A 56,422-nucleotide genomic window follows, 5' to 3' on the forward strand; every position below is an offset into this window, starting at 1 on the left:
CACGTGGCCGCCCGGGCGGAACAGTGGAGCGACGACCTGCCGGCCGAATGGGAACAGCTGGGCCGCCCGTTCCCCCGGTGGCTGCTGGAGGCCGCGCTCGAGGTCTGCCAGACGCGCGGTGCCGTGGGCCGCCGCTCCTCCGACGACGTCCTGGTCAACACTGATTTCCACTACCTCAACATCCTGGCCAGGCTTGACGAGAGGGGCAGTGCTGCAGCCACCGGCTTTGCCGCCATCGACCCGCAGCCGATGGTGGGCGAGGCGGAATTCGCCGTTGCACCCGTACTCTGGAACCGGATTCCGGACCTGCCCGCAAGAGATCCCGCCGCCGGCCTGCTCGCAAGGTGCCATGACTTCAGCGTCGCCGCTGGACTGGACCCTGAAGTGGCCCGCCAGTGGAGCCTGGCCCGCGAGGTGGACAACGCCCTGCACTACACCTCCAGGCCTGGCCACGGCGGAGACATGGCCCGCTCGCTGTGGGTGGCCAGCACGCTCGCGGGGCGGACACTGGACGGGCTTCCGGCCGCCCATGATCTGCCCGAACCGGGCGAGGACGCCCTGGATTCGGCCCCGACCTAGGCCGTCAGGACCTTTCGGAGCGGGCGGCTTCCAACGCAGTCCGGACCGCGTCCACAGCCGTGGCCAGGTCGCCGGCGTCGGTGCTCCAGTTGCTCACGGATATCCGCACCACGTCCCTGCCGTGCCAGCGGGAACCGGACATCCAGACCTTCCCGTCGGCGATAAGCCTGTCCGCTACCCGGCGCGTCATGGCATCGTCCCCGAAGGCGACCGTGATCTGGGTATAGCCGACGTCGTTGAGGACCTCCACCCCCTCGACGGCGGTGAGCTCCTCGGCGAGTTGGGCAGCAGACGCGGCGAGGCGGCGTATCTGTTCGGCCACGCCGTCCCTGCCGAGGGACTTCAGCGCGGCCCAGACCGGCACTCCCCTGGCCCTGCGGGAAAGCTCCGGGACCCGCTGGCTGGGATGTCCGGCGCCGTCAACGTCCTGAAGGAGGTAGCTGGCGTTCAGCCCCATGGCGCTGCGCAGGGCTTGGGCGTCCCGGACCGCGACGACGCCGCAGTCGTACGGGACGTTGAGGCTCTTGTGCGCGTCGGTGGCCCAGGAGTCCGCCCCTTCGACGCCCGCGGTCAGTCCGGCGAGCTCCGGGACGGCAGCGGCCCAGAGTCCGAAGGCCCCGTCCACGTGCACCCAGGCCCCATGTGCCTTGGACACGGCGATGGCTGCGCCGAAGGGATCGAAGGCTCCGGAGTGGAGGTTTCCGGCCTGCAGGCACACCAGCACGAGGGCGGGAGGAGAGCTCTGGCCGGATGCCGCAGCATGGTCCAGCGCGATCCGGTCCAGCGCACAGTCCAGCTCCGCTGCCTCGATGCGTCCCTGGCTGTCCGCCGGAACCACGGTGGGGCTGCCCATTCCGAGGTAGCGCAGCGCGACGTCCACCGTCTCGTGCCGCTCCTTCCCCACCAGGCAGTGGATCCGCGGCGCGCCAAAGAGTCCGTCGCGTTCCAGGTCCCATCCCGCGTTTTTCAACAGGCGCCAGCGCGCGGCTGCCAGCCCGGTGAAGTTGGCCATGGTGGCTCCGGTGACAAAGCCGACATCGGATTCCTCCGGCAGGCCAAGCAACTGCAGCAGCCAGTGGCCGGCGGCGTCCTCGATGGCAGCTATGGCGGGCGTCGCATAGCGGAGCACCGAGTTCTGGTCCCACGCGCTGACAAGCCAGTCGGCCGCCATGGCTGCAGGAAGCGTGCCGCCGATGACCCAGCCGAAGAAGCGCCCGGACGGCATCGCCATGAGGCCCGGTTCGGCGTGGCGGGCCAGGTAGTCCACCACGGCGGCCGGGGCCATCCCTGACTGCGGCAGCGCGCCGTCGAACGCTGCGGCGAGTTCCCGGGCTGCCTGCTGCGGACCTACCCGGCGGGTGGACTGGCTTTCCAGCCAGAGCGTCGCGTGCCGGACGGCTGCAGCCAGGGCCTCCCTGTACGGTTCTGCACCGGCGGACATAGGTGCATGCTACGCCCTCCCCCGGTCGACCGCGAGGAGCTGCTCAGGCGAGGGGCCGGCTCAGGCGAAGTTCTCCTGCCAGACGTCAAAGGCGAGCTTGACGATCAGGGCGAAAACCACCACCAGGAAGACCACGCGCACGAATTTGCTCCCCTGTTTTACAGCGGTGCGTGCGCCGAGGTAACCGCCGGCCATGTTCGCTGCGCCCAGCAGCAGGCCAACGCCCCACAGCAGCGAGCCGTGCGGAAGGAAGAAAATGAGGGCCCCGGCGTTCGTGGCCATGTTGACGATCTTCGCCTTGGCGCTGGCCTCGAGGAAGGCGTATCCCATCGCCGAAACCAATGCGATCACCAGGAACGAACCAGTGCCTGGCCCGATCAGGCCGTCGTAGAAACCGATGACGGCACCGATGGCACAGGCCACCACATAGTGGGTGCGTCCGTCGTGCCTGAGCTCGGTGAGGTGTCCGGCGTCGGGCTTGAGGGCCGTGAACAGCGCGACGGCCACCAGCGCCACCACAATGATCGGTTTGAACACCTCCGCCGGCAGCCGGGTGGCCAGCAGTGCACCGCCGAAGCTGCCCGCCAGCGCAATGGCTGCCATCGGCACGGCCGTCCTCAGATCCGGCCGGACGCGCCCGTAATAGGTCACGGCACTCGTGGTGGTGCCGAAGATGGAGCCCATCTTGTTAGTGGCCAGCGCCTGCACCGGGGTGATCCCCGGCACCAGCAGCAGCGCCGGCAGCTGCAGCAGGCCGCCACCGCCCACCACGGCATCCACCCAGCCGGCTGAGAAGCCAGCCACCACTATCAGGACGATAGTGGCGAGCTGGATTGACTCAAACCCCGAAACCACTGGGGGTGGGCGTCAGTTGCTGCGGACGGCGTTGACCACGTAGTCAACAGCCTTGTCCACGGCCACGTTTTCGGCCTCGCCGCTGCGGCGGTCTTTGATTTCGACGACGCCGTCCGCGAGTCCGCGGCCGACGGCCAGGATGGTGGGCACACCGACAAGCTCGGCGTCGCCGAACTTAACTCCAGGGGAAACCTTGGGCCGGTCATCGTAGATGACCTCGAGGCCTGCGCCTTCGAGCTCGAGGGCGAGCTGCTCGGCGGCCTCGAAGATCTCGTCACCGCGGCCGACCGCCACGACATGGACGTCCGCCGGAGCCACGGAGCGGGGCCAGACGAGGCCCTTGGCGTCGTGGTTGGATTCCGCCAGCGCGGCCACCGCGCGGGTGACACCCACGCCGTAGGAACCCATGGTGACCACAACCTGCTTGCCATTCTGGTCCAGGACCTTCAGTTCCAGCGCTTCGGCGTACTTGCGTCCCAGCTGGAAGATGTGGCCCATCTCGATGCCGCGGGCGATCTCGAGCGGTCCGGAGCCGTCCGGGGCTTCGTCACCGGCGCGCACTTCGGTGCACTCGATGACCCCGTCCCAGGTGAAGTCGCGTCCCGCCACAAGGTCATAGACATGCTTGCCAGCCATGTTGGCGCCGGTGATCCAGGCCGTGCCGCTGACGACGCGCGGATCCACCAGGTACAGGAGCTTGGCGGCGCCCTCCAGGCCAAGGAGCGGCTCGTCCAGGGACATGCCCGGGCCAAGGTAGCCGCGAACGATGAGCGGGTTGCGGGCCAGATCCTCCTCACCGGCGGCTTCCACGGCAATTTCGCCGGCGACCGGAAGGTAGGCGCCGATGTTGGCCTCGACGCGCTTGAGGTCCACACCCCGGTCGCCCGGCACACCGAGGACGACGATCTGGCGCTCACCGGTGGGCAGCGTAACGGCGAGAACCACGTTCTTGAGCGTGTCAGCGGCAGTCCAGGGGCCGCCGTCGGCCTCGCTGCGCGGCGCGAGCTCGTTGGATGCCGCCACGAGCGTGTCGATCGTGGGGGTGTTCGGGGTGTCGCGGATCACCGCGGCCGGGGCGTTGGTGAAGTCGATCTCGGCGGGGGCCACCGTGGTCACTGCTTCGACGTTGGCGGCATAGCCGCCGGCGGAGCGAACGAAAGTGTCCTCGCCGACCTCCGTGGGGTGCAGGAATTCCTCGCTCTTGGAGCCGCCCATGGCGCCGGCCGTGGCCGTGACGGGAATGACTTCCAGGCCCAGCCGTTCGAAGATCTTCAGGTAGGCCTCACGGTGGGCGGCGTAGGCGGCATCCAGCCCGGCGTCGTCGACGTCGAACGAGTACGAATCCTTCATGATGAATTCGCGGCCGCGGAGCAGGCCGGCGCGCGGGCGTGCCTCGTCGCGGTACTTGTTCTGGATCTGGTAGATGCTCAGCGGCAGGTCCTTGTACGAGGAGTACAGGTCCTTGACCAGCAGGGTGAACATTTCCTCGTGCGTCGGTGCCAGCAGGTAGTCACCGCCCTTGCGGTCCTGAAGCCGGAACAGCCCTTCGCCGTATTCGGTCCAGCGGTTGGTCGCCTCGTAGGGCTCCTTCGGGAGCAGCGCAGGAAAGTGGACTTCCTGGGCGCCGATGGCGGCCATCTCTTCGCGGATGATCTGTTCCACCTTGCGCAGCACGCTCAGCCCCAGCGGCAGCCAGGTGTAGATGCCCGGGGCCGCGCGGCGGATATATCCCGCGCGCACGAGCAGCCGGTGGCTGGCCACCTCGGCATCGGCGGGGTCTTCACGCAGGGTGCGCAGGAAAAGCTTGGAGAGTCGAAGAACCACGGGTAGGTGTCCGTTTCTTGGGGGAAGTGCTGATTGTCTGGGTACTAATCTACCGGCTGGGCAGCAGTACAGGTTCCGGGCCCTGTGGGAGCTGAACAGAAAAGCCACGCCCCGCAGGAGAAGCCCCTGGCCGTTGGCGGCTGGTCATCCCTGTGGTGGCGTGGCTCCACGGCCGGTCATGCCGCTAATTCTCGAAAGACCACCCGCGTCCGAAAACGCGATTAAATAGAACCTATGTGATAGCCGTCACCGAATTCAAATCCACTTTTGACCCGGGCCGGCCGTGCCCCGATGCCGCCGTACAGCACGCCGGCGGCATCGGCTAGAAGAGGACAGTAGCGAAGGTGCCCACCTGCCGGAAGCCAACACGTTCGTAGGTTGCCCGCGCCCGGGAGTTGTAGTCGTTGACGTACAGGCTGGTGACCGGCGCCAGTTTCTGGGCCAGCAGCACCACGGCCGCCATGTACCCGGCGCTGAGCCCGAGTCCCCGGTGGCTGGGATTCATCCATACGCCCTGCACCTGGGTGACCTCGGAGGTGACGGCGCCCAGTTCCGCCTTGAACACCACTTCGCCGTCCTTGAGGTGGACCAGGGAGTGGCCCTGGCGAATCAGTCCTGCCACGCGGCGGCTGTAAAAGTCGCGCCCGCCGAGGTACGGCGAATAGCCAACCTCTTCCTCGAACATTGCCGCACAGGCGGGAAGGATGGCATCGAAATCTGCGTACTGCCCGAATCCCAGCTCCCAGTTCGGTTCAACGGCCGGGGCACCGGTGATGGTCATAAGCGGCTGGTCGGGCCGGACCTCATGGGCAACGTGGCCCAGCTCCTCGAGGTGGCGGTGCAGGGCAAGAACCGTGCCGGCCGGTCCGAAGATCGAAGCGTACCGGCGCCCGGAGCGGTGGGCTACAGCAGCCACCGGGCCGGCCAGTTCCGGATCGAGCTGGATAGGGACCAGGTTGGCGCCTGCCCAGCAGGCGCCGACCAGCGCGTCGTCGTCGAAAACGCCGAGGACGCTGGCGCCGCCCGGGGTGGGCGCGGCAGAGTCCGTCGACTCCAGGTGCGCCAGGATGAACACGTTGGCAACAGGATCCGTCCCGGCCAGGTCGCGCAATTGGCGGGTGTCCGCAACACCCAGTACCCGGACGGCGGCACCGTCCGGGGCGGCGCCGTCCTTATGAGACGCTAACCACGGGGCTACCCTTGACAGCATCTTCGCCATCGGCCTCCCCCATCTCTTCCGCGATACGCATGGCCTCTTCGATCAGTGTCTCAACAATCTGGCTCTCGGGGACAGTCTTGATGACCTCGCCCTTCACAAATATCTGGCCCTTGCCGTTGCCGGAGGCGACGCCGAGGTCGGCCTCCCGCGCTTCGCCCGGACCGTTGACGACGCAGCCCATGACGGCCACGCGCAGCGGGATCTCCATGCCCTCGAGGCCGGCGGTGACCTGCTCGGCGAGGGTGTAGACATCCACCTGGGCACGGCCGCAGGACGGGCAGGAGACGATTTCCAGCTTGCGCGGGCGCAGGTTCAGCGACTGCAGGATCTGGTTGCCCACCTTGATTTCCTCGACGGGAGGAGCGGACAGGGACACGCGGATGGTGTCTCCGATGCCGCGCGAGAGCAGGGCACCGAAGGCCGTGGCCGACTTGATGGTTCCCTGGAAGGCCGGTCCGGCTTCGGTCACGCCCAGGTGCAGCGGCCAGTCACCCTTTTCGGCGAGCATTTCGTAGGCCGCCACCATGACCACCGGGTCATTGTGCTTGACGGAGATCTTGAAGTCGTGGAAGCCGTGTTCCTCGAACAGCGAGGCTTCCCAGACCGCAGATTCGACCAGGGCCTCCGGGGTGGCTTTGCCGTACTTCTTCAAGAGGCCCGGTTCCAGCGATCCGGCATTGACGCCGATGCGGATGGACGTGCCGTGGTCCTTTGCCGCCTGGGCGATTTCCTTGACCTGGTCGTCGAACTTGCGGATGTTGCCCGGGTTCACGCGCACCGCCGCGCAGCCGGCCTCGATGGCCGCGAAGACGTACTTCGGCTGGAAGTGGATGTCCGCGATGACCGGGATCTGCGACTTCCGGGCGATGATGGGAAGCGCCTCGGCGTCATCGGCCGAGGGGCAGGCCACTCGGACGATGTCGCAGCCGGAAGCGGTCAGCTCGGCAATCTGCTGCAGCGTGGCGTTGATGTCCGTGGTGGGCGTGGTGGTCATCGACTGCACGCTGATGGGGAAATCGGAACCGACGCCGACGGAGCCCACTTTGATCTGGCGTGTCTTGCGGCGCGGAGCAAGAACGGGCGGTGGTGCGGACGGCATTCCCAGGCTGACCGAGGTCACATGGACTCCTTGAAATCGAAAATCGTGGTGCGGGGCTGGCTAGGCGGCGTGCTCAGCCAGGAGGCCGGTCACAGGGACCCATTCGGTGGTTCGCGTGCCGGAAATGACGCCCGCAGCGGCGAAGGGGTCCTGCCGCAGGACCTCGTTGAGGGCAGCTTCGTCGGCTGCCTTGAAGATGAGCAGGGCGCCCGCGCCGTCGCCGTAAGGTCCGCTGGCAAGAAGCGTGCCATCCTGCGCCAGTCCTGCGGTCCATTCGCGGTGGGCGGGGCGGCTGGCCGCGCGCGTTTCGGAGGACTCGGCGTCGTATACGTACTCAACAGCAAAAACAGTCATAGAGATACCCTATCCCGCGGCCGGGCTACCCGAGGAGCACGACCTTCGTAAAGGCCGCAACTCCGGCCGCCCACAGCATGGAGGCCAGGGTGCCGATGATGAACCGCTCCGCAGCCACAGGCGTCTCCTTGAGTTCCGCGAACCGGCCCAGGCCCTTGATGGCCACCACATAGGCGATGGCCACGGGCTGTCCCGCCAGGATGGCAAGGCAGACTGCCAGCCGCTCGAGCACGCCGATGATGGCCCCGCCCCGGAGAATCCGTGTGACCGGCGCCTCGCCCCCGGATTCCGGTGCGGCAGCAGCGCCGGCTTCCACCGTAATGTCGCCATTCACGGTATTGCCCCTGTCGGCCGCGGCCGGCTTATCCTCCGCGACGGGGCGGTCCACCGTCACATCGGCCGAGGGGTCGTCGGCGGCGTCCCTTCCGGTGCCGGCGGCAGCGTCCGCCTTGTCGTCGATGGTGCGCGCCAGCCGGAAAACCAGGGCGGTGACAGGCCAGCCCACGAATCCGGCCGTCAGCAGGGCGGCTGCGATCCAGACAGCGTTCACGCTTCTCCTACGTTCTCGTCGCGGCCCTGATCCTGGTGATGGTTCCGGTTACCGGCGGGGTCCGGGTCTTCAGAGCCGGGGCTCTCCAGGGTGAGGCGGTGTGCGGTGGCCAGCAGCATTTCCACCGCGGGCCTTGCCGCCCATTCTTCCTGCCAGCCCGATCGGAGCACGGAGCGGCTCACCGACTGTTCGCTGATTCCCAGTTCCTGCGCAACCAGTTTCTGGAGCCCGTGGCGTCCGGTCCCCTGCCCGGTTGCTGCCCCGCTCTTCGCCCGGAGGGCATCCACCACGCGCCACTGGGCCTCGGTCCGGTCCTGCACCAGCCTGCCAACCAGCCGCAGCACTGCCTCCGCGTTGGCGCATGCCGCTGCGGACTCGCGCTCCCGGCTGCCCGCGATCACGGCCACAGGCACATGGCCCGCGGCTGACTTGGCCCGCTCCACCGCCCGGCGCGCAGCAACGAAGGCGGCCCCGGATCCTTCGCGGGGGCTGGCGTCCGGCGCCAAGGTTCCGGGCCCGACGCCGATTCCCACGTACCAGCGCCCGCTTCGCAGGGCGCGGAGGGCGATGTCGACGACCAAGGCAGGGTCCTGCAGGACCCCCTGCACCTCGTCGCCGACCGAGCGTTCAAAGCGAACATCGGGATACGCGCCGAGGTCCCCGAGGAATTCGGGTACGCGGTCCACGTCATTCGTGCTGTCCCGCTGGTCAATAGTCAGAACGTACATGCCGAAACCGTATCCGGCTTATATTTGCGAATCAATCATTTGAAGCTGATTTTTGTGAATCAGCCGATTTTGGCTAACGGCCCGTTAGCCGAAGAGATTAACCGGTTTGACGATATCCGCATAGATCAGCAGGGCACCCATGCCCATCAGCAGCGCGGCTACCACGTAGGTCACGGGCAGCAGCTTCGCGATATCAAATGCGCCCGGGTCGGGCTTGCCCAGCAGCTTGGCGACCCGCCGCCGCACCGCCTCGTAGAGTGCGCCGGCGACATGGCCGCCGTCGAGCGGGAGCAGCGGGATCAGGTTGAACACTGCCAGGGCAAAGTTCAGCCCGGCGAGGAGTCCCACCAAAGCGGCCAGCCGGGCCTGGGCCGGCACTTCCTCCATGGCGGCCACCTCGCCGGCGACGCGGCCGACGCCCACCACGCTGATGGGGCCGTTGGGGTCGCGGGGTTCTTCACTGAACGCCGCCTGGGCAACGCCGGCTACCCGGGCCGGCAGGTTAAGCACAACGCCCGCGACCTGCCTGATGTTCTCCCCTGCCATGGGCAGGACGGACGACGCCGGTTGGGGAACCAGGGCGGTCTGCGCACCGATGCCGAGGAAGCCGACGTCCTGGTACAGGAGCTGTCCGGCGTCGTCCCTTGCCTGCCGTCCGTCCGCACCGACGACCGGGCGTGCGGACAGGACCGGCGTGACGGTGCTGGTCACCGGCGAGCCGTCGCGCTCCACGGTGATGGACACTTCCTTGCCGGCGGAAGCGCGGATCCAGCCCGTCAGCTGCTCCCAGCTGGTCACGGTTTTTCCGTCAAAGGAGGTGATGACGTCATTGGGCTTGAGTTGGGCGGCAGCGGCCGGGGTGGGCTTGCAGTCTGCTGAATCCGGGTCGACGGTCTCCCCCGCCTTGACCTGGCACTTGGAAACGTCGGCGATGGTGGTGGTGGGCTCGGAGATCCCGAAGCCCATGAGCAGCACCGCCGTGAGAATGAGGCCAAGCAGCAGGTTCATCGCGGGCCCGCCGAGCATGATGATGATCTTCTTCCAGACCGGGAGCCGGTAGAACACGCGGTTCTCGTCGCCGGGACCCACGTCCTCATGGGCCAGGGAGCGGGCCTCGCTGGCCATGGTCTGGAACATCCCGGTGCTGGACGGGCGGACGGAACCGTCGTCCTTGTTGGGCGGGTACATGCCGATCATCGACACGTAGCCGCCCAGCGGCAGGGCCTTGAAGCCGTACTCGGTCTCACCCTTTTTGGTCGACCAGATGGTGGGGCCGAAGCCGATCATGTACTTGGTGACGCGCACCTTGAACAGCTTGGCGGGCAGCAGGTGGCCCACCTCGTGCAGCGCAATCGATGCTGCGATGCCGATGGCCACAAAGACGACACCAAGGATGAAGAGGATGACGGGACTCATGCTAAAGATCTGCTGCTTCCTAGAGACTGCTCACTGCTAAACGTTCGTGCGTGCGCGCACGTGCCCACTTCTCAGCATCAAGCACGGATCCGACCGTCAGCCCGGAGGAACCCGAATGTTCGCTGAGGACGGCGTCGATGGTGTCCACGATGTCCGTGAACCGGATCCGGCCCGCGTGGAAGGCCATGACGGCTTCCTCGTTGGCGGCGTTGAACACGGCGGGGTACGTGCTTCCCTGCCGGGCAGCGTCCTTGGCAAGCCGGACGGCGGGAAAGGCTTCGGCGTCGAGCGGCTCGAACGTCCAGCTGGTGGCCCGGCTCCAGTCGCAGGGCGCGGCGGCGTTGGGCACCCGGTCCGGCCAGCCCAGGCCCAGGGCTATCGGCAGGCGCATGTCCGGCGGCGAGGCCTGGGCGATGGTGGAACCGTCCACGAACTGGACCATGGAGTGGATCACGGACTGGGGATGGACCACCACGTCGATCCGGTCCAGGGGGATGTCGAACAGCAGGTGCGCCTCGATGACCTCCAGGCCCTTGTTCACCAGGCTGGCTGAATTGGTGGTAACCATCAGGCCCATGTCCCAGGTGGGATGGGCCAGGGCTTCCTCGGGGGTCACGGCGAAAAGCTCCTCGCGGGTGCGCCCGCGGAACGGCCCACCCGAGGCGGTCAGGATGAGCTTGTCCACCTCTGCGGCGGTCCCGGAGCGCAGGCACTGGGCGATGGCGGAATGCTCGGAGTCGACCGGGACGATCTGTCCCTCCGCGGCAGCGGCCTTGACCAGCGACCCGCCCACGATCAGGGATTCCTTGTTCGCGAGCGCCAGGGTGGCGCCGGACTCCAGCGCGGCGAGGGTTGGGGCCAGCCCGATCGAACCGGTGATGCCGTTGAGCACCACGTCCGCCTCCACGGCAGCGATCCTCGCCGAGGCGTCAGGGCCGGCGACGATCTCGGGCCGATACTGCCCGATCCCTGCCGCGCCGGCTGCATCATTGATCAGGTCCCGCAGGAGCCCGGGATCACCTTCGGCAATACCGACGGCGGCGGCCCGGGTGTGCACGGCTTGCCGGGCGAGCAGTTCGAGGTTGCCGCCTCCCGCGCTCAGTGCCACCACGTCGAAAAGGTGCGGGGCGCCGTCGACGACGTCAATCGCCTGGGTGCCGATGGAACCGGTGGATCCGAGGATGGCGATCCTGCGCGGCTGGCCTGTCATGGGTAGGTCGGGGCCCGAAGTCTGCATTGCTTAAGTATCCCGCACTGCTGGCGGCCGCCGGACGGCGGGAGCCGTTTCACACATGCGGCCGGCCGCACCTTGACGCGCTTGCCCGCCGGGGTAACGTGGTGCCCGTGGACTGGGCAGCGTGGTTCGATGCGCCGGACTATGAATTCGCCCGGCAGGTGCTGCAGCGCGGTGTGGCCGCACTCTACTTCGTCGCGTTCCTGTCCTCCCTTAACCAGTTTCCCGCCCTTCTCGGCGAGCGCGGCCTGCTTCCTGTTCCGGACTACCTGAAGGCCTTCACCCGGATGCGCAGGCCCACGCTGTTCCGCTGGCGCTACTCGGACCGGCTGTTCCGGACGGTTTGTGCGGTGGGCCTGGTCATTTCGGCTGTCCTGGTCCTGGGCATCCCGCAGCTGGGCCCGCCCTGGGTGCCGCTGATCGCGTTCCTGGCGCTGTGGCTGCTGTACATGTCGGTGGTCAACGTGGGGCAGACGTTCTACGGGTTCGGCTGGGAGATGCTGCTCCTGGAGGCGGGCTTCACGGTGGCCTTCCTAGGGTCAGACCAGACCGATCCGCCCCGGACCGTCCTGATCCTGGTGGCCTGGCTGGTGTTCCGGCTGGAATTCGGCGCCGGCATGATCAAGATCCGCGGCGGCCGGGAATGGCGCGACCTCACCGCCCTGTACTACCACCACGAAACCCAGCCGATGCCGGGCCCCCTCAGCCGGCAGGCGCATCTGCTGCCCAAGCCCTTCCACCGGCTGGAGGTGGTGGGCAACCACTTCGCCCAGCTGGTAGTTCCGTTCTTCCTCTTCGCGCCGCAGCCGCTGGGCAGCATCGCGGCAGGCATCATCATCTTCACCCAGCTGTGGCTGGTGGCCAGCGGCAATTTCGCCTGGCTGAACTGGATTGCGATTGTGCTGGCCTTCGCCGGAGTCAGCGATCCCGTGGCGCACGCCGTGCTCCCGTTCATTCCGCTCGAGTGGCACACCACCGGGGAGACTCCGCTGTGGTGGCTCGTCATCACGCTGGCCGCGTCCCTGCTCCTGGTGGTCCTCAGCTACTGGCCCATCAAGAACCTGTTCTCCCAGTACCAGCTGATGAACGCCAGCTTCAACCGCTGGCAGCTGGTGAACACCTACGGCGCGTTCGGCACGGTGACGAAGCAGCGCATCGAGGTGGCAGTGGAGGGCACGCTGGACGATGAGCCGGACGAGGCGGCCGACTGGCGCGAGTACGGGTTCAAGGGGAAGCCGGGCGACGTGCGCAGGCTGCCCCGCCAGTGGGCCCCGTACCACCTGCGGCTGGACTGGCTCATGTGGTTCCTGCCCCTGCGCACGGTCCACGAGGAATGGTTCTACGCTTTCCTGGGCAAGCTGCTGGAGGCGGACGCAGCGATGCTGCGGCTGTTGCGCCACGACCCGTTCGACGGCGAGCGCCCCCGGTGGGTGCGCGCCCGCACGTACCTGTACCGTTTCGCCACCCGCGCGGAGTTCCGGGAGACCGGCCAGCGCTGGATCCGGACGCCGCTCTATGAGGCGATCCCGCCCATTTCCCTGCGTGCCGGCAGGTAGCAGGGAAGCGGCAGGCGGGGCGGGTGCGTCGCTCCGCACCCGCCCCGCCAGTTCCGTCTGATGTCTACGCAGCGAGGGGAAGCACCCGGCTGCCCGCGCTGACGCTGATCTCCGCGCCCTCGACGGAAACTGTGACGCTTCCGCCCGGCTGCATCTCGGACGCCACCAGCAGGTCGGCGATGCGGTCGTCCACCTCGCGCTGGATCACCCGCCGCATCGGACGCGCACCGTATTCCGGTTCGTAGCCCCGCGCGGCAATCCAGTCGACGGCCTCCCCGGCCACGGAAAAGCCGATCCCCTGCGCCTGCAGGCGGCCTTCCGTGCCGTCCAGCATGAGCCGGACGATCTGGCGCAGCTGCGCCTGGTCGAGCTTGCGGAACAGGACGATCTCGTCGAGGCGGTTGAGGAATTCCGGCCGCATCGATTCACGAAGCCGGGCCATCACGCGTCCGCGCAGAGCCCGGTCCGAACCGGCGTCCCCCTCACTGGCCTGGATGGCGAACCCCGCCGGGCCCGTCCTGCTGGCGAGGAACTCGGACCCCAGATTCGACGTCATGATGATCACGGTGTTCCGGAAGTCAACTGTCCGTCCCTGCCCGTCGGTCAAACGCCCATCATCCAGGACTTGGAGCAGGAGGTTGAACACATCCGGGTGGGCCTTCTCGATCTCGTCCAGCAGCACAATGGAGTACGGATTCCGCCGCACCCGCTCGGTCAACTGGCCGGCCTCGCCGTACCCGACGTATCCGGGAGGGGCACCGACCAGGCGACTGACGGTGTGCCGTTCGCCGAACTCGCTCATGTCGAAGCGCACCAGGGCGTTCTCATTGCCGAGGAGGGACCGGGCCAGCGCCTTGGCCAGTTCGGTTTTACCGACGCCGGTGGGCCCGAGGAACAGGAAGCTGCCGATCGGCCTGCCCTCCGCGCCCATTCCGGTGCGGTTGCGGCGGACAGACTTGGCAATGGCCGTCACTGCGTCGTCCTGCCCGACGACCCGCTCATGCAGTTCCTCTTCCAGCTTTGCCAGCCGCTCCCGGTCACCCTCGGTAATCCGGCTTGCCGGAATGCCGGTGGCCCGGGAAATAATCTCGGCAATGCCCGCTTCGTCGACAACCGCAGGGGCGGCAGCGGGCGCCGCTCCGGAGTCGATCTTCTCCTTCAGGGATACGATCTCGTCCCGCAGCCGGGACGCCTCCTCAAAGCGTTCGTCAGCGACGGAGGCATTCTTTAATTCCTCCAGGGCGGAGAGACGCTCACGCAGGGCATCCAGCTGACCCGTGCCGCGCTGCAGGCTGAGCCGTGCTCCCGCCTGGTCGATGAGGTCAATGGCCTTGTCCGGCAGGAAGCGGTCCGTGACGTAGCGTGCGGACAGTTCGACCGCGGCGCGGATGGCAGCGTCGGTGTATTGCACGCCGTGGTGTTCCTCGTACCGGTCCTTCAGCCCAGCCAGGATCTGGATGGCATCCTCGATGTGCGGTTCACTGACGTGGACGGGCTGGAACCGCCGTTCGAGGGCAGGGTCCTTTTCCACCTTGCGGTACTCGTTCAGCGTCGTGGCCCCCACGAGATGGAGTTCGCCGCGTGCCAGGCGGGGCTTCAGGATGTTGCCCGCATCCATGCCGCCCTCGCCTGCCCCGCCGGCACCCATCACGGTGTGCAGTTCGTCGATGAACAGGATGATGCTTCCCGCTTGGCCGCTGATCTCGTCCATCGCCTTGGTGAGACGCTCTTCAAAGTCGCCCCGGTACCGGGTCCCGGCGAGCATGGCAGGCAGGTCCAGTGCAATGACGCGCTTGTCACGAAGCTGCTCGGGAACCGCGCCCGCGGCAATTGCCTGCGCCAGCCCCTCAACAATGGCTGTCTTGCCCACGCCGGCCTCCCCGATCAGGACAGGGTTGTTCTTGGTCCGGCGGGCGAGGATCTCGATGGCCTGTTCGGTTTCCTCCGAGCGTCCGATCACCGGATCCAGTCCGCCTTCGCGGGCACGCGCAGTCAGGTCCGTGCCGTAGGTGTCAAGGGTGGGCGTCGCAGGAGCGGGCCCTGCGGCCTGTTGGGCGGCAGCCGGCGAATTGGGTCCGCTTGCGAATCCGCCGTCAGGTTCTGCCTCATTGGCCCCCGACTGGAAGGACTCGGGCGTCACGCCCGAGGCCATGAGGATCTGGCCTGTCGGCGCTTCCTGGTTGAGCACCAGGGCAACGAACAGGTGCTCGGGATCGATGTAGGTCGAGCCGAAGGCACGGGCAACCTGGTGGGCGTCAAGCAGGGCCCGCTGGGCCGACGGCGTCAGGGCCGGTGCTCCGTCCACTGCCGCACTCGACTTTTCGGGCAGCCGCTCTTCCGCCGCCTGGGCGACTGCGGCGGGATCGGCGCCGGCGCGCCGCAGGTACCCGGCGGCGGGTTCGGTCTGCACCATGACGCGAAGAATGTGCAACGCGTCGACGTCGCTGTGACCGTGGTCAGTGGCGAACCGGGCGGCGAGGGCCAGCACCTCGTGGGTGCGGCGGCTCAGCAGCCGGGTGAGATCCCGGGTACGTGCCGGCCTGGCACCCCGCTGGCCCTGAAGGTAACGGGCAAAGAACTCTTCAAACGAACCGTTGCCGGAAGCGGCAGGCCCGAAAAACGTAGGCATTCAACCTCCATAGAAACTTGAGTGTACTTGACTCAAGTCTTGGTCCTGGAGATTTATTCCCTAGCCGGCGGTGCCCCTTTCCCGGGTTCTCTTCGTCCCTGGATACGGCTAGCGGGATCGGGCCAGGACCGACTCCGCGTGCCGGAGGATGGGCCCGTCGATCATCCTGCCCTGGTACTGGAACACGCCGGTTCCGGCAGTGCGTGCCGCTTCCAGGAGTTCGCGTGCCGCGGCGACGTCCCGCTCGGAGGGCGCGTACGCCTCCCGGACGGCGGCCACCTGGCTGGGGTGGATGCAGGCCTTGGAACCGAAACCCGAGGCAACGGCGTCCCGGGCCTCCGCGGCCAGCCCGTCAAGGTCCGGGATGTTCACGTACACGGCATCCACGGCCTGTTTGCCGGCTGCGCCGGCGGCCAGGAGCACCGAGGAGCGGGCGTGCAGGGCTACGGCACGGTAGCTGCCGTCGTCGTTCCTGCTGGACGTGCCGCCAAGGGAAGCAAGCAGGTCCTCGGCCCCCCACATCATGGCCACCACGTTGGGTTCGGCGGCAATGGCGGGTGCGTGGACCACGCCCGCGGCGGTCTCACACAGGGCAATCACGTGGAAATCCGGCAGGGCCCGGAGCTGGCTGGCGCTCTCCGCCTTGGCAAGCATGACGGTGCGGTAGGGGGTGTGGGCCAGGCAGTGCAGGTCCTTCTCGAAGTCCTCGGTGCCGGCCGGGTTGATCCTAATGATGGTCCGGCTGGGATCCAGCTCCGGCCCTTCCCCGGATCCGCCGAGCTGGGCCAGGATGGCGCCCCGTGCCCGCTGCTTGTCCGGCGCGGCCACGGCATCCTCGAGGTCCAGGATGACCGCATCGGCGCGCTCGGCGGCTTTTTGGAAGCGTTCGGGACGGTCGGCAGGGCAGAAAAGGAGGGCGGGTCCCATCACAAAAGTCATAGTGCCATTGTCCGATTATTTGTCCCGCTGCGCCTCTATGTGTGCCTCGCGAGTCCACATCAGGCAGCTTCGCGTGGCCAGCGCCACCACCGTTCCGTCCTGGTTGCGCCCGGTGTGCTGCATGGTGACGACGCCCTGCCCCGGCCGTGATTCGGAGAGCCTCTTTCCGGTGATGACGGTCTCCGTGTAGAGGGTGTCGCCATGGTAGAGCGGATGCGGGAAGGAGACGTCCGTCAGCCCCAGCTGCGCAATGATGGTGCCCTGGGTCAGCTGGCCAACGGACTGCCCCACCACCGTGGCCAGCGTGAACATGGAGTTCACCAGGCGCTGGCCGAAGGGCTGTCCCGAGCTCCAGGCCGCGTCCAGGTGCAGCCCCTGCGTGTTCATGGTCATGGTGGTGAACAGCACGTTGTCCGTCTCGGTAACGGTCCGCCCCGGGCGGTGGGCGTACACGACGTCCTCCTCGAGTTCCTCGAAGTAGAGTCCGCGCTGCTCGATGACCCGCGCGCCGCCGGTGGCTGAGCCTGCCGAAACTGCACTCATACGGTGAGTTCCTGGTCTTCCTCGAACAGTTCCGCCCCGGTGGCCGCGACCATGTCCTCCGCCGACACGTTGGGCGCCAGCTCACGCAGGACCAGACGGGATCCGCCGGAATCGGCGACGACGTCGATGACGCCGAGGTCGGTGATGATGCGGTCCACGCAGGCCTTGCCCGTCAGCGGCAGCGAGCACCGTTCCACGATTTTCGGCTTTCCGCTTCGGTCCACATGCTCCATCATGACGATCACCTTTTTGGCGCCGAAGACCAGGTCCATGGCCCCGCCCATGCCCTTGACCATCTTTCCGGGGATCATCCAGTTGGCGAGGTCTCCGTTGGCGGCCACCTCCATGGCGCCGAGCACGGCCACGTCCACGTGCCCGCCGCGGATCATGCCAAAGGACTGGGCGGAGTCGAAGAATGCGGCACCCTTGTTGACGGTGACGGTTTCCTTGCCGGCGTTGATCAGGTCCGGATCCACCTCGTCCTCGCCGGGATAGGGGCCGACGCCGAGGATGCCGTTCTCGGAGTGCAGGACCACTTCGACGCCGGCCGGGATGTAGTTGGGGATCAGGGTGGGCATGCCGATGCCGAGGTTCACGTACTGGCCGTTGCTCAGCTCCTGGGCTACGCGGGCGGCGAGCTCATTGCGCGTCCAGCCCTTGCCTTCCGGGTGGGAGGAGGCGGCCCGGCGGTATTCATGGCGGACGGCCTCGGGGCGGGGGGCCAGGGGGCTGTTCGGATCCATTCCTATGCTCCTGCCTGTTCGCTGGTTGCGGTATTTTCGGTCCCGCCGGTGCTTCCTGCGGCCCCGGTGCTTCCGGCTGCACTGGTGCTTTCGGCGCCGCCGGTGCTTCCGGACTGGGCTGCAGACGCCGCAGACAGTGCCACGGTCCGCTTCTCAATGCGCTTCTCGGACTCGGGCACCACCACCACGCGCTGGACAAAGATGCCCGGCAGGTGGACGTGCTCCGGATCCAGCTCGCCCGGCTCCACGAGTTCTTCCACCTCTGCAATCGTGATCCGTCCCGCCATGGCGCAGAGGGGGTTGAAGTTCATGGCCGTCGCGTGGAAGACGAGGTTCCCGTGCCGGTCGCCCTTCCAGGCGTGGACCAGGCCGTAGTCGGGGGTCAGTGATTCCTCCAGGACATAGTCGACGCCATCGAAGCTGCGCACTTCCTTTGGCGGGGACGCGATGGCGATGCCTCCGTCGGCGTCGTATTTCTGCGGCAGGCCGCCGTCGGACACCTGCGTCCCCACGCCCGCCTTCGTGTAAAAGGCGGGAATGCCGGCGCCGCCGGCGCGCAGCTTTTCGGCGAGGGTGCCCTGCGGGGTGAGGACCACTTCAAGTTCGCCGGCGAGGTACTGCCGGGCGAACTCTTTGTTCTCCCCCACGTACGAGCTGACAGTCCGCCGGATCCGGCCGTCCCTGAGGAGGACGCCCAGGCCCCAGTCGTCCACGCCGCAGTTGTTGCTGACGGTCTCGAGGTCCTTGGTGCCGCGGCGGTGGAGGGCATCTATGAGCGCCACCGGTATCCCGCACAGGCCAAAACCCCCGACGGCGAGCGATGCGCCGTCGGATATGTCGGCTACCGCTTCGTCAGCGCTGGCAACAACCTTGTCAATCATCCTTGATCCTTTCGGCGTCTCCACAGACTCTCGACAGACACGGCCACCTGGCCTTTTACAGCCCGAGTTCGCGGGCGATAAGCATCAGCTGGACCTCCGTGGTGCCCTCCCCGACCTCCAGGATCTTGGAGTCCCGGTAGTGGCGCGCCACGGTGAACTCGTTGATGAAGCCATAGCCGCCGAATACCTGGGTGGCATCCCGCGCATTATCCATGGCCGCCTCGCCTGCGACCATCTTAGCTATGGCCGCCTGGGTCTTGAACGGCTTGCCGGCGAGCATCCGGGCGGCCGCATCGTAGTAGGTAAGTCGGGCGGTATGGGCGCGTGCCTGCATGCGGGCGATCTTGAAGGAGATGGCCTGGTGCTTGCCGATATTGGTGCCGAAGGCGCTGCGGTCCTTGGCGTAGCGGACCGAAAGATCCACGCAGCCCTGCGCAGCGCCGGTGGCCAGGGCAGCGATGGCGATCCGGCCCTCGTCCAGGATGGACAGGAAGTTGGCGTAGCCGCGGCCCCGCTCCCCCAGCAGGTTCGCCTCGCGCACAGTGACGTCCCGCAGGGTCAGGGGGTGGGTGTCCGACGCATTCCAGCCCACCTTGTTGTACGCCTTCTCCGCCTTGAACCCGGGCGTGTCGGTGGGCACCAGGATGGTGGAAATCTCCTTCTTGACGCTGCCGTCCTTGCGCTCCTGCTGGCCGGTGACAGCGGTGACGGTCACCAGCCTGCTGATGTCCGTTCCCGAGTTGGTGATGAATTCCTTGTTGCCGTTGATGACCCAGTTTTTTCCGTCCCCGCTGTCCTCCAGCCGGGCCGTGGTCTTCGTGCCGCCGGCGTCCGAGCCCGCCTCCGGTTCGGTCAGGCCAAAGCCCGCGAGCGCCTTTCCGGACGCGAGCAGCGGCAGCCACTCCTGCTTCTGGGCCTCGGTGCCGAAGCGGAAAACGGGCATGGCGCCGAGCGAAACACCGGCCTCGAGCGTGATGGCAACTGACTGGTCCACCCGTCCCAGCTGCTCCAGCGCAAGTGCCAGCGCGAAGTAATCGCCGCCCATGCCGCCGTATTCCTCCGGGAACGGCAGGCCGAACAGGCCCATATCGGCCATTTGTGCCACTACCTCGTAGGGGAAGCTGTGTTCCTCGTCGTGCTTGGTGGAGACGGGTGCCACCACCTCGTCGGCGAACTCCCGGACGGTCTTGCTGAGGTCCTGGTACTCCTCGCTGAGGTCAAAATCGGCCATGGTTAGGCCTCCTTACGTTCATCTGTTGCATCGTGGGTTGCGGTGCCTTCCGATACAGGGCCGGAAGTGTCCGCCGGGTGGATGGTGGCGACGGTCTGGCCTGCCCTGACGAGGTCACCCGTGCTGACGCTGACATGAACGGTCCCGGCGACTTCGGCCACGAGCTGGTGCTCCATCTTCATGGCCTCCACGGACAGCAGCACCTGTCCCGCGGCCACGGGATCTCCCTCCTGCACCGCCACGGAGACAACCGTTCCGGGCATGGGTGACCGGACTTCCGGATCGGCCGCGCCTTCTTCCCGTTCGATGGCGGCCAGCACGCGCTCCAGCCGGCTCTCGCGGGTGAGGACCTCGAGTCCGCAGGCCCAGCCGCCGCTGCCGACGTAAACGTGCCGCGGCCGCGCTTGCGCGCGAAGGCCGGCGCTGCCGTGCAGCTCCCCGGACATCCCCACGGCGAACGTGTGCTGCTGGTCCTCCAGCTCGAACCTGATGACGCCGGCAGCGGACTCTGCGGCATGCTCCCGGCCGTCCGGCCCGACGGCGGCACCCGCCGCTCCGAGGACGCGCACCGTCCGCTCCGGGCCGTCGCCGACGCGCACCAGGGCATGGCCGGCGTCGCCCTGCCAGGTGATACCCACGGTGGCCATGCCGCCGCCGGGAAGGCCGAAGTTAATCCGCCATGGTGCCGGGGCACCGAGGCGCCAGCCCCGTGCGCTGTCCCACGGCGGCCGGGGACCTGTCCGTCTGCCACTGAAAGCGACCGCGCCGGCGTCTTCAGCAGCCGCGGCCTCGCGCGTCCAGAATGTCAGGGCGGCAGCCGTAAACTCTGCCTCGCCGGCATCCCGGAACGCCAGGTCCGGCATCCTCCGGTCGATCAGCGTCGTGTCCAGCCGGCCGGCGCGGACGTCGTCGTCATTGATCAGGAGCCGCAGGTATTCCACATTGGTATCTATGCCCAGGACGGTGTACCGCTCCAGCGCCGCGTCCAGCCTGTCCAGCGCGGCCTTGCGGTCCGTTCCCCAGGCAATGACCTTGGACAGCATGGGATCGTAGTCGCTGGAGATTTGCAGCCCCGGCAGCAGCGATGAGTCAATGCGGACGCCCTCGTCCTGGCGTTCCGGCCGGACCCCGGTCCCGAACGCGGTGCCGTATTCGTCGAGGAGCACCACCTCGCCCGAGGAGGGCAGGAAGTTCCGGTGCGGGGTTTCGGCGTAGACGCGTGCCTCCGCTGCGTGGCCGTTAATCACGACGTCGTCCTGCCCGACGGTGAGCACCTCGCCGGCGGCGATGCGCACCTGCCATTCGACGAGGTCAATGCCGGTGACCATTTCCGTCACCGGGTGTTCCACCTGGAGCCGGGTGTTCATCTCCATGAAGAAGAACTCATCCGGCGAGTCGTCCGACACCAGGAATTCCACGGTGCCGGCACCGGTGTAGTGGACGCTGCGGGCGGCCTGGCAGGCCGCCTCGCCGATCTTCGCCCGGACGGCCTCGCCGTCGGGCAGTGATTCCAGCAGCGGTGACGGGGACTCCTCGATGACCTTCTGGTGCCGCCGCTGCAGGGAGCACTCGCGCTCCCCCAGGTGGATGACGTTGCCGTGGGTATCGGCCAGGACCTGCACCTCGATGTGCCGTGGGGACGTCACCAGGCGTTCCAGCAACAGGGTGTCGTCCCCGAACGCGCCCGCAGCCACGCGCCGCGCGGTGGCCAGGGCGGACGGCAGGTCCTCTGGCCGGTCCACGGCATGCATTCCCTTGCCGCCGCCGCCCGCCGAGGGCTTGATCAGCAGGGGGAAACCCACGGCCGGGGCGGCCGCGATGAGTTCCGCATCCGTCATGCCGGGTTCGGCGATGCCCGGAACCACCGGAACGCCGTACCCCGCCACGTGGTTTTTCGAGCGGATCTTGTCCCCCATGACATCCAGCGCCTCGGCCCCGGGGCCGATGAAGGCGATGCCGGCGGCCTCCAGTGCCCGGGCAAAGTCGGCATTCTCGCTCAGGAACCCGTAGCCCGGATGCACCGCCTGGGCACCGGAGTCCTGGCACGCCCTGATGATGGCGTCGATGCTGAGATAGCTCTCGGCCGCCGCGGCGGGCCCGATCCTGACGGCAGTGTCGGCTTCGCGCACGTGGCGGGCACCGGCGTCGGCATCGCTGTAGACCGCAACGGAACGGATTCCCATGGCGCGCAGGGTCCTGATCACCCGGCAGGCAATCTCGCCGCGGTTGGCCACCAGGACCGTGCGGAACTTACGTTCGATAGTCATGTCAGGCTCACATCCGGAAGAGGCCGAAGGAGGGCTCCGGCAGCGGGACGCGGGAGACGACGTCGAGGGCCAGGCCCAGGACCGTGCGGGTGTCCGCGGGGTCGATCACGCCGTCGTCCCACAGGCGTGCCGTGGAATAGTAGGGGCTGCCCTGGTCCTCGTACTGCTGCCGGATGGGAGCCTTGAAGGCTTCTTCCTCCTCGGCGGACCACTCCTGCCCGGCTGCCTCATACTGGTCGCGCTTGACGGTGGCCAGGACGCTGGAGGCCTGGTTGCCGCCCATGACGGAAATCCGGCTGGCGGGCCACAACCACAGGAAGCGCGGTGAATAAGCCCGCCCGCACATCGAGTAGTTGCCGGCACCGAAGGACCCGCCGATCACCACCGTCAGCTTGGGCACGCGCGTGGTGGCGACGGCGGTGACCATCTTGGCGCCGTTCTTGGCAATGCCGCCCTGCTCGTAGTCCTTGCCCACCATGAAGCCGGAGATGTTCTGCAGAAAGATCAGCGGGACGCCGCGTTGGTCGCAGAGTTCAATGAAGTGGGCGCCCTTGAGTGCCGACTCGCTGAAGAGCACGCCGTTGTTGGCCACGATGCCCACGGGGTGTCCGTGCAGCCGGGCGAATCCGCTCACCAGGGTGGCACCGTAATTCTTCTTGAACTCATGGAAGCGGCTGCCGTCCACCAGCCGGGCGATGACCTCCCGGACGTCGTACTGCGCATTGACGTCCGTGGGGACGGCGCCGTAGAGCTGGCCGGGCTCGGCAACGGGTTCGACGGCGGCGTCCACGTCCCAGACGGGCTGCGCGGGCACCGGCAGTGTGGCCACGATGTCACGGACGATCTGCAGGGCGTGCTCGTCGTTTTCGGCGAGGTGGTCACTGACACCGGAAATCCGCGAGTGCACCTCGCCGCCCCCGAGCTCTTCGGCGCTGACGACCTCGCCGATGGCCGCCTTCACCAGGGGCGGCCCGCCCAGGAAGATGGTTCCCTGGTTGCGGACAATCACCGTTTCATCGCTCATCGCGGGAACGTAGGCGCCCCCTGCGGTGCAGGAGCCCATGACGGCGGCGATCTGCGGAATCCGCGCGGCCGACATCCTGGCCTGGTTGTAAAAGATGCGGCCGAAATGGTCCCGGTCCGGGAACACCTCGTCCTGCTTCGGGAGGAAGGCCCCGCCCGAATCCACCAGGTAGATGCACGGGAGCCGGTTTTCGAGCGCGATCTCCTGTGCCCTGAGGTGCTTCTTGACCGTCATGGGATAGTAGGTGCCGCCCTTGACGGTGGCGTCGTTGGAAATGACCAGCACGTGGCGGCCGTGCACCAGGCCGATGCCCGTGATGATGCCGGCGCCGGGTGAATCGTCGTTGTACATGCCGTTCGCTGCCAGCGGGGCAATCTCAAGGAAGGGGCTGCCGTCGTCGAGAAGCCGGTCAATCCGCTCCCGGGGAAGCAGCTTGCCGCGGGACATGTGCCGCTCACGGGATTTTTCCGGCCCGCCCAGCGCCGTGGTGGCAAGACGTTTCCGCAGCTCGTCGGCGAGCGCGCGCTGCGCAAGGCTGTTCGCCTCAAACGCGCTACCGGCGGTATCCAGCCGGCTGGCGAGTGTCTCCATTGACCGCTTCCATTCCCGGGCACTTCCGGCGGCAGTCGCGCCGCATTTCGGTTAGTGCCTCGTAACTGAGTTTAGGTTAGTCTCTAGTGACTGTGATGTCCAACACAGGATGTTGGTAGAGTTCTTTGGGTTTTCGAGGAGGAAATGTGCCCACCACAGATCACGGAGAGCTCACCGCTGCCGGCCGGGCCGCGCCCGGCCAAGAAACAGCGCCCGGCCCTGATTCAACACCCGGCCCCACCCAGCGCAGCCGGGCGAAGGAATCCCGCCGGCAGGCGCTGTTGTCAGCCGCGGCCACGCTCTTCGCCGGCAACGGCTTCAACAGGGTCTCCCTCGAGGACCTCGGGGCCGCAGCCGGAGTGAGCGGACCGGCCGTATACCGCCACTTCCCGGGCAAGCAGGCCGTGCTCGGCGCGTTGCTGCTCACTGTCAGCCAGGACCTGCTCGACGGCGGCCGCCGCGTGGTTGCCAACGCCGCCGAACCCTCCGCGGCTTTGGCCCGTCTGGTGCAGTTCCATGTGGACTTCGCCCTCAGCAACCCCGACGTGATCCGGGTCCAGGACCGGGATTTCAGCAACCTGACCAGTGAAGACCAGGAGCAGGTGCGGGCCCTGCAGCGCAGCTACGTGGAGGTGTGGGTTGACGTGCTCGCCGGCATCCATGGCACCACAGACACCGCAGAACTGCGCATGCGCGCCCTGGCAACCTTCGGCCTCATCAACTCGACGCCGCACTCTGTCCGCAACCACGGCCGGCGGATGGCCATCAGGTCGGCCCGGCCGCTCCTGGAGAACATGGCGCTGGCGGCCCTGCTGGTGACGTCCAGCCCGCTCGGCACCTGAGCCCTCCCCCTGCTGGCCCCGCGCCTATCCGGCATCCCTGGGCCAGGGTGCCGCGGCGAACCTCCCGCCAGGCCAAAACGGGGCACTTCGATACGGACACGCCGACGTTGGGGCCATCAAACCCCCACTGCGGCGCCAAAGTACCCCGTTTTGGTTGCAGGCTCGAAAGAAACTGCGGTGAAGGATCAGGCCATTGCGAGGGCCATGCCGGGATCCGCGAGCAGGGCACCGACGTCAGCCAGGAACCTGGAGCCCTGCTCACCGTCCACCAGCCGGTGGTCGAAGGACAGGCTCAAGGTCATGACCTGCCGCAGTGCGACCTGGTCCTGGTACTCCCATGGCATCTTGCGGACGGCGCCCATGGCGAGGATCGCGGCCTCCCCCGGGTTGAGGATGGGCGTGCCGGCGTCGATCCCGAAGACACCGATGTTGGTGATGGAGATGGTGCCACCTGAAAGGTCCTCCGGGCTGGTCTTGCCTGCCCTGGCGGTGTCCGTCAGTTCCGCGAGCGCCGTGGAAAGGTCCACGAGCGCCAGGCGGTCGGCGTCCTTGATATTGGGGACGGTGAGCCCGCGCGGGGTTGCGGCCGCGATACCCAGGTTCACGTAGTTGAACTGCACGATCTCCTGGTTGGCCTCGTCCCACTTGGCATTGAGCCCGGGGTTGCGGCGCAGCGCGATCAGCACGGCCTTGGCCACGAGGGTCAGCGGCGTCAGCTTGTGGCCGGCAAAGGCCTTGCTCTCCTTCAGCCTTGCCAGCAGTTCCATGGCCGGCGTGACGTCCACCGTGAGGAATTCCGTGACGTGCGGCGCCGTGAAGGCACTGCTGACCATCGCGGCGGCCGTGAATTTGCGGACACCCTTGATTGGCGTGCGGACCTCGCGCTCGCCGTGTGGCGCAGCCTGGGGTGCCGCTGGCTGTGCCGCCAACTCGTGCGCCGCTGCGGGAAGGTCCCCGCCGCCCACGAAGTTGCGGACGTCGTCCCGGGTAATCAGGCCGCTGGGACCGCTTCCGGCCACCTTTTCCAGTTCGACACCCAGGTCCTTGGCAAGCTTCCGGACCGGCGGTGTGGAACGCGGGCGCTCAGCGGACTTGGTTTCGGCAGGCTTGGTTTCCACAGGCCTGATTTCGGCAGGCTCAGCCAGCGGGGCTTTGGTTTCGACGGGCTTGGTCTCGACGGGCCGGGGCTCGGCCGGCTCGGCCAGCGTGCGCTGCCGCCGGACTGGGCGGCCGGTGCTTTCGACCACGGCGCCGTACCCGACGAGGTTGGGTTCCCTTTTGGGGAGCGCCGCCTCAGCCGGGGCAGCAGCGGCAGGCTGGGTGCCGGCGTCGTCCTTCACCTCGAACGAGACGATCGGCTTGCCCACCTCCACGACCGTTCCCGGCTGTTCATGCAGGGCGGTGATGACACCGGCGAACGGGGAAGGCAACTCCACCACCGCCTTGGCAGTCTCCACCTCGGCAATGACCTGGTTCAGGCTGACGGTATCCCCTACCCCCACCTTCCAGCTGACGATTTCCGATTCGGTCAGTCCTTCGCCAAGATCGGGCAGCCGGAATTCCTTGATCATGGTGGCGGTCATCCTTCCAGCCCGCTCAGCGAATTCGGCCGGCCCAGCGCGCGGTCCACGCCGTCGAGAATCCGGTCAAGATCCGGAAGGTGGTGCATCTCCACCCTCGAATAGGGGTATGGCACGTCAAACCCGGTGATGCGGACGGGTGCGGCCTCAAGGTGGTAGAAGCAGCGTTCGGTAATGCTGGCCGCAACCTCCGCGCCGAGTCCGCCCGACTGCCCGGCCTCGTGGGTGATCACCAGCCTGCCCGTCTTGCGGACGGAGGCCTCCACGGTGGCGAAATCGACGGGAGCCAGCGAGCGCAGGTCGATGACCTCCACAGAGACTCCCTCGTCCGCGGCCGCCGTGGCAGCATCGCGGGCGGTCTTGACCAGCGGCCCGTAGGCGACGAGCGTGACGTCGCTGCCGTCCGTGACCAGGCGGGCCTGGCCCATCGGCGGGGCCGAAGCAGGATCGAGCGCCTCGTCCACCTCGCCTTTGTCGTGGTAGCGGCGTTTGGGCTCAAAGAACACCACTGGGTCGTCGCAGGAAATGGCCTGCTGGATCATGGTGTGGGCATCCTGCGGGCTGGCCGGCGTAATCACGCGCAGGCCCGCGGTGTGCGCGAAGTAAGCCTCAGGCGACTCGGAGTGGTGCTCCGGGGACCCGATGCCGCCGCCAAACGGGATGCGGATGGTGATGGGCATTTTCACGGTGCCCCGGCTGCGGTAATGCATCTTCGCCACCTGGGACACGATCTGGTCGAAGGCGGGATAGACGAAGCCGTCGAACTGGATTTCCACCACCGGGCGGTACCCGCGGTAGGCCAGGCCCACAGCGGTACCCACAATCCCGGACTCGGCCAGGGGCGTGTCCACCACACGGTGCTTGCCGAAGTCCTTCTGCAGCCCGTCGGTCACGCGGAAGACACCACCAAGGGTGCCGATATCCTCGCCCATGAGGACCACTTTGGGATCGTTGTCGAGGGATCTGCGAAGGCCGGAGTTTATTGCCCGCGCAAAGGTCATCTGCGTCATCAGCGTGCACCTTCTTCTTGGGTTGCCGCGTCGGGATCGCCGAAGCTGGCAAGGTAACGGGAGTAGTGGTCCTGCTGGCGTTCCAGCCAGGAGTTGGGGGTGCTGTAGACGTGCTTGAAGACGTCGAGGGGGGCGGGGTCCGGCATGTCCACGCAGCCGGCCCGCAGCTCGCGGGCGACGGCGTCTGCCTTGGTCCGCACGCTGGTTTCGAACTCCTCGGTAAACAGGCCCTTCCGGTCCAGCAGCGCATGGACCCGGCCGATGGGGTCCTTGGCCGCCCAGTCCTCGAGTTCGTTGGGGTCGCGGTACCGGGTGGGATCGTCCGCCGTCGTATGCGGTCCCATCCGGTAGGTGACGGCCTCGATGAAGGTGGGGCCGCCGCCGCGGCGGGCACGGTCAAGGGCCACCCGCGTGGCTGCCATGACCGCCAGCACGTCGTTGCCGTCAACGCGCATGCTCGGGAGTCCGAATCCGATCCCGCGTTCCACCAGCTGTGTGTGGGACTGGAGGCGCACCGGTTCGGAGATGGCCCAGTGGTTGTTCTGGCAGAAGAACACCAGAGGGACCTGGTAACTGGCGGCGAAGACCATGGCCTCGCTGACATCGCCCTCGCTGGTGGCTCCGTCGCCGAAGTAAACAATGGCCGCGGAATCGGCGCCGTCGTTCTGGATTCCCATGGCGTACCCGGTGGCATGCAGCGCCTGCGCCCCGATGACGATCTGCGGTATTGCCATGTTGACCGTGTACGGGTCCCACCCGCCGGAGGCGGCGCCGCGCCAGACGCGCAGAATGTCCGGCAGGTCCACCCCGCGGCAGTAGGCCACACCGTTCTCGCGGTAGCTGGGGAAAATGAAGTCGTCGTCCCGCAGGGCCCGCACGGAGCCCACCTGCGAGGCCTCCTGGCCCAGCAGCGGTGGCCACAGGCCCAGCTCACCCTGGCGCTGCAGGGCGGTAGCCTCTTTGTCGATCCGCCGGATCACCACCAGGTCCTCGTAAAGCGAGCACAGCTGCTCGTCCGAGATGTCCTTGACCCAGGGGTCATACTCCGGATGGCTGACGCGCTCCCCCGCGGGGGTGATCAGCTGAACCATGCTGTGGCCTGCGCCACCCTGGTGCCCTGCCTTGTTGTCCCGGCCGGCGGTTGTTCCGCCCTGGCCCGCATCGTCTGTCACCACTGTTGCCGCAACCTTCTGACGTCGTGTAACCATCCCGCGGCAGGACTTGTGATACCGCCGCATTCCGGCCTCCCGGGCGCCTTTGCCCCGGTTAATTGTGACCATACTCACAATGTTCAAGTGGTACAACCACTGCGGTGGAAACTGAGCAGAATGCACTGTTTGGCGGACTCAGACCGTGCTAGCCTTGCGCATTATGCAAGCTTTGGATGGCACTGACACGCGGCTGCTCTCCGCCCTGGCGCAGGATCCCCGCCGTACTGTGGTGGCCCTCGCGCAAAAGCTCGGCCTTTCCCGCAACACCGTCCAGGCGCGCATGGCCCAGCTTGAGAAGAAGCACGCCTTCCTCTCGTTCGAGCGGCGCATCAATCCGGTGTCCCTGGGGTATCCGCTCATGGCCTTCATCTCGGTCCACGTCCAGCAGCAGAAGCTCGGTTCCCTCGCCGATGATCTGGCCGCCGTACCGGAGATCCTCGAGGGCTACGGCCTGACCGGCTCTGCGGACCTGCTGCTGCGCGTGGTGGCACTGGACGCCGAAGACCTCTTCCGGATCAACGGGAAGATCCTGGCCTGCGACGGTGTCGAGCGGACCGATACCGCCCTGGCCATGGGGGAACTGATCCCGTTCCGGATCCAGCCGCTGCTGGACCGCAACTCAGCCGGAGAGTGAGCATGGCCGGCCGGCTGTAACCGCGGGAAACATCGATGTTCGTCCGCGCGGGCGCTATAGGCTATTCCACAAACGTGACCGGGCGCCGGCGTGCCCGTTATTTGGAGCGCCGCTGGTGCGGTGCCGGAAAGGCCACCCTTGAGCAATCCCCCGCTCCCCCCGCAGCAGCCGGGCGGGCAACAGCCTGCTCCGCAGCAGCCCGGCACCTATCCGTCCGGCCCGAACCAGCCGGGTCCCTATCCGTCCGGCCCGAGCCAGCCCGGCCCGAGCCAGCCTGGTCCGAGCCAGCCTGGTCCGCAGCAGCCGGTTGGCCGGAGGCCGCTCCCGCCGTCTCCGTTCGGCCTGCCCGGCGTGCCGGCAGCCAGGAGCCGCAAGGGCACCTGGCTCGTGGCGGGCATTGTGGCGGGCGTGCTCTTGCTGGTGGGCGTCGGGGCGTGGCTCCTGATGAACCTCGTGGGCGGCGGCGGCACCAGGCAGGCCGGGGACCTTGCGGACGGCTTCACCAAGCTGGTCATCGCGGGCGACACGGACAAGGCCTACAACGACTACATGGACCCCAGCCTCAAGGAGCAGCTGAGCCGCGAGGGCTTCGCTTCCGGCGTCCAGAGCCTCCAACTCGATCCGTCCTGCACCACGGCCTACGACGACCTCAAGGTCACTACCGAGAACGGCAACAACATCGCGGATGTCGCAGGGCTCATCAAATGCCAGGACAAGGACATTGAACTCGTGTACCGGTTCGCCGGCAAGGACGACCTGAAAATGGTCACCATCCGGCTCCGGCCTAAGTCCTGATCCTCTTTTTTGACCGTCCACCCATCCAAGCGCATACCAGGGCCGAATTGCTTCCGAGGGGTCCCGCCCGGGGACTCCGCACCCAGGCCGGGCACCTGCCCGGCCCCAACCGGAAGGACATGGGCCATGCGCAACTCACCCAACCGACTTGTCGCCACCGTTTTCGGAGCCGTCTACCTGCTGGTGGGACTCGTTGGCTTCGCCGTGACGTCGGGAGTGGGCTTCTTCTCCACCGAAGGCGCCAACCTGATCATCTTCGAAGTCAACCCGCTGCACAACGTGATCCACCTGGCCATTGGCGCCGCACTGCTCTACGCCGGTGTCAAGGACGTCCAGCTGGCGCGCACCGTCAACACGGCAGTGGGTGCCGTGTACCTGCTGGTGGGCATCGTCGGCCTGTTCCTGCTCAACTCGCCGCTGAACATCATTGCCCTCAACGGCGCGGACAACGTACTCCACCTGGCGAGCGCCGTCCTGCTGCTCGGCGTCGGACTGTCCCTGGACAAGGTCCCCGCCACGGCCCGCGCCTAGAAGACCCGGCGCCTAAGAGATGATGACCAGCCAGGCCATCGCGGCAGCCCCGGCACCGCAGCAAACGTTCCGTTCCGATGCCGTGCGGCTGTTCGCGGGCTTCGCCGGGCTCGGTGCGGCAGCGGTAAACCTGGCCGTGTCCTCCAGCCTGTTCGCGGCCGCCGGCCCTGTCCTCCCCGGGAGGGTGGCCGGCGCCGCGGCCGCCCTCGTCTGGGGAGGTGTCCTGCTGGGATGGACCATTGCCGGGCTGAGCAGGAACCGCTTCCCGCTGCCGCGGACCTTCGCCGCAGTGCTGCCCGCCGCTGCCGCGGCGCACGTGGCGGCCATCACGCTGGGGGCCGGGACCGGAATGGCGGGCCTGGGCATCAGCCACCTCGCCGCCCTGCTACTGACCCTCATGGTCCTCGCGGCCACCTCATGGCTCCGCCGCAGCTCGCAGAAACTTCCCGGCATGCCGGGCCGGAACGCTGCTGCCCGGCTGGGCGCCGGTCAGCTGCTCGCCGCCGCGTTCGCCGGGGCACTGCTGGTTGCCGCCATTACGACGCCGGGACTCGCCGCGTCGACGGCAGGCCAGTTCGCGGTCCCGCACGGTGAACACACCGGAGGCCACCACGCGCCATAAGTGCGCCGGCGGCCACAAAGGCAGGAGCCCCCGCGCAGTTCACGGTGCGCGGGGGCTCCTGCCTTTATCGCGGAGGCTCCTGCCCTGGTAAGGCCGGACGGAAGACGCTAGTGCTCCACGGCCTTCTCGGCGCCGACCCCGGTCAGTGACCGGACCTCCATTTCGGCCTGCTTGCTGCGGTCCTCCTGCTTCTTGTCCAGGACGGTGCCCAGCCAGCCCAGCAGGAAGGCCAGCGGGATGGACACAATGCCCGGGTTGCTCAAGGGGAAGATGGCGAAGTTGGCGTTCTTGATCATGGACGTCGCACCGCCGGACACCACCGGCGACAGTGCGATCAGGATGATCGCGGAGGCGAGCCCGCCGTACATGCTCCAGATCGCTCCCTGGGTGGTGAACCGGCGCCAGAACAGCGAGTAGATGATGGTGGGCAGGTTGGCCGAGGCGGCCACCGCGAAGGCCAGGGCCACCAGGAAGGCCACGTTCTGGCCATTGGCCAGGATGCCGCCCAGGATGGCGAGGATGCCGATCACGATCACGGTGCGGCGTGCGACCTTAACTTCAGTGTCGGCGTCGGCCTTTCCCTTGGCTATGACATTGGCATAGATGTCATGCGCGAACGAGGCGGCAGCGGTGATGGTGAGGCCGGCGACCACGGCGAGGATCGTGGCAAAAGCCACCGCCGAGATGAAGCCCAGCAGCAGCGGCCCGCCCAGGTGGAAGGCCAGCAGCGGTGCTGCCGAGTTCACGCCGCCCGGCGCGTTCTTGATGGTGTCCGCACCCACCAGGGCAGCGGCGCCGTAGCCCAGGACCAGAGTGAAGATGTAGAACAGCCCGATCAGCCAGATGGACCACACCACGGACTTGCGGGCTTCCTTGGCGGTGGGGACGGTGTAGAAGCGCATGAGCACGTGCGGCAGGGCGGCGGTGCCCAGCACCAGGGCAAGGCCCAGGGACATGAAGTCCAGCTTGGATGTTTCGGTCTTGCCGTACTGCAGGCCGGGGTTCAGAACGGCCGGGTTGTTCGCCGCCTCGACCGCGCCGCCCAGCAGGCTGGAGAGGTTGAACCCGTAGATGGCCAGGACCCAGAGGGTCATGACGGCGGCACCGGCGATGAGTAGGATGGCCTTGATGATCTGCACCCAGGTGGTGCCCTTCATGCCGCCGATCAGGACGTACATGATCATGAGCGCGCCGACGACGATGATCACCAGCGACTGTCCGCCCCAGTCGCTGATGCCGAGCAGCAGGGAGATCAGGCTTCCGGCACCGGCCATCTGGGCCAGGAGGTAGAAGAAGCAGACGGCCAGGGTGGAGATGGCGGCGGCGATGCGGACCGGGCGCTGCCGAAGGCGGAAGGACAGGACGTCCGCCATGGTGAACTTGCCGGTGTTCCGCAGCAGTTCGGCGACGAGCAGGAGGGCCACAAGCCAGGCAACAAGGAAGCCGATGGAGTACATGAAGCCGTCGTATCCGTTGATGGCGATGGCCCCGGTAATGCCCAGGAAGGAGGCAGCCGACAGGTAATCGCCCGCGATGGCCGTGCCGTTCTGCGAACCGGTGAAGGAGCGGCCGGCGGCGTAGTAGTCGGCTGCTGTCCTGTTGTTCCGGCTGGCCCGGAAGACGATCACCATGGTGACTGCGACGAACAGGCCGAAGATGCCCATGTTCAGCAGCGTGGTGTCCTTCAGCGCCGAGACGTCAACCGCTGTGGGAATGCTGATCATTGTGTTCCTCCGCCTACTGAACTGCCTGATGCCGTGCTGCCGGTCTTGTCGTACTCGTGGCCCTCAATGCCGTGCCGGATGTCGGTGGCGATCGGGTCCAGGCGCCTGTTCGAGTAGCTGACGTACCAGCCGGTGATGGCGAAGGTGGTCACGAACTGCAACAGCCCCATGATGATGCCGATGTTGATGTTGCCCCACACCTTGGTGGACATGAAGTCCACGGCGTAGGCGGCAAGGATGACGTACGCGAAGTACCAGAGCAGAAACGCGATGGCCATGGGGAACACGAAGCTGCGGTGGCGCTTGCGCAACTCCCTGAACTGTTGGGTGGCCTGGACTTCCTCGAAGTCCGCGGACGCCGGGGCGTCCGGAGTTCGGGCATCGTTACCCATCATTCCTCCTCATTGAGACTGTCTCCCACACCGGCTGCACGATTCACCAGCCAAATGTGACTGTCCTCACTGTGCGTCGTAGCGCGGATGTTTTTATAGTGGATGCGCGCTTCCGGTCGGTCAACGGCGTCGATGCTGCGCCAAACGGCACGCGCTACGCTGGGCAGCATGCCGGACTCGCCTCTCTATTCCGCGGCCGCCGTGGCCGTCATCGCGCTCGCGGTGGCCGCCGTCGTCGCCATCGGCCTGAAGGTGCTGCGCTCCTTCCGCGACCTGGGCACTGACGCCGAACGGGCCACCTACAACACCCTCCACGCCGCGTCGAAAGCCGGACGCCACCTGCGGACCGGCCTGAACCCCGCTGGCGCTGCAAAAGCCAGCCGCCAGCTGCGGGCCCTGCTCGGCTGTGACGCGCTGGCCATCCTCGACGTGTCCGGCGTGCTGGCCTGGGACGGGACGGCCGAGGAGCTGCGGCCCCGGCTGGCGGGCCTGGCCGCGGAGGTCCTGGCCAGCGGCAGGACGCAGGTGTTCAACGCTGCCGACCTGCAGCTCCACTCCCCCAAATCCGGATCCGTTGCCGCCGCCGTCGTGGCTCCCGTGCGGGCCGGCGCACGGGTGGTGGGCGCCGTGGCTGCCTTCGCACCGCAGGCAGGAGCGGGGCTGGTGCGTGCCACCACCGAAGTCGCCGACTGGGTGGCAGCGCAGGTGGAGCTGGCCGAGCTGGACGCCTCCCGGACACTCCTGATGGAGGCCGAGGTGCGGGCACTCCGCGCCCAGATCAGCCCGCACTTCATCTACAACTCGCTGAACGCGATCGCCTCCTTTATCAACACCGACCCGGCCCGGGCCCGGGAACTCGTGGTGGAGTTTGCGGATTTCACCCGGTACTCGTTTCGCCGGCACGGGGACTTCACCACCCTGGCCGAGGAGCTGCGGTGCATCGACAGGTACCTGCTGCTGGAGCGGGCACGGTTCGGTGAGCGGGTTCAGGTCAGCCTGCGGATCGCGCCGGAGGTGCTGAGCACGGTGATCCCCTTTCTGAGCCTGCAGCCGCTCGTGGAGAACGCGGTCCGGCACGGCCTGGAGGCCAAGGAGGGGCCCGGCCACATCACCATCTGCGCCAATGATTCGGGCGCGTTCGCCGAGGTGACCATAGAGGACGACGGCGTGGGCATGGACCCGGTGCAGCTGCAGTCCATGCTCGCCGGCCACACGGACGGCGAGCATGTGGGGCTGCGGAACGTCGATGCCCGCCTCCGGCAGGTGTACGGGGACGACCACGGCCTGGTGATCGAGACGGCTCCCGGAGAAGGCACGCTCATCACCATGCGGGTCCCCAAGTCCCAGCCGGACCATGACGCCTGAAATACACGATGCCTGAACGCCCGGCGCGCGTAGCCGCGGCAGGGACCCGGAAAGATAACCTAGGACCATGATTAACGTTCTCGTCGTCGACGACGAGCTGCCCGCAGTCGAGGAGCTTGCCTTCCTCCTCGGCCGTGATGAGCGGATCGGCACCATCCTGCGCGCCTCCTCCGGCGCCGAGGCCCTGCGGGTCCTCGAAGCCGGCGCTGTGGACGCTGTCTTCCTCGACATCCACATGCCGGCAGTGTCCGGCCTGGACATCGCCCGGGCCATTTCCCGCAGCAGCCGGCCGCCCGCCGTCGTTTTTGTCACTGCCGACGAGGACTGTGCGCTTGAGGCGTTCGAGCTGGCGGCTGTGGACTATCTGCTCAAACCCGTGCGGGCCGAGCGGCTGGCCAGCTCCGTGGGCCGGATCAGTGAGCTGATCCGCGACGGCGGGGCCGCGCCGGAGATGATCACCGTGGACCAGGGCGGCACCACCAGGATGATCCGGCGCGAAGACGTCACGTACGTCCAGGCCCAGGGCGACTATGCGCGGCTCCACACCGCCGATGCCAGCTACCTGATCCGTGTTCCGCTGGCAGACCTCGAACAGCAGTGGGCGGACGCGGGCTTCATCCGCACCCACCGTTCCTACCTCGTGGCACTCGCCCACGTCTCGCACCTCAGGCTCGCCGCCGGCCGGCCCAGCGTCTCCGTCGAGGACGCCGAACTGCCGATCAGCCGCCGGCACCTGCCGGCCGTCCGCGAGAAGCTTGAGGCAACCAGGATCCGGCCGCAGGCATGACCCGTGTCAGGGTCACGGCGCCCCGTTCGGCGTCGCGCATTTATCCCGACTCCTCGGCCGACCCGCGCGAGTCTGCCGAGGAGTCGGCCGTCGGCCAGGTGTTCGTCCGCTCGCTGATCCGCTCCCAGCTCCGGCTTGCCCTGGTGGTCGCCGGCGGATTCCTGCTGATCCTCGGCGCCTTTCCGCTGCTGCTTGCGGCGATACCGGAGATGGCTGAGACCCGGCTCGCCGGAATCCCCCTGGACTGGCTCCTGCTGGGGGCCGGGATCTATCCCGTGACAGGAATCAGTGCCTGGCTGTACATCCGCAGTGCAGCACGCAACGAGGCCCGTTACCGAGACCTCGCAGGTGACCGGTGATGCTGGGGTGAATCCTGCAGTGGGCATTGCGGCGGTGGCCGCCGTTTCCGTGGCGACGGCGGTGATCGGTTTCTACGGACTGCGGATCTCGCGGACCACCGGCGACTTCTACGTAGCCTCCCGGACCGTGCCGCCGTGGTGGAACGCGTCGGCGATCGGCGGGGAATATCTGTCCGCGGCCAGTTTCCTGGGCGTGGCCGGCCTGATCCTGCTGTCCGGCACGGATGCGCTGTGGTATCCCGTGGGCTACACCGCCGGGTACCTGATGCTCCTGCTGTTCGTGGCCGCGCCGCTGCGCCGTTCCGGGGCCTACACCATCCCGGACTTCACCGAGGCGCGGCTGGATTCACGTGCCGTGCGCCGGGTAACCAGCCTGGCCGTGGTCATTGTGGGCTGGCTCTACATCGTTCCGCAGCTGCACGGCGCCGCCCTGACCATCCGGACCACCACGGGGCTGCCCGCCTGGGCGGGCTCGACCGCCGTCGTGGTGGTGGTATGCCTCACCGTGGTGGCTGGCGGGATGCGTTCCATCACCTTCGTCCAGGCCTTCCAGTACTGGCTGAAGCTCACGGCGCTTGCGGTACCCCTCATCTTCATCCTGCTGGTGCTGGCAGACAAGGGCTCGCCCGCAGTGACGGTGCCAGCCGCCAACCCCGACGGCGCGGATCCCGCGAGCCCCTACCAGAGCATCTCGCTGCTCGTTGCCCTGTTGTTCGGAACACTGGGGCTGCCGCACGTCCTGGTGCGCTTCTACACCAACCCGGACGGGCAGTCGGCGCGCCGGACCACGCTGATCGTGCTGGGCCTGCTGTCCGTGTTTTATCTGTTTCCGACGGCGTACGGCCTGGCCGGGCGCCTGTTCGCCCCGGACCTGGCGCGGGCGGGCCAGGCGGATGCGCTGGTGCTGCTGCTGCCGGGACGCCTGGTGGGCGGCCCGGCTGGCGAGCTGCTGTCCGCCCTGGTGGTGGCAGGGGCGTTCGCCGCTTTCCTGTCCACGACGTCCGGCCTGGTGGTCTCGCTTGCTGGTGTGATCAGCCAGGATGTGCTGGGCGGCAGTGTGCGCGGCTTCCGGGTGGCGGCGCTGATCTCGATCACCGTTCCGCTGGGTCTGGCGCTCATGACGGACTCGCTGGCCCTGGCCGGCAGCGTCGGCCTGGTCTTCGCGTTTACGGCATCCACGATCTGCCCGGTCTTGCTGCTGGGCATCTGGTGGCGGGGGCTGACCGACGCCGGTGCCATCGCGGGGATGGTGACGGGCGGGCTGCTGTGCGGCGGCGCCATGGTGGCGGGCTCGGTGCTGGGGGTAGCGGGGACGCCGCCGTGGCTGGCGCAGCCCGCGGCCTGGACCGTGCCGGCGGCCTTCACGGTGATGGTGGTGACGTCGCGGGCCACCCGGTCCCGGGTGCCGCGCACCATCACCAGGGTGATGACCCGGCTGCACACGCCTGAGCGGCCGCTGGCCACGGAGCGCTGATTCCAGGTCCCGAGCGGGGCGGTGAGGGCGTCAGTCGATGGCAGCCATCAGTTCAACCACCCGGTCGAGGAACGCGTCCACCTGGGTCTCCTCGTAGCCGTCCTGGCCCACTGCGGGCCGGAAGACGGCCCGCCGGACGTTGTCAACGCTGAGGGGCTTGTCCTGTTCGAGGTAGCCGATCAGGTCGCGGCACAGGCTGTCCACGTCCTTGGTGTTGTAACTGCGTGACTTTTTCTTGGCCGGGCGGCGGAACCTTTCGCCGTCGGGCCGGTGAAGGCGGCCGCGGAGTGTCCCGGACAGCTGGCCGATCTGCCGGAGCCAGGCGTCCTCGCCCCGCTCGGCGATAAGGTCGTCCCGCTCCCGGCGGGCGAAGGCGTCCTCCAGCCGGTCCAGCGCGGCGTCCACCGCGGTGGCCGAGTATCCGCCCTTGACAGGATCGAAGGACACGGACCGGACGTCGGCGCTTTTGATGGGGTGGGCGGCGGCCTCGGGCGTCTCCAGCGATACGCGCGCCTGCTGCAGGAACTGGTCCACCTGCTTGGCGTTGTAGCCGTACTCCGTCCGCGCCACACGTTCGAACGACGCCGGAATCTGCCGCTTGCTGTCCACTCTCACCATGTTTCCTTCGATACTTCATCGGCGGGTCGTAACCGCATTATTCTAGGGCGTTGTGGAGGGCCCGGCGGCCCGTCCCGGGACAACCGGGACCGGAACGGCTCAGGCCCTTGAAAGGCTCAGGCGCCGGAGAACAGGACGAACAGCATGAAGGCCACGGGCGAGGCGAACACGATCGAGTCCAGCCGGTCCATCACCCCGCCGTGCCCCGGCAGGATGCTGCTCATGTCCTTGACGCCGAGTTCGCGCTTGACCATCGATTCGGCAAGGTCTCCGGCCGTGGCGGCCGCCACCATGCCGATCGCGAGCACCACCCCCACCCACCAGGGCTTGTCCAGCAGGAAGATACTGGCCAGCACCCCGACGAGCATCGCGCCGGCGATGGATCCGGCAAATCCCTCCCAGGACTTTTTCGGGCTGATCTTGGGCGCCATCGGGTGCTTGCCCATGCGCGCGCCTACAAGGTATCCGAACGTGTCGTTGGAAACCACCAGGAGCAGCAGGATGACAATCTGCCAGGCGCCCTCCGGCACCACTCCGCCGGGCCAAGGGCCCACCGGGGAAGCGCCGCCCTCAACGTGCAGCGGGAGTGCGGCGAAGCTGATCAGGAAGGGCACCCAGGCGAGGGCGAACACACCGGCGAAAATGCTGCGGGCCGAGCCCGCCGCACTTTCCACCGAGCGCCAGAGCAACACGGCCACGCTGCTGGCGAGCATCGCGAACAACAGGCTTTCCAGCCCCCCGAAGTAGGCCGAGAACGGCATGGCCAGTGTGCCCACCATGACAGGCACGATGGGCAGGCGCGTACCGTTCTCTTCAAGCGCCCGGAAAACCTCCCATACGCCGAAGGCGGCGAAGGTGGTGACGACGGCGACAAAGCCGAGAGGCAGGAAGAGCAGCCCGCCGAGCACCGCAAGAAGCATGGCCAGGCCCACGGCGATGGCCGCCGGCAGGTTGCGCCCAGCCCCGGGCGTGGGGTTGGGCCTTGGCTGGCGGGTCCGGGTTCGGGCCCGCGCACCGGGGGCCTGCTGTGCCTGGCCCATCAGACCTCGAGCAGCTCAGCTTCCTTGCGCTTGAGGAGCTCGTCGATGCCGTCGACGTGCTGCTTGGTGATCGCGTCGAGTTCCTTCTCGCCCCGAGCGCCCTCATCCTCGCCCGCTTCGCCGTCCTTGACCAGGCGGTCCAGGGTTTCCTTGGCCTTGCGGCGGATGTTGCGGATGGACACCTTGGCGTCCTCACCCTTGGACTTGACGATTTTGACGTATTCCTTGCGGCGTTCCTTCGTCAGTTCCGGGATGGTGATGCGGATGACGTTGCCGTCGTTGGACGGGTTGGCGCCGACCTCGGAGTCGCTCAGCGCGCGCTCGATGTCGCGCAGGGCGGTCTTGTCGAACGGCGTGATGAGGATGGTGCGGGCATCGGGGATCGCGAAGGATGCCAGCTGCTGCAGCGGCGTGGGGGTCCCGTAGTACTCCACCATCACCTTGTTGTACAGCCCGGGGTTTGCCCGCCCGGTGCGGATCGAGGCGAAGTCTTCCTTGGCTACCTCAACCGCCTTGTCCATCTTGTCTCCGGCTTCGAGCAAGGTTTCTTCGATCACGATCTCTCCTCAGACATTGGTTCCCGGCCAACCGGGGCATTTCACAATCCTGGCCCCGCCCACCGGGCGGGACCGTCCTAGAAATATCCTAGCTGTAACTAGGGCGTGACCAGCGTTCCCAGCGTTTCGCCGCGGATGGCGCGGGTGACGTTGCCTTCGCCTTCCATGCCAAACACCACCATGGAGAGCTTGTTGTCCTTGCACATGGTCATGGCGGTCTGGTCCATGACGCGGATGTCGCGGCGGAGTGCGTCGTCGTAGCTGAGCTTTTCCAGCTTCTCGGCCGCGGGGTCCTTCTTGGGGTCGGCCGTGTATACGCCGTCCACGCCGCTCTTGGCCATCAGGACGACGTCGGCGTGCACTTCGAGTGCGCGCTGGGCTGCCACGGTGTCCGTGGAGAAGTAGGGCAGGCCGGCTCCGGCCCCGAAGATGACCACACGGTTCTTCTCCATGTGGCGGATGGCGCGGCGCGGGATATAGGCCTCGGCCACCTGCCCCATGGTGATGGCGCTCTGCACCCGGGTCTCAACACCGGCCTGTTCCAGGAAGTCCTGCAGGGCGAGGCAGTTCATGACCGTTCCCAGCATGCCCATGTAATCGGCACGCGAACGGTCCATGCCGCCGTCGGACAGTTCGGCGCCGCGGAAGAAGTTGCCGCCGCCGACCACGATGGCCACCTCGACCTCCGGAACGGCTGCCGCGATCTGCTTGGCCACGCCGCGGACAGTGTCCGGGTCGACGCCCAGCTTGCCGCCGCCGAAGACCTCACCGGACAGCTTCAGGAGGACCCGGCGCCTGGTTTTCTCTGACTGGACGGGAGTGTTGACGGCTTCCATGGTGCCTTCCGGTTGGTGAACTCTGAGCTAGGTTATCGCGCATCCGGCCAGCGCTCACATTCTTATGTGGCCGGTGCATGCAAAAGGGGCGGCCACCGAAGTGGCCACCCCCTTGCGTGTCAGACTAGGAGCCGACGCGGAAACGCGTGAAAGCGGTTCCCTTGACGCCGGCCTCTTCGAGGACCTGCGCCACAGTCTTCTTGGCGTCCTTGGCGAATGCCTGGTCAACCAGGACCTCGCCCTTGTAGAAGCCGGTAACGCGGCCTTCGACGATCTTGGTCAGGGCAGCTTCGGGCTTGCCCTCCGCCTTGGCGGTTTCCTCGGCGATGCGGCGCTCGGATTCGACCAGTTCAGCCGGAACGTCCTCGCGGGAGAGGTAGTTCGGGGCCATCGCGGCGATGTGCACGGCAACGTCGTGGGCTGCGGTGGTGGCTGCTTCGCCTTCGCCGTCAACTGCGAACAGGACGCCGACCTGGGCCGGGAGGTCCTTGGAGGTCTTGTGCAGGTAAGCGTCGACCGTGGCGCCCTCGATGCGGGCGATGCGGCGGACAACAACCTTCTCGCCGAGGACAGCGCCCTCTTCGACGACAACCTCGGACAGCGGCTTGCCGTCAACATCGGTGGCGAGCAGGGTCTCGAGGTCGGCAGCGCCGGACTCGACGGCGATGGCCAGGACCTTGTCAGCCAGCTGGATGAACTTGTCAGCCTTGGCGACGAAGTCGGTCTCGCAGTTGACCTCGATCATTACGCCGACGCCGCCTTCGACCTTGGCAGCAACCAGGCCTTCGGCGGTGGAGCGGCCTTCGCGCTTGGTGGCGCCCTTCAGGCCCTTGATGCGGATGATCTCGATCGCCTTCTCGGCGTCGCCGTTGGCTTCGTCGAGAGCCTTCTTGACATCCATCATGCCGGCGCCGGTGCGCTCGCGCAGAGCCTTGATATCAGCGGCAGTGTAGTTCGCCATGTGAACCCCTCTGTCTAGAAAATTTTTGTGTGTACGGACCGACAGGACGGCTGCTCACCAGGTGAGCGGCCATCCTGTCAGTTGCCCGGGCGCTGCGGACAGCGCCCGGAAATCCCGATGAAGTTGTTACTTCGCGGAGTCGGTGCCCTCGGCGGCAGCCGGGGCTTCCTCAGCGGCGGGAGCAGCCTCGGCAGCCGGAGCCTCGGCCTTGCTGCCTTCGAGGAGCTCGCGCTCCCACTCAGCCAGGGGCTCTTCCGGAGTCTCGGTGGTGCCGGTTGCGCGCTGGTTGCGGGCGATCAAACCCTCGGCAACAGCGTCAGCAACAACGCGGGTCAGGAGGTTCACGGAGCGGATGGCGTCGTCGTTGCCCGGGATCGGGAAGTCGACCTCGTCCGGATCGCAGTTGGTGTCCAGGATGGCCACAACCGGGATGTTGAGCTTCTTGGCCTCGTCAACCGCGAGGTGCTCCTTCTTGGTGTCAACAACCCACAGCACGGACGGAGCCTTGGTCAGGTTGCGGATACCGCCGAGGTTGGACTCGAGCTTGGTGAGCTCGCGGCGGAGCAGCAGCAGTTCCTTCTTGGTGTAAGCGGAACCGGCGACATCGTCGAAGTCGATCTCTTCGAGTTCCTTCATGCGCTGGATACGCTTGGCAACGGTCTGGAAGTTGGTGAGCATACCGCCGAGCCAACGCTGGTTGACGTACGGCTGGCCAACGCGGGTGGCCTGCTCGGCAATGGCTTCCTGGGCCTGCTTCTTGGTGCCGACGAACAGCACGGTGCCGCCGTGGGCGACGGTGGCCTTGACGAACTCGTAGGCGCGGTCGATGTAGGACAGCGACTGCTGGAGGTCAATGATGTAGATGCCGTTGCGCTCGGTGAAGATGAAGCGCTTCATCTTCGGGTTCCAACGGCGGGTCTGGTGTCCAAAGTGGACGCCGCTGTCAAGCAGCTGGCGCATGGTTACGACGGGCATGCCGACGCTCCTTCCGGCAGGTCATTCATGAGAACGGCCGCAGCCGCTCTTACCCTGCCAATAGTTGACGGTTATTTAGCCTTGCCCGGGCGGGCACAGGCTCCTGGCATCCATTGCACATCTCATCAGGACCGTTGCCGGACCCGACCGCGAGAGGCACAATCCTCCTCAGCAGCAAGCAGCTGCTTACCGGTTGTGGAGGGCTGGATACGCGTAGTCAGTTGCTGCTCCCCCGCACTCCTGAATGGGGCGTGCTGACGCTACCCATGTCCATGGAATGCCATGTCCATGAAATGCGTGGAGGGCACAGCGGACTGCTCCACCAAGTGTACTACAGCGGTCCGCGGCAAATGCACCGGATCCGCCTCGCCCCCGCCGCGGCGTAGGGCGTTTTCCACATAGGCCAAGGGCCCCGTTCCGGCAGCCGGACCGGGCGCCCATGCTGGGGACATGAAAGCTTACGTGATGCTGGCGCTGCTCCTGTTCACGACGGCGGCTGCACGTTCAGCCGCACCGGCACCTTCCGCTGTCCGCACCTTGCCCGCTGTTTCTGCCGCCGTTCCGGCCCCGGCGGCGTGGAGCTGGCCGCTGGCGCCGCGGCCGGCGGTCCTGCGGCCCTTCGATCCCCCGCCCCAGCCGTGGCTGAGCGGGCACCGGGGCGTGGACCTTCGCGCCGCGTCCGACGGCGGCCCGGTCACCGCCCCGGAGTCCGGCACCGTCAGCTTCGTCGGCGTGGTGGTGGACCGGCCCGTTATCACCATTGACCACGGCAATGGCCTTCGCAGCAGCTTCGAACCGGTGCGGAGCCCGCTCAAAAAGGGCGTTTACGTGGCCAAAGGCGCCGTGGTGGGCACGCTGGTCGCCGGCCACTGCGGCCGGTCCCCCTGCGTGCACTGGGGTGTCCGGCGCGGCGAGGAGTACCTTAACCCGCTGTCCTTCATCCTGGACCTGCGGCCCTCGGTGCTGTTGCCGCTGAAGGGCAGCGGGGAACCGGGTGGCTAGACGATTGCGGAGACGCCGGTAATGGCCCGGCCCGCCACCAGAGTGTTCACCTCGTGGGTGCCCTCGTAGGAGTAGATCGCCTCCGCATCGGCAAAGATCTTTGCCATCTCGAAGTCCGTCACGATGCCGTTGCCACCGAGGAGGCTCCGGCCAATGGCCACGCTTTCGCGCATCCGGGCCGTGGTGAAGGCCTTGGCCAGGGCCGACTGCTCGTCCTTCGCCCGGCCTGCATCCTCAAGCTGGGACAGGCGCACCATCATGCCCATCGAGCTGACGGCGTTCCCCAGGATCTGGACCAGCTGGCTCTGCACGAGCTGGAAAGAGGCCAGCGGGCGCCCGAACTGGTGCCGCTCCACGGCATAGCGCCGGGCCACGTCGAACGCGGCGAGCTGCTGGCCCACCGCCTGCCAGGCGACAGCGAGGCGGGTGACTTTCAGGACCTTGTTGGTGTCACGGAAGCTGTTGGCGTTGGCCAGCTTGAAGAAGTCCGGCACCACCACGTCCTCGAGTGTGATGTCTGCGTTCTGCACGGTCCGCAGGGAAATCTTGTTCTCGATCTTCGTGGCACTGAACCCGGGCAACGCCGTATCCACGAGGAATGCCTTGACCTGGTTGTCGGCCACATCGCGGGCAAAGACCACCACCCAGTCGGAGAATGTCGCGTTGCCGATCCAGCGCTTCGCGCCGTTGAGGATCCAGTGGTCGCCCTCCCGCCTGGCCGTGGTGCGCGTGCCGCCGGCAACATCGGAGCCGCCCAGGGGTTCGGTCAGCCCGAAGGCCCCGATCTTGCGCAGCGAGTAGATGTCCGGCAACCAGGCATCCTGCTGTTCCGGGGAAGCCAGGGCTTCGATGGAGCCGGTGAAGAGGCCGTCGTGCACACCCATGAAGGTGGCGATGGAGGTATCCGCGCGGGTGACCTCAGCGTGCACGATGCCGGCGAAGAGATTGGAGTAACCCTGGCGCCTGACCGGGCTGACAAGGTCGAGCTCGGCCAGCTTGGGAATCAGTTCCAGCGGAAATTCACCGCGGTTCCAGCACTCCACGGCAATCGGCTTTACTTCCCGCGCCAGGAAGGAGCGCACCTCTGCCAGCCGGTCGCGCTCTTTGGAACTGAGCATCTCCTCAAAGGCGAAGAAGTCGCCGTCGGCGTAGGGCAGGCTGGTGATATCTGTGGCAGCGGCGGACATGGCGCTCCTTCGCGGTGGCCGGCGGTCGCGAAGGAACAGAAACACGGGCGCCGGAAAGGACTAGTTACTCGCCAGTAACATATCGCAGGGGCGCAGGAAATGGAAAGAGCCCTGATCCGCGGAGTCGCAGATCAGGGCTCTGAAGGTAGGGCTACTCGGACTTGAACCGAGGACCTTAGGATTATGAGTCCCGCGCTCTAACCAGCTGAGCTATAGCCCCGTGCACCGGTCCCGCATTGCGGGAGGCGCGCCCTGCCAGCGCCGGCCCTCAAGGGGCCCGTCGTCGGCTGGGCAGATTCACTCTAGCAAACCGGCGACAGGCTTCTGACCACTTCAGGCAAGCGTGGTCTTCAGACCACCTTGTCCTCGTAGTTCGCCCCATAGTAAAGGCCCTCGAACGTCTGCAGGGTCCCCTCGATGCTGTGCGGCTCCACCATGCACCGGCTGGCGTTGCCCATGGCCTTGCGTTCTTCGGCCGGCAGCCGGAAGATCCGGGTGATTTTCTCCGCCAGGTCGGCGCTGTCATTCGGCGTGAACAGGTAGCCGTTTTCGCCGTCGCGCACCAGGTGCGGAAGGGCCATGGCGTCCGCCAGCAGGACAGGCGTCGATGCGGACATGGCCTCCAGCGTGACCAGCGACTGCAGTTCCGCCGTCCCGGGCATGCAGAACAGGTCGGCCCGGATGTAGGCCTCGCGGAGTTCGTCGTCGCTGGCGAGGCCCAGGAACTTCACCCGGTCCTGCAGGCCAAGCCGTTCCACCAGGGCCTCGAGCGACGGACGCACCTCGCCGCCGCCGACGATCTCCAGGTGGACGTTCAGGTCGGCGGGGGTGGCAGCCACCGCCTTGATCAGCACGTCGACGTGCTTTTCCTCCGCCAGCCGGCCCGCGAACAGCACGGTGGGATATTCGTGCGGCTCAATGATCTCGTCCGGCTTGAGCTCGTAGGCCGCCGAGTCGATGCCGTTGGACAGCGGGAGCACCTTGCGCAGGAAGGCATGCTGGTGCATCGCCTTGGCCGCCAGGGGCGTGGGCGTGGTGACGACATCGGCCTTGCCCATGACCTTGCCCATGTCTTTCCAGGAGATCTTCCCGATGATGTCCTTGAACCACTGCGGGAACGGCAGGAACGGGTTAAGGTTCTCAGGCATGAAGTGGTTGGTGGCCACGATGCGGACGCCGCGCTTCACTGCCTCGTACAGGACGTGCTCGCCGATCATGTAGTGGCTTTGGATGTGCACGACGTCGGGCTGGACCTTGTCGAACAGCAGGCTGATTTCCTTCTTGATCTCCCATGGAAAGCAGATCCGGAAATATTCGTGCGTGAAGACGCTGTGCGAACGGAGGCGGTGGACAGTCGCTTCGGCACGGAACTCCGTAAAGCTCTTGCCCTTGTCCTGCCGGCAGGCCAGCACGTGGACGTCGTGTCCGCGTTGTGTCATGCCCTTGGCCAGCCGGTAGCCGAACTGGGCGGCTCCGTTAACGTGGGGCGGGTACGTGTCCGCCGCGATGAGGATGGTCAGTGGGCGCTGGGCGTCGGGCATGGTCACGTAGAAAGCTCCTGGTGGTCATGGTGGTCGGCTGCGGCTGACCACACTGGCCGCTGCCGGCACGGGATGCACCGGCACATTCTTTCCTGGTCCGCAGTCAAAGTCGGCTAGTGGGACGCCCTGCCCGTGGCCTTCCGAACATCCTTCTTCCGTTTGGTGACCTCGGGATGGTGTCTTGAAAGGGCGATTACCCCCACGATAGCAAGGGTTGCCGCCGTCCCCATCGCAATCGCCATGACAGCGTGGACATCGGGGCGTAACTCGCCAAGGATCGTGATGCCGATGGCGATGCCCACAATGGGGTCGATCACGGTGAGACCGGCAATCACCAGGTCCGGCGGACCGGTGGAGTATGCGCTCTGCACGAACCAGGACCCCAGTCCCCCGGCCGCTGCGATGGCCACCACCGAGTACCACGGCACATTCAGCAGGAAGAGGCCATTCGGATCCAGCAGGTGCTTGCCGATGATCCGCGTCAACACGGCCACGAAGCCAAACAGGATGCCGGCACCCAGGATGTAGATGAACGCACTCATGCGGTGCTTGAACATGGCGGCGAGGGTGCCGAAAATGCCCACCGCCAGGGCAAGCAGCAGCACAATCGTGAGCTCATCTTCCGGCGTGACGTGGTGGCTTTCCTGCGTGACGTTCACAGCGAGCAGGACGAACAGCGCCGAACCCGTCACGCACGCGGTGATCGCCACCACCGTGGCGCGGTTGATGCTCAGTCCCTGGTCCTTGGTGTTGACCACGGTGGTGATCACCAGGGCGATGGCGCCGATGGGCTGCACCACGGTGAGGGGTGCCGTCACCAGCGCCACGGCGTTCATCGCCATGCCGAGGCAGAGCAGGAAGAGGCCGAAGACCCACCGGGGGTTCCGCAGCAGGCGCAGGAAACCGTTGGAGCTCAGCGCCAGCCCGCCCGTGTCCGCCTTGACGGCGCTGCCCTGGCGCTGCGCACCGAAGGCGAGGCAAAAGGCGCCCAGGACCGCGAGCAAAACCGCAACCCAGACCATCAGCCGTTCCCGCCGTCGCCGGCAGCCAGCATTTTGCCTTTGCGCCGGATCGCCCAGAAATAGTTGTAGGCGGCAACCCAGTGGCCAACCAGGCCCAGCCCCAGCACCACCCAGGCCGCGACGAACCACGCTTCCGCGAACGGAGTGGGCAGCTTGGACAGGACCAGGAGCGGAGTTCCCAGCAGCAGCAGTCCGGTCCGGGTTTTGCCCACCAGGCTGACGGGGAGGTCCGGGTGTCCGCGGAAGTAGAACAGCGACATGCCCAGCAGGACGGCATCGGGAACCACCAGCGCGGCCAGGTACCACCACTGCACGACCCCGGCGATCACCAGGGTGACGGCGACCGCGATCATGGCCAGCCGGTCGGCGATCGGGTCCAGAACGCGTCCCAGTTTGGAGGTCTGGTTGAACCGCCGGGCGACATATCCGTCAACCCAGTCGGTGCTGCCCATGATCGCCAGCACCAGCACAGCGAGTCCGTAGTCCTTCCGGGCGAGCACAAGCCAGACGAAGACCGGCACGCCCATGAAGCGCAGTACCGTGAGGAGGTTTGGGACGGTGTAGACCAGGTCGCGGTCCACATGCGGCTGGCCGGGACGGGAACCAGCGCCGATGAATTTCATCAGCCCTCCCTCTCCGCGGCCAGCGGCCTCTTACAGTCTTCGTTCAGGACAAGGCTCAGCTCTTGAAGAGTTTGCGCAGCAAGGCGACCAGGACGGCCGTTGAGGCAGCAAGGGCAACGAGCGGCTTCCAGCGCGCCTCAAGCTGCCCGGGCAGCGAGCCTGCCGGAGCGCCGGAGCGGGCCGACGCCGACAGGGCGGCGAACCGTTCAACCGCCCGTCCGCGGACCTCCTGGAACCGCTCGCTGCCTTCCGCAGCGCGGTGCCTGGCGACGCCGAGCAGTGCCTGGGCCTGGGTCTTGACGTCGAGCTCCTCGCCGAGCTCATCACGTACGCCGGTGAGGTGCTCACGGCGCTGCTTCAGGCGGCGGCGCAGTTCAGGCTCGGTGGCCACGGGAACATCCACTGCCTCGGCGGCTTTCTTGGCTTCCTTGTCAGCCTTGGCCTTGGCCTTCTCGGCGGCCTTGGCTTCTGCCGCGGCCTTGGCCTGCGGTGAGTTGGGATCGAGCACGGCGGCATTGAAGTCCGAGCCCTCCTTGGCGACGCCAAGGTCGTGCTTGAGGCCGCGGACGCTGTCCTCCGGAATCAGCGGCATGGCCTGTTTGAACTTCCGAAGTCCGATCAGACCGCCGATGACGGCAATGAGCAGGAAAACCGCGCTGACGAGCAGCGCTGCCAGCCAGGCCGGCATGATGGTGGCCAGGCCCATGATCGCGGCGACAATCAGGCCGGTGACCAGGAGCGCCAGAAAAACGGCGGCCACGCCGAAGAAGGCTCCGGCGACGCCAAGCTGCTTGCCCTTGCGCTTCGCCTCGATCTTGGCCAGGGCGATCTCGTCATTGAGCTGGCGGGGCGCAAGCTTGAGGGCCAGTTTCACCGTCTTAGGCAGCGCGGTGATCCGCAATCCCTGGTTGGTCCGCCCGCTGTGACGTCCGCTCATAGGTTCCGCCTAACTGGTTCCGTCGTCGATTTTCTTCGCTGCTGAGGGGGTTTCCGGTGCGCCCGCGCGCCCCCGCTGACAAAACTATCATTCAGTGTCAGCCGGAACTTCTGGAATTAGCCCCGGCGTGCCCTCCAACGCTGTAAAAGTCTGATCTGACAGCCCTAGGATGGGTCCTTGTGACCACCAGCAACCCGGGCGATGCGCTCAGCCGCCGGCAGAAATTCCTCTACATCCTTCTACTCGGCGCCCTCACCGCCCTCGGGCCGTTCACGGTGGACCTCTACCTGCCCGCATTCCCTGCCCTGGAAGCGAGCCTCAACGTCTCGGAGGCCGCTGTCCAGCTGACGCTGACCGGCACCACTGTCGGCTTTGCGCTGGGGCAGCTGGTGGTGGGGCCCTTCAGCGACAAGTTCGGACGCCGGCTCCCCCTCATCCTGGCCACCACCCTGCACATCGCCGCCTCTCTAGGCGCCGCACTCTCCACCGACATTGCCACCCTGGGGGCGTTCCGTGTCCTCATGGGCATCGGGGCGGCAGGCGGCGGCGTGGTGGCGATGGCCATGGTCCGTGACCTGTTCAGCGGGTATGCCATGGTGAGGATGTTCTCCCGGATGGCACTGGTCAACGGGCTCGCGCCCATCCTGGCCCCCGTGATCGGGTCCCAGCTTCTCCTTGTCATGGCGTGGCCGGGCATCTTCGTCTTCCTGGCCTGCTACGGCACCGCGGTGATCCTGGCCGCCGTCGTGTTCGTCCGGGAGACGCTGCCGCCGGAGAAGCGCGGCCAGTCCGGCCTGACGGCCCGGCAGCGGTACCGCGTCCTGTTCTCTGACCGGATCTTCGTGGGCCTGCTGATGCTGGGTGGCATGAACTTCGGCGGACTGTTCAGCTATCTCTCCGCGTCACCCTTCCTGTTCCAGGACGTTTTTGGGTTTTCGCCCCAGCAGTACGGGCTTCTGTTCGGCATCAACTCGCTGGGCATCGTCGCCGGAGTGCAGACAAGCGCCCGGCTCATAAAGCGCGTCCCCCCGCAGTGGATCCTGGCCTGCTCCACCGCGTGGATGTTCCTGATGGCCGTCCTGATCGTCGTGTTCGACCAATTGGGGTTCGGGCTCTGGGGCGTCCTGGTTCCTCTTTGGTTCTACATCCTTGGCACGGGCTTCACCTTCCCTTGCGTCCAGGTCCTGGCGCTGGCCAGCCACGGAGCGCAGGCCGGCACCGCCGCCTCCCTTCTTGGGGCGTCCACATTCTTCATGGCCGGCATCATCTCGCCTGTGGTGGGGTGGCTGGGAGGAAATTCCGCCACGCCGATGGGGGCCGTCCAGGCCTGCTGCATCTTCCTTGCGGCGGCTGCCCTGTGGCTTGTGGTCCGCCCGCGGACCGTGCCCTCCATCCACTGACCCCTGTTCGCCTCCTCCTGCAGCCGCCGGCGGGTAGGCTGGCACCATGACCCGCAAACCCCACCGCAACGGCCGGGGGCTGTTCCTCGGAGCCATCCTCGGCGGCGTGGCCGGCTTCTTCGCCGGCAGGATGATGGGCAACGCTGTGCTGGGCATCCTGGTGGGGGCCGTCGTCGTTTCTGCCCTGCTGTACCGCGTGAATCCCGGGCCCTGGAACAGGCCCTAGGCCATCTGTTCGCCCGGGTAGCTGCGCGATAAAGTTGTTACGTGCCCCACTGGCAGGATCATCCTCCACTTCCGGCCACGTGGCAGCGGTGCGACTCCGGCATTCTGCCGTTGTGGTGGGACCGGCTGTGCACTCAGACCAGTGCCCAGTCGGCGGCGCTCTATGCGGCGGGACTTTTCACTGAGGACCGTCGCCGGCCCATAGCCCAGTGGTTCAACCCGGCTTTCAACGCTGCCCTGCTGGTGGCCCCGGAAACGTCCCCTGAGTGGCCCGTCCAGCGGTTCGGCATCTTCTATGCGCCGCCCGACGGCGGCTTCACCCGAGTGCACTCCTCGCCCCACGAATGGCACCCCAGGGAGCCGCGGAAGTCCCCGACGGAGCGGGAAGCGTTTGAGGCCGCCATAGCCGAGGCTGAGCGCTTCCTCCAGGTGGAGATGGATTTCGTCTAAGCCTAGGCAGCACATAAACCAGGCAGAACATAAAAAAGTCCCGCAGCCGGCTCTTGGGCCAACCGCGGGACTGTGCGCTCCTCCTGCTGGACTTGAACCAGCAACCCTTCGATTAACAGTCGAATGCTCTGCCAATTGAGCTAAGGAGGAATGAAGCAGGTATGACATTAGCAAACGTTCTGCCGCAATGTGAAATCGGCGCCGTTACTCGGAAGAAATACCCCTCCCGGGTATAAAAAAGGTCCCCGTTCCGGAACCCGGAACGGGGACTGTGCGCTCCTCCTGCTGGACTTGAACCAGCAACCCTTCGATTAACAGTCGAATGCTCTGCCAATTGAGCTAAGGAGGAATGAAGCGGGTACTAGCCTAGCAAACACTTGCCCCGGAAACGAAATCGGTGCAGTGTCAGCGAAGATCGGCCACACAAAATCGGCACAGGTCACGCATCGGAGCGCAGCGACCTGCGCTCCATTTCAAGCATCATGAGCTCCCGGTTCAGCTGCTGGAACTCCTCGGGATGGGCAGCCGCATCCAGGCGCTGCAGCTGTCCCAGCTTGTCCGCCTTCACCCGGGTGATCTGCAGCTCAAACAGCCGGGCGAGGATGTCCCGGCAGTACTTCTGCACCGCCTCGGCGGTGTGGGCTGGCAGCGGAACCACAGCGAGCTCCGAAACCAGCGGCTGCAGCGGCTCGGAAACCTCCTGCCGCACCGCTTCCACCCACTGCACGGCGTCCCCGGAGAAGCCGGGAGCCGTGGCGCGGATGGCATCGTGGATGGCCTGGTAGGCGGGCGTGGCGAAGCGGGCGGTCGCGAACCGCTCCCAGGCCGCGCCGCCCAGCATGGCAGGCTCCTGCAGGGCCACCTCGAGGGCCTGCCGCTCCATGGACGCCACGGGATCCCGTGGATCTGGCCGGTGGAAGGACGGAAGGACGCCCGACGGCGGGAGCGCCGCTACGCCGGGCACGTTCCGGCCGGGCGGTACGCCCGGTGCCTGCGCGCTGGATGCCTGAGAGCCGTGTGCCTGCCCACCGTGTCCCTGGGGACCGGGCGCCTGGGCAACGTGTGCCTGGGAACCGGGGCCCGCCGAACCCTGCGCCCCGGGAGCACCGCGCTTGGCGGCTGCCGCGACGGCCCGTGTGACGTCCTCGATGGGCATCCCCAGCCACCCCGCCAGTTCCCTGGCGTAGCCGGGCCGGAGCCCGGCGTCGCGGATCTGGGCCACCACAGGCGCGGATTCGCGGAGCGCCGCGACCCGTCCCTCCACGGTGTCCAGGTTGTGTTTCCTCAGGGTGGCACGGATGGCGAATTCAAAGAGCGGCCGCCGGGAGGCAATCAGGTCGCGGACAGCGGCGTCGCCCCTCGTCTGGCGCAGGTCGCAGGGGTCGGCCCCGGTGGGTTCGACCGCCACATAGGTCTGGGCCACGAAGCGCTGGTCCTCTTCAAAGGCCCGCAGGGCCGCCTTCTGGCCGGCGGCATCGCCGTCGAAGGTGAAGATGACCTCTCCCCCGCTGCCGTCGTCGGACAGCAGCCGGCGGGCAATCTTGATGTGGTCGGCGGCGAACGCCGTGCCGCAGGTGGCCACCGCCGTCGGAATTCCCGCGAGGTGGCACGCCATGACGTCCGTGTAGCCTTCCACCACCACCAGCTGGCGGTCCTTGGCGATGTTCCGCTTGGCGAGGTCGATGCCGTACAGCACCTGGGACTTCTTGTAGAGCGCGGTCTCCGGGGTGTTGAGGTACTTGGGGCCCTGGTCGTCCTCGTAGAGCTTGCGGGCGCCGAAGCCGATCGTGTCCCCGGCGATGTCCCGGATGGGCCAGATCAGGCGTCCCCGGAAGCGGTCGTAGATCCCGCGGTTGCCTTCGGAGAACATCCCCGTGAGCTTCAGTTCGGCGTCCGTGAATCCCCTGCCGCGCAGGTGCTTGAGCAGGGCGTCCCAGCCCTGGGGTGCGTAGCCGACGCCGAAATGGTCTGCGGCCGCGCGGTCAAAGCCGCGCTGCTGCAGGAACTTCCGGCCCTCCGTGGCGCCGGCGGTCAGCAGCTGGGCGCGGAAGAACTCGTCGGCGATCTTGTGGGCGTCGAGGAGCCGCTGGCGCTTGCCGACTTCCTCGCGGCTGGGGCCCTTGCCGCCGTCCTCATAACGGAGCTCGTAGCCGATCCGCGCGGCCAGCTTCTCCACCGCCTCATGGAAGGAGGTGTGGTCCAGCTTCTGCACGAAGGAAATGACGTCGCCGTCCTCGCCGCAGCCGAAGCAGTGGTAGCGGCCCACCTGCGGGCGGACGGTGAACGAGGGCGAGCGCTCGTCGTGGAACGGGCACAGGCCCTTGTAGGAACCGAGGCCGGCGCTCTTGAGCGTGACGTAGCCGTCGACGACTTCCTTGATGTCCGTTCGCTGGCGGACCTCGTCAATGTCTTCGCGTTTAATCAGCCCAGCCACGAAGCAATCCTAAATCCGGTGCGCAGGGCCGGGCGCCCCGCCGTCGGCCGTATGTGGACCGGTGAGTCCAACATCACCACAGGGACGGCAGGCTGCCCACGAGCCGTTCGTACATAGCCAGCGCAGAGCCGTCCGTCAGCGAAGCCACCTGGTCGATGACCACCCGCAGCCGGGCGGCGTCGTCGGCTGCTTCGCGCCAGTCGGCGGCGAACATGGGTTCGAGATGGCGGTCTCCGGTGGCGTTCAGCGCGGTCACCAGGGCGTGGAGCACCTCGCGCTGGCGTTCGTAGATGGGCTGCCGGTGGTCCGTGGTCATCACGAAGGTGGTGGCCAGGCCCTTCATCACCGCGATCTCCAGGACGGTTTCATCCGGGACCATGAGTTCGGCGTTGTAGCGGGTGAGGTTCGCCGGGCCGTATACGGCGCGGGTGGTTTCCAGCGCGCTCTGGCAGAACCGGCCAATGAGCTGGCTGGTCATGTCCTTCAGCGCCGCCATGGACTTGCGGCTGCCGTCCGCCTCGCGCACCCAGACTTCGGTGGCTTCCAGCCGGGCGAGGGCGGCGTCGATGGCCGCGGGCTCGTTGTGCGGCAGGTACCACTGCTTGGCGTAGCCCACCACGCGGGCCCGGTGGTCCGGGTTGTCCATCCACCGCAGCTGGAAGTGGCCGGCCACGATGGCGTCCTCGACGTCGTGCACGGAGTACGAGATGTCGTCCGCGAGGTCCATGACCTGGGCCTCAAGGCAGGACCGCCGCTCGGGGGCACCTTCCCGGATCCAGTTGAAGATGGGCAGGTCATCCTCGTAGGCGCCGAACTTGCTGGTCCGCTGGCCGTGGATCACGGGGGCGTCCAGAGCGGACCACGGGTATTTCGACGCCGCGTCCAGGCTTGCCCGGGTGAGGTTCAGTCCCGCCGGCCTTCCCTCCGGGTCAATGACCTTAGGCTCCAGGCGGGTGAGCAGCCGGAGCGTCTGGGCGTTGCCTTCGAATCCGCCGATGGCGTGGGCCATCTCGTTGAGGGCCGATTCGCCGTTGTGCCCGAACGGCGGGTGGCCGAGGTCATGGCTGAGGCAGGCGGTGTCCACCACGTCAGGGTCGCAGCCGAGGGCGCGGCCCAGTTCCCGGCCGACCTGTGCCACCTCGAGGCTGTGGGTGAGCCGGGTGCGGACAAAGTCGTCGGTGTCCGGAGCGACCACCTGCGTCTTGGCACCGAGCCGGCGCAGGGCCGAGGAGTGCAGGACGCGGGCGCGGTCCCGCTCGAAGTCGGAGCGGTACGTGCTTTTGGGCGGCTCTTCCACCCAGCGGGCGGAATCGTTTGCCTCGTAGCCTGGCAGGGCCTGGGGCACGGCGCGGGCCTCCGCCAGCCGGCTTTCAGCCACCGGACACATCCAGTTCCGCCGCGGCGATGTCGCGCGACTGGTCCTCGTTCAGCTGGCGGCTCTGCAGCCAGTCCTTCGGCAGTGCCGGTTTCTTGGGTGAACCGGCGCGCCCGCGAGGCCCTTCGGAGTCGACGCCGGGATACGGCAGGTCCATGTCCAGCTGGTCCAGCAGTTCGCGCAGCACCTCAAGGGTGGGCACGGTGGCCAGCTTGGCCCGCAGCTCCCCGCCCACGACGTAGCCCTTGAAATACCAGGCCATGTGCTTGCGGATCTCGCGCAGCGCCTTGTACTCGTCGTTGCCGAACGTTTCGACCATGAGCTCGGCGTGCCGGTAGACGGCCTCGGCCACTTCGCGCAGGCCTGGCCGGTACCGCTTGTCGCTGCCTTCGAAGGCTGCCTGCAGGTCGCCGAACAGCCAGGGCCGGCCCTGGCAGCCGCGGCCCACCACGACGCCGTCGATGCCGGTTTCGCGGACCATGCGGACGGCGTCCTCGGCGGACCAGATGTCGCCGTTGCCCAGCACCGGGATGTCCGGGAGCGCCTCCCGCAGGCGGGCGATGGCGGACCAGTCCGCCTGGCCGGAGTAGAACTGTGCCGCCGTGCGGCCGTGAAGGGCGACGGCGGCAACACCGGAATCGCGGGCGATCCGGCCGGCGTCGAGGTACGTCAGGTGGTCATCGTCGATGCCCTTGCGCATCTTGATGGTCAGCGGGATGCCGCCCTTGGACGCCTCGCGGACGGCTGTCTGGACGATCGAGGTGAAGAGGTCGATCTTCCAGGGCAGGGCCGAACCGCCTCCGCGGCGGGTGACCTTCGGCACGGGGCAGCCAAAGTTGAGGTCGATGTGATCGGCACGGTCTTCCTCGACGAGCATCCGCACGGCGGCACCCACAGTGCCGGGGTCCACGCCGTAGAGCTGGACGGAGCGGACTTTCTCGTCGTCGTCGTGGGAGATGATGCGCAGCGATTCCGGGGTGCGCTCCACCAGCGCACGGGAGGTGACCATCTCCGCCACGTACAGGCCGCCGCCGTATTCACGGCAGAGCCTGCGGAAGGCGGTGTTGGTGATTCCGGCCATGGGTGCGAGCACCACCGGGGTGTCCACGGTGATGGGGCCGAGTTTCAGTGGCGGAAGTTCCAGCCTGGGGGTGGGAGGCGTTGCTACAACAGTCACCCGTCCATTGTCTCAAAGCCGGGCAAATCGGGCAGAATCCCGACGGCGGCCCGCTCAGTCCCGCTCCGCGGCACGCCTTCCGCGCCTGGTAGCCGGCGGCGGGTCGGCGTCGTCGTTCTCCCCGCTGGCAACCGCCGCGGCGGCCGCGAGCGAGCCTGTGTCGTCGACGTCGTCGGCCGTGATGACGGCCGGCGCCGCCGGCACATGACCAGCGCCATCGGCCGAGCGGATTCCGGTGGCCTTGACCACCAGCACCGCGATCAGCGTGGTGACCGGAATCGCCAGGACCAGGCCGATGGAACCGACCAGCGTGCGGATGACTTCCTCGGACAGTTCGGCGCTGGTCAGCGCCTCCCCCAGCGGCCGGTCATAGAGCATCACGATGATGAGGATGGGCAGGGCCGCGCCGGCGTAGGCGAAGGCGATGGTGTAGACAGTGGAGGCAATGTGGTCCCGCCCGATCCGCATCGCCGAGGAAAACAGCTTGCGGGCGCTCGTGTTGGGCGCGAGTTCGTACAGTTCCCACACAGCGGAGGACTGGGTGATGGTCACGTCGTTCAGCACGCCGAGCCCCGAGATGATGAGGCCGCAGAGGACGATGCCGGAGATGGAGATCTTGTCCGAGATGTTCACCAGGGTTGCGGCGTCGTGGCTTCCCACACCGGCGAGGTTGGCCGCGCCCGTCGCCCAGGCGGCCAGCAGCGCGGTGATTCCGAGCCCGAAAATGGTACCCAGCAGCGCCGTCGAGGTCCGCGCCGAGAAGCCGTGCGCGAAATACAGCACCCCGATCATGATCACCGTTGACCCGACGAGCGCCAGCAGGAGGGGCGGCTTGCCCTCGACCAGGCCCGGGAGCATGAAGCTGACCAGCACGAAGTAGGCCCCGACGAGGCCGATCAGGGCGCGCAGCCCGCGCCAGCGCGCCACGGCCACCACCACGACGGCGTAGAGGATGGCCAGAAGGACGATCGGCATGGTGCGGACAAAGTCCACAAAGATGTACGACGGCGAGCCCTGCGCCGCGGGGGCATCG

At 67.1% G+C, this 56,422-nt stretch carries 53 protein-coding genes and 3 tRNA genes (2 of these 56 running past the window's edge); 15 read left to right on the forward strand and 41 right to left on the reverse strand.

All coding sequences use genetic code 11. The features are described 5' to 3' along the window. Positions 1-579: the 3' portion of an aminoglycoside phosphotransferase family protein gene (locus tag BWQ92_RS02940; RefSeq protein WP_076798163.1), read on the forward strand. 462 nt of this gene lie to the left of the window's left edge; 579 of the gene's 1,041 nt are visible here — the last part of the coding sequence; its start codon lies beyond the left edge, outside the window; its stop codon occupies positions 577-579. 4 nt (positions 580-583) lie between these two features. Here BWQ92_RS02940 and BWQ92_RS02945 read toward each other — a convergent pair whose 3' ends face one another. From BWQ92_RS02945 to dxr, 10 genes are all read right to left on the reverse strand, one after another. After that, the gene (locus tag BWQ92_RS02945; protein WP_076798164.1) at positions 584-2,020 is read right to left on the reverse strand and encodes a pyridoxal phosphate-dependent decarboxylase family protein; all 1,437 of its coding nucleotides are present in this window, start codon (positions 2,018-2,020) and stop codon (positions 584-586) included. A 60-nt stretch (positions 2,021-2,080) separates the two neighbouring features. Further along, the gene (locus tag BWQ92_RS02950) at positions 2,081-2,875 is read right to left on the reverse strand and encodes a sulfite exporter TauE/SafE family protein (RefSeq protein WP_076798165.1); all 795 of its coding nucleotides are present in this window, start codon (positions 2,873-2,875) and stop codon (positions 2,081-2,083) included. Positions 2,876-2,887: 12 nt separating this feature from the next. Next, positions 2,888-4,699 carry a proline--tRNA ligase gene (locus BWQ92_RS02955; protein ID WP_076798166.1) on the reverse strand — a complete coding sequence of 604 codons (1,812 nt, stop codon included), beginning with the start codon at positions 4,697-4,699 and terminating at the stop codon, positions 2,888-2,890. A gap of 322 nt (positions 4,700-5,021) precedes the next feature. Next, a complete protein-coding gene (locus tag BWQ92_RS02960; RefSeq protein WP_076798167.1) occupies positions 5,022-5,909 on the reverse strand; it encodes a GNAT family N-acetyltransferase in 888 nt (295 codons plus the stop codon). Further along, complete coding sequence (gene ispG, locus BWQ92_RS02965) at positions 5,872-7,038, reverse strand: flavodoxin-dependent (E)-4-hydroxy-3-methylbut-2-enyl-diphosphate synthase (protein WP_076798168.1); 1,167 nt, start codon at positions 7,036-7,038, stop codon at positions 5,872-5,874. The genes BWQ92_RS02960 and ispG overlap by 38 nt, the downstream gene beginning before the upstream one ends. Positions 7,039-7,077: 39 nt before the next feature. Further along, on the reverse strand, positions 7,078-7,371 hold the full coding sequence (locus tag BWQ92_RS02970; RefSeq protein ID WP_076798169.1) for a YciI family protein: 294 nt from the start codon (positions 7,369-7,371) through the stop codon (positions 7,078-7,080). Between the two features lie 25 nt (positions 7,372-7,396). Continuing rightward, on the reverse strand, positions 7,397-7,921 hold the full coding sequence (locus BWQ92_RS02975; RefSeq protein ID WP_076798170.1) for a hypothetical protein: 525 nt from the start codon (positions 7,919-7,921) through the stop codon (positions 7,397-7,399). Next, the gene (locus tag BWQ92_RS02980) at positions 7,918-8,649 is read right to left on the reverse strand and encodes a MarR family transcriptional regulator (protein ID WP_236783090.1); all 732 of its coding nucleotides are present in this window, start codon (positions 8,647-8,649) and stop codon (positions 7,918-7,920) included. Before BWQ92_RS02980 ends, BWQ92_RS02975 begins: the two co-directional genes overlap by 4 nt. Positions 8,650-8,733: 84 nt before the next feature. Then, the gene (locus tag BWQ92_RS02985; protein ID WP_076798171.1) at positions 8,734-10,065 is read right to left on the reverse strand and encodes a M50 family metallopeptidase; all 1,332 of its coding nucleotides are present in this window, start codon (positions 10,063-10,065) and stop codon (positions 8,734-8,736) included. Between the two features lie 19 nt (positions 10,066-10,084). Further along, positions 10,085-11,275: a 1-deoxy-D-xylulose-5-phosphate reductoisomerase gene (dxr, locus tag BWQ92_RS02990; protein ID WP_076798172.1), complete on the reverse strand. Its 1,191-nt coding sequence runs from the start codon at positions 11,273-11,275 to the stop codon at positions 10,085-10,087. A 134-nt stretch (positions 11,276-11,409) separates the two neighbouring features. Here dxr and BWQ92_RS02995 point away from each other — a divergent pair, with 134 nt between their 5' ends. Beyond that, entirely contained in the window at positions 11,410-12,855 is a 1,446-nt protein-coding gene (locus BWQ92_RS02995) for a lipase maturation factor family protein (RefSeq protein ID WP_076803471.1), read from the forward strand. Positions 12,856-12,919: 64 nt separating this feature from the next. Here the strand turns inward: BWQ92_RS02995 and BWQ92_RS03000 are convergent, their stop codons facing one another. The 8 genes from BWQ92_RS03000 to BWQ92_RS03035 form a co-directional block, all read right to left on the reverse strand. Beyond that, a complete protein-coding gene (locus BWQ92_RS03000; protein ID WP_076798173.1) occupies positions 12,920-15,484 on the reverse strand; it encodes an ATP-dependent Clp protease ATP-binding subunit in 2,565 nt (854 codons plus the stop codon). 108 nt (positions 15,485-15,592) lie between these two features. After that, positions 15,593-16,423: an HpcH/HpaI aldolase/citrate lyase family protein gene (locus tag BWQ92_RS03005; protein ID WP_076798174.1), complete on the reverse strand. Its 831-nt coding sequence runs from the start codon at positions 16,421-16,423 to the stop codon at positions 15,593-15,595. A 15-nt stretch (positions 16,424-16,438) separates the two neighbouring features. Next, positions 16,439-16,966, reverse strand: a complete 528-nt coding sequence (locus BWQ92_RS03010; RefSeq protein ID WP_076798175.1) for a MaoC family dehydratase — start codon at positions 16,964-16,966, stop codon at positions 16,439-16,441. Then, positions 16,963-17,709, reverse strand: coding sequence for a CoA transferase subunit B (locus BWQ92_RS03015; protein ID WP_076798176.1), 747 nt, complete (start codon positions 17,707-17,709; stop codon positions 16,963-16,965). The genes BWQ92_RS03010 and BWQ92_RS03015 overlap by 4 nt, the downstream gene beginning before the upstream one ends. Before the next feature lie 2 nt (positions 17,710-17,711). After that, positions 17,712-18,590 (reverse strand): CoA transferase subunit A, encoded by an 879-nt coding sequence (locus tag BWQ92_RS03020; protein WP_076798177.1) that lies wholly within the window; start codon positions 18,588-18,590, stop codon positions 17,712-17,714. A 55-nt stretch (positions 18,591-18,645) separates the two neighbouring features. Next, positions 18,646-19,821 (reverse strand): acyl-CoA dehydrogenase family protein, encoded by a 1,176-nt coding sequence (locus BWQ92_RS03025; RefSeq protein ID WP_076798178.1) that lies wholly within the window; start codon positions 19,819-19,821, stop codon positions 18,646-18,648. A gap of 2 nt (positions 19,822-19,823) precedes the next feature. Beyond that, the gene (locus BWQ92_RS03030) at positions 19,824-22,088 is read right to left on the reverse strand and encodes an ATP-binding protein (RefSeq protein ID WP_076798179.1); all 2,265 of its coding nucleotides are present in this window, start codon (positions 22,086-22,088) and stop codon (positions 19,824-19,826) included. 7 nt (positions 22,089-22,095) lie between these two features. Continuing rightward, complete coding sequence (locus BWQ92_RS03035) at positions 22,096-23,703, reverse strand: carboxyl transferase domain-containing protein (RefSeq protein ID WP_076798180.1); 1,608 nt, start codon at positions 23,701-23,703, stop codon at positions 22,096-22,098. 146 nt (positions 23,704-23,849) lie between these two features. Between BWQ92_RS03035 and BWQ92_RS03040 the strand changes: the two genes are divergently transcribed. Further along, a complete protein-coding gene (locus BWQ92_RS03040; protein ID WP_076798181.1) occupies positions 23,850-24,545 on the forward strand; it encodes an SACE_7040 family transcriptional regulator in 696 nt (231 codons plus the stop codon). A gap of 185 nt (positions 24,546-24,730) precedes the next feature. On the opposite strand, the gene BWQ92_RS03045 is transcribed toward BWQ92_RS03040, so the two are convergent. From BWQ92_RS03045 to pdhA, 3 genes are read right to left on the reverse strand one after another with little or no spacing between them, the layout of a single operon-like run. Beyond that, positions 24,731-26,116: a dihydrolipoamide acetyltransferase family protein gene (locus tag BWQ92_RS03045; protein ID WP_083706426.1), complete on the reverse strand. Its 1,386-nt coding sequence runs from the start codon at positions 26,114-26,116 to the stop codon at positions 24,731-24,733. An 8-nt stretch (positions 26,117-26,124) separates the two neighbouring features. After that, complete coding sequence (locus BWQ92_RS03050) at positions 26,125-27,135, reverse strand: alpha-ketoacid dehydrogenase subunit beta (RefSeq protein ID WP_076798183.1); 1,011 nt, start codon at positions 27,133-27,135, stop codon at positions 26,125-26,127. Further along, positions 27,135-28,310 (reverse strand): pyruvate dehydrogenase (acetyl-transferring) E1 component subunit alpha, encoded by a 1,176-nt coding sequence (gene pdhA / locus BWQ92_RS03055; RefSeq protein WP_076798184.1) that lies wholly within the window; start codon positions 28,308-28,310, stop codon positions 27,135-27,137. The genes BWQ92_RS03050 and pdhA overlap by 1 nt, the downstream gene beginning before the upstream one ends. Positions 28,311-28,506: 196 nt before the next feature. Between pdhA and BWQ92_RS03060 the strand changes: the two genes are divergently transcribed. From BWQ92_RS03060 to BWQ92_RS03075, 4 genes are all read left to right on the forward strand, one after another. Further along, entirely contained in the window at positions 28,507-28,980 is a 474-nt protein-coding gene (locus tag BWQ92_RS03060) for an Lrp/AsnC family transcriptional regulator (protein WP_076798185.1), read from the forward strand. 138 nt (positions 28,981-29,118) lie between these two features. Beyond that, on the forward strand, positions 29,119-29,775 hold the full coding sequence (locus BWQ92_RS03065) for a hypothetical protein (RefSeq protein WP_076798186.1): 657 nt from the start codon (positions 29,119-29,121) through the stop codon (positions 29,773-29,775). Between the two features lie 126 nt (positions 29,776-29,901). Next, a complete protein-coding gene (locus BWQ92_RS03070) occupies positions 29,902-30,306 on the forward strand; it encodes a DUF4383 domain-containing protein (protein ID WP_076798187.1) in 405 nt (134 codons plus the stop codon). Positions 30,307-30,325: 19 nt separating this feature from the next. Beyond that, entirely contained in the window at positions 30,326-30,928 is a 603-nt protein-coding gene (locus BWQ92_RS03075; protein WP_236783091.1) for a hypothetical protein, read from the forward strand. A 107-nt stretch (positions 30,929-31,035) separates the two neighbouring features. Here the strand turns inward: BWQ92_RS03075 and BWQ92_RS03080 are convergent, their stop codons facing one another. Together BWQ92_RS03080 and BWQ92_RS03085 are read right to left on the reverse strand one after the other, a co-directional pair. Further along, positions 31,036-32,652, reverse strand: coding sequence for a solute symporter family protein (locus BWQ92_RS03080; protein ID WP_076798188.1), 1,617 nt, complete (start codon positions 32,650-32,652; stop codon positions 31,036-31,038). Further along, the gene (locus BWQ92_RS03085; protein WP_076803473.1) at positions 32,649-33,044 is read right to left on the reverse strand and encodes a DUF485 domain-containing protein; all 396 of its coding nucleotides are present in this window, start codon (positions 33,042-33,044) and stop codon (positions 32,649-32,651) included. The genes BWQ92_RS03080 and BWQ92_RS03085 overlap by 4 nt, the downstream gene beginning before the upstream one ends. A 168-nt stretch (positions 33,045-33,212) precedes the next feature. Here BWQ92_RS03085 and BWQ92_RS03090 point away from each other — a divergent pair, with 168 nt between their 5' ends. The 4 genes from BWQ92_RS03090 (at position 33,213) to BWQ92_RS03105 (ending at position 37,029) form a co-directional block, all read left to right on the forward strand. After that, entirely contained in the window at positions 33,213-34,409 is a 1,197-nt protein-coding gene (locus BWQ92_RS03090) for a sensor histidine kinase (protein WP_076803474.1), read from the forward strand. Positions 34,410-34,476: 67 nt separating this feature from the next. Continuing rightward, entirely contained in the window at positions 34,477-35,196 is a 720-nt protein-coding gene (locus tag BWQ92_RS03095; protein WP_076798190.1) for a LytR/AlgR family response regulator transcription factor, read from the forward strand. Further along, entirely contained in the window at positions 35,193-35,555 is a 363-nt protein-coding gene (locus BWQ92_RS03100; RefSeq protein ID WP_076798192.1) for a hypothetical protein, read from the forward strand. The genes BWQ92_RS03095 and BWQ92_RS03100 overlap by 4 nt, the downstream gene beginning before the upstream one ends. Positions 35,556-35,562: 7 nt before the next feature. Continuing rightward, the gene (locus BWQ92_RS03105) at positions 35,563-37,029 is read left to right on the forward strand and encodes a sodium/solute symporter (protein ID WP_076803475.1); all 1,467 of its coding nucleotides are present in this window, start codon (positions 35,563-35,565) and stop codon (positions 37,027-37,029) included. Between the two features lie 30 nt (positions 37,030-37,059). Here the strand turns inward: BWQ92_RS03105 and BWQ92_RS03110 are convergent, their stop codons facing one another. From BWQ92_RS03110 to rpsB, 6 genes are all read right to left on the reverse strand, one after another. After that, on the reverse strand, positions 37,060-37,647 hold the full coding sequence (locus tag BWQ92_RS03110) for a DivIVA domain-containing protein (RefSeq protein ID WP_377957295.1): 588 nt from the start codon (positions 37,645-37,647) through the stop codon (positions 37,060-37,062). A 116-nt stretch (positions 37,648-37,763) separates the two neighbouring features. Then, positions 37,764-38,687, reverse strand: a complete 924-nt coding sequence (locus BWQ92_RS03115) for a phosphatidate cytidylyltransferase (RefSeq protein ID WP_076798195.1) — start codon at positions 38,685-38,687, stop codon at positions 37,764-37,766. Then, positions 38,687-39,244, reverse strand: a complete 558-nt coding sequence (frr, locus tag BWQ92_RS03120) for a ribosome recycling factor (protein ID WP_076798197.1) — start codon at positions 39,242-39,244, stop codon at positions 38,687-38,689. The genes BWQ92_RS03115 and frr overlap by 1 nt, the downstream gene beginning before the upstream one ends. A 98-nt stretch (positions 39,245-39,342) precedes the next feature. Beyond that, complete coding sequence (gene pyrH, locus BWQ92_RS03125) at positions 39,343-40,080, reverse strand: UMP kinase (RefSeq protein WP_076798200.1); 738 nt, start codon at positions 40,078-40,080, stop codon at positions 39,343-39,345. A 124-nt stretch (positions 40,081-40,204) separates the two neighbouring features. After that, positions 40,205-41,041 (reverse strand): translation elongation factor Ts, encoded by an 837-nt coding sequence (tsf, locus tag BWQ92_RS03130; RefSeq protein WP_076798202.1) that lies wholly within the window; start codon positions 41,039-41,041, stop codon positions 40,205-40,207. 126 nt (positions 41,042-41,167) lie between these two features. After that, complete coding sequence (gene rpsB / locus BWQ92_RS03135; protein WP_076798204.1) at positions 41,168-42,016, reverse strand: 30S ribosomal protein S2; 849 nt, start codon at positions 42,014-42,016, stop codon at positions 41,168-41,170. Between the two features lie 450 nt (positions 42,017-42,466). Here rpsB and BWQ92_RS03140 point away from each other — a divergent pair, with 450 nt between their 5' ends. Beyond that, positions 42,467-43,018: a M23 family metallopeptidase gene (locus BWQ92_RS03140; RefSeq protein ID WP_076798206.1), complete on the forward strand. Its 552-nt coding sequence runs from the start codon at positions 42,467-42,469 to the stop codon at positions 43,016-43,018. Here the strand turns inward: BWQ92_RS03140 and BWQ92_RS03145 are convergent. The 6 genes from BWQ92_RS03145 to BWQ92_RS03170 all read right to left on the reverse strand — a co-directional run bounded on the left by BWQ92_RS03145 (position 43,015) and on the right by BWQ92_RS03170 (position 48,328). Beyond that, the gene (locus BWQ92_RS03145) at positions 43,015-44,205 is read right to left on the reverse strand and encodes an acyl-CoA dehydrogenase family protein (RefSeq protein ID WP_076798207.1); all 1,191 of its coding nucleotides are present in this window, start codon (positions 44,203-44,205) and stop codon (positions 43,015-43,017) included. The two genes, BWQ92_RS03140 and BWQ92_RS03145, sit on opposite strands and share 4 nt — an antisense overlap. Positions 44,206-44,351: 146 nt before the next feature. Then, positions 44,352-44,425, reverse strand: a tRNA-Ile gene (locus BWQ92_RS03150). Between the two features lie 130 nt (positions 44,426-44,555). Further along, the gene (locus BWQ92_RS03155; RefSeq protein ID WP_076798209.1) at positions 44,556-45,752 is read right to left on the reverse strand and encodes a glycosyltransferase; all 1,197 of its coding nucleotides are present in this window, start codon (positions 45,750-45,752) and stop codon (positions 44,556-44,558) included. Positions 45,753-45,859: 107 nt separating this feature from the next. Further along, positions 45,860-46,768 carry a DMT family transporter gene (locus BWQ92_RS03160; RefSeq protein WP_076798211.1) on the reverse strand — a complete coding sequence of 303 codons (909 nt, stop codon included), beginning with the start codon at positions 46,766-46,768 and terminating at the stop codon, positions 45,860-45,862. Further along, positions 46,768-47,391, reverse strand: a complete 624-nt coding sequence (locus BWQ92_RS03165) for a CDP-alcohol phosphatidyltransferase family protein (RefSeq protein WP_076798213.1) — start codon at positions 47,389-47,391, stop codon at positions 46,768-46,770. Before BWQ92_RS03165 ends, BWQ92_RS03160 begins: the two co-directional genes overlap by 1 nt. A 55-nt stretch (positions 47,392-47,446) precedes the next feature. Beyond that, entirely contained in the window at positions 47,447-48,328 is an 882-nt protein-coding gene (locus tag BWQ92_RS03170) for a phage holin family protein (protein WP_076798215.1), read from the reverse strand. A 179-nt stretch (positions 48,329-48,507) separates the two neighbouring features. Between BWQ92_RS03170 and BWQ92_RS03175 the strand changes: the two genes are divergently transcribed. Genes BWQ92_RS03175 through BWQ92_RS03185 form a run of 3 tightly spaced genes read left to right on the forward strand, consistent with a single transcriptional unit; the run spans position 48,508 to position 50,403 of the window. Beyond that, on the forward strand, positions 48,508-49,728 hold the full coding sequence (locus BWQ92_RS03175; RefSeq protein WP_172804238.1) for a multidrug effflux MFS transporter: 1,221 nt from the start codon (positions 48,508-48,510) through the stop codon (positions 49,726-49,728). A gap of 46 nt (positions 49,729-49,774) precedes the next feature. Further along, positions 49,775-49,954, forward strand: a complete 180-nt coding sequence (locus BWQ92_RS03180; protein WP_076798219.1) for a glycine zipper 2TM domain — start codon at positions 49,775-49,777, stop codon at positions 49,952-49,954. 41 nt (positions 49,955-49,995) lie between these two features. Then, positions 49,996-50,403, forward strand: coding sequence for a hypothetical protein (locus BWQ92_RS03185; protein ID WP_076798221.1), 408 nt, complete (start codon positions 49,996-49,998; stop codon positions 50,401-50,403). Between the two features lie 77 nt (positions 50,404-50,480). Here the strand turns inward: BWQ92_RS03185 and BWQ92_RS03190 are convergent. The 6 genes from BWQ92_RS03190 to BWQ92_RS03215 form a co-directional block, all read right to left on the reverse strand. Continuing rightward, positions 50,481-50,553: transfer RNA gene (locus BWQ92_RS03190), tRNA-Asn, on the reverse strand. 126 nt (positions 50,554-50,679) lie between these two features. Continuing rightward, positions 50,680-50,752 (reverse strand) — tRNA-Asn (locus tag BWQ92_RS03195). A 90-nt stretch (positions 50,753-50,842) separates the two neighbouring features. After that, positions 50,843-52,837: a DNA primase gene (gene dnaG, locus BWQ92_RS03200; RefSeq protein WP_076798222.1), complete on the reverse strand. Its 1,995-nt coding sequence runs from the start codon at positions 52,835-52,837 to the stop codon at positions 50,843-50,845. A 73-nt stretch (positions 52,838-52,910) separates the two neighbouring features. Then, entirely contained in the window at positions 52,911-54,224 is a 1,314-nt protein-coding gene (locus BWQ92_RS03205) for a deoxyguanosinetriphosphate triphosphohydrolase (RefSeq protein WP_076798223.1), read from the reverse strand. Continuing rightward, entirely contained in the window at positions 54,208-55,389 is a 1,182-nt protein-coding gene (dusB, locus tag BWQ92_RS03210; protein WP_076798225.1) for a tRNA dihydrouridine synthase DusB, read from the reverse strand. Before dusB ends, BWQ92_RS03205 begins: the two co-directional genes overlap by 17 nt. Before the next feature lie 54 nt (positions 55,390-55,443). Further along, a protein-coding gene (locus tag BWQ92_RS03215; protein WP_076798227.1) for a YibE/F family protein crosses the window boundary here: on the reverse strand, positions 55,444-56,422 show its 3' portion. The gene runs 479 nt beyond the window's last position; only the last 979 of its 1,458 coding nucleotides appear in the window; its start codon lies beyond the right edge, outside the window — the gene reads right to left on this strand; it ends in the stop codon at positions 55,444-55,446.

The sequence above is a fragment of the Arthrobacter sp. QXT-31 genome (assembly GCF_001969265.1).
Taxonomy (GTDB): Bacteria; Actinomycetota; Actinomycetes; order Actinomycetales; family Micrococcaceae; genus Arthrobacter.

Bases quoted from the DNA above. Each gene is read 5' to 3' on its own strand.
- BWQ92_RS02945 (WP_076798164.1), bottom strand. From the start codon at position 2,020: ATGTCCGCCGGTGCAGAACCGTACAGGGAGGCCCTGGCTGCAGCCGTC.
- BWQ92_RS02960 (WP_076798167.1), bottom strand. From the start codon at position 5,909: ATGCTGTCAAGGGTAGCCCCGTGGTTAGCGTCTCATAAGGACGGCGCC.
- BWQ92_RS02970 (WP_076798169.1), bottom strand. From the start codon at position 7,371: ATGACTGTTTTTGCTGTTGAGTACGTATACGACGCCGAGTCCTCCGAA.
- BWQ92_RS02980 (WP_236783090.1), bottom strand. From the start codon at position 8,649: ATGTACGTTCTGACTATTGACCAGCGGGACAGCACGAATGACGTGGAC.
- BWQ92_RS02985 (WP_076798171.1), bottom strand. From the start codon at position 10,065: ATGAGTCCCGTCATCCTCTTCATCCTTGGTGTCGTCTTTGTGGCCATC.
- dxr (WP_076798172.1), bottom strand. From the start codon at position 11,275: ATGACAGGCCAGCCGCGCAGGATCGCCATCCTCGGATCCACCGGTTCC.
- BWQ92_RS03000 (WP_076798173.1), bottom strand. From the start codon at position 15,484: ATGCCTACGTTTTTCGGGCCTGCCGCTTCCGGCAACGGTTCGTTTGAA.
- BWQ92_RS03005 (WP_076798174.1), bottom strand. From the start codon at position 16,423: ATGACTTTTGTGATGGGACCCGCCCTCCTTTTCTGCCCTGCCGACCGT.
- BWQ92_RS03010 (WP_076798175.1), bottom strand. From the start codon at position 16,966: ATGAGTGCAGTTTCGGCAGGCTCAGCCACCGGCGGCGCGCGGGTCATC.
- BWQ92_RS03015 (WP_076798176.1), bottom strand. From the start codon at position 17,709: ATGGATCCGAACAGCCCCCTGGCCCCCCGCCCCGAGGCCGTCCGCCAT.
- BWQ92_RS03020 (WP_076798177.1), bottom strand. From the start codon at position 18,590: ATGATTGACAAGGTTGTTGCCAGCGCTGACGAAGCGGTAGCCGACATA.
- BWQ92_RS03025 (WP_076798178.1), bottom strand. From the start codon at position 19,821: ATGGCCGATTTTGACCTCAGCGAGGAGTACCAGGACCTCAGCAAGACC.
- BWQ92_RS03030 (WP_076798179.1), bottom strand. From the start codon at position 22,088: ATGACTATCGAACGTAAGTTCCGCACGGTCCTGGTGGCCAACCGCGGC.
- BWQ92_RS03035 (WP_076798180.1), bottom strand. From the start codon at position 23,703: ATGGAGACACTCGCCAGCCGGCTGGATACCGCCGGTAGCGCGTTTGAG.
- BWQ92_RS03045 (WP_083706426.1), bottom strand. From the start codon at position 26,116: ATGATCAAGGAATTCCGGCTGCCCGATCTTGGCGAAGGACTGACCGAA.
- BWQ92_RS03050 (WP_076798183.1), bottom strand. From the start codon at position 27,135: ATGACGCAGATGACCTTTGCGCGGGCAATAAACTCCGGCCTTCGCAGA.
- BWQ92_RS03060 (WP_076798185.1), top strand. From the start codon at position 28,507: ATGCAAGCTTTGGATGGCACTGACACGCGGCTGCTCTCCGCCCTGGCG.
- BWQ92_RS03070 (WP_076798187.1), top strand. From the start codon at position 29,902: ATGCGCAACTCACCCAACCGACTTGTCGCCACCGTTTTCGGAGCCGTC.
- BWQ92_RS03075 (WP_236783091.1), top strand. From the start codon at position 30,326: ATGATGACCAGCCAGGCCATCGCGGCAGCCCCGGCACCGCAGCAAACG.
- BWQ92_RS03080 (WP_076798188.1), bottom strand. From the start codon at position 32,652: ATGATCAGCATTCCCACAGCGGTTGACGTCTCGGCGCTGAAGGACACC.
- BWQ92_RS03085 (WP_076803473.1), bottom strand. From the start codon at position 33,044: ATGGGTAACGATGCCCGAACTCCGGACGCCCCGGCGTCCGCGGACTTC.
- BWQ92_RS03090 (WP_076803474.1), top strand. From the start codon at position 33,213: ATGCCGGACTCGCCTCTCTATTCCGCGGCCGCCGTGGCCGTCATCGCG.
- BWQ92_RS03095 (WP_076798190.1), top strand. From the start codon at position 34,477: ATGATTAACGTTCTCGTCGTCGACGACGAGCTGCCCGCAGTCGAGGAG.
- BWQ92_RS03100 (WP_076798192.1), top strand. From the start codon at position 35,193: ATGACCCGTGTCAGGGTCACGGCGCCCCGTTCGGCGTCGCGCATTTAT.
- BWQ92_RS03110 (WP_377957295.1), bottom strand. From the start codon at position 37,647: ATGGTGAGAGTGGACAGCAAGCGGCAGATTCCGGCGTCGTTCGAACGT.
- BWQ92_RS03115 (WP_076798195.1), bottom strand. From the start codon at position 38,687: ATGGGCCAGGCACAGCAGGCCCCCGGTGCGCGGGCCCGAACCCGGACC.
- pyrH (WP_076798200.1), bottom strand. From the start codon at position 40,080: ATGGAAGCCGTCAACACTCCCGTCCAGTCAGAGAAAACCAGGCGCCGG.
- tsf (WP_076798202.1), bottom strand. From the start codon at position 41,041: ATGGCGAACTACACTGCCGCTGATATCAAGGCTCTGCGCGAGCGCACC.
- rpsB (WP_076798204.1), bottom strand. From the start codon at position 42,016: ATGCCCGTCGTAACCATGCGCCAGCTGCTTGACAGCGGCGTCCACTTT.
- BWQ92_RS03140 (WP_076798206.1), top strand. From the start codon at position 42,467: ATGAAAGCTTACGTGATGCTGGCGCTGCTCCTGTTCACGACGGCGGCT.
- BWQ92_RS03145 (WP_076798207.1), bottom strand. From the start codon at position 44,205: ATGTCCGCCGCTGCCACAGATATCACCAGCCTGCCCTACGCCGACGGC.
- BWQ92_RS03160 (WP_076798211.1), bottom strand. From the start codon at position 46,768: ATGGTCTGGGTTGCGGTTTTGCTCGCGGTCCTGGGCGCCTTTTGCCTC.
- BWQ92_RS03165 (WP_076798213.1), bottom strand. From the start codon at position 47,391: ATGAAATTCATCGGCGCTGGTTCCCGTCCCGGCCAGCCGCATGTGGAC.
- BWQ92_RS03170 (WP_076798215.1), bottom strand. From the start codon at position 48,328: ATGAGCGGACGTCACAGCGGGCGGACCAACCAGGGATTGCGGATCACC.
- BWQ92_RS03180 (WP_076798219.1), top strand. From the start codon at position 49,775: ATGACCCGCAAACCCCACCGCAACGGCCGGGGGCTGTTCCTCGGAGCC.
- BWQ92_RS03205 (WP_076798223.1), bottom strand. From the start codon at position 54,224: ATGTGTCCGGTGGCTGAAAGCCGGCTGGCGGAGGCCCGCGCCGTGCCC.